This window comes from Bradyrhizobium sp. SZCCHNR1098, from assembly GCF_032489375.1.
Taxonomy (GTDB): Bacteria; Pseudomonadota; Alphaproteobacteria; order Rhizobiales; family Xanthobacteraceae; genus Bradyrhizobium.
Genome location: NZ_JAUEXY010000003.1, coordinates 285,916 through 342,698 on the forward strand (window position 1 = coordinate 285,916; position 56,783 = coordinate 342,698).

Annotated in this window: 51 protein-coding genes and 1 tRNA gene (1 of these 52 running past the window's edge); 32 read left to right on the forward strand and 20 right to left on the reverse strand. The window is 65.9% G+C overall.

What is annotated here, in order from left to right; all coding sequences use genetic code 11:
- Positions 1-119 precede the first annotated feature (119 nt).
- The 10 genes from QX135_RS09430 to QX135_RS09475 all read left to right on the forward strand — a co-directional run bounded on the left by QX135_RS09430 (position 120) and on the right by QX135_RS09475 (position 10,394).
- The gene (locus QX135_RS09430; protein WP_315737425.1) at positions 120-524 is read left to right on the forward strand and encodes a DUF4189 domain-containing protein; all 405 of its coding nucleotides are present in this window, start codon (positions 120-122) and stop codon (positions 522-524) included.
- A 125-nt stretch (positions 525-649) separates the two neighbouring features.
- Positions 650-1,063: a DUF2000 family protein gene (locus QX135_RS09435; protein WP_315737426.1), complete on the forward strand. Its 414-nt coding sequence runs from the start codon at positions 650-652 to the stop codon at positions 1,061-1,063.
- 122 nt (positions 1,064-1,185) lie between these two features.
- Positions 1,186-2,211, forward strand: coding sequence for an alcohol dehydrogenase AdhP (gene adhP, locus QX135_RS09440; RefSeq protein ID WP_315776742.1), 1,026 nt, complete (start codon positions 1,186-1,188; stop codon positions 2,209-2,211).
- 97 nt (positions 2,212-2,308) lie between these two features.
- Positions 2,309-3,589: an alpha-glucosidase/alpha-galactosidase gene (locus tag QX135_RS09445; protein WP_316176570.1), complete on the forward strand. Its 1,281-nt coding sequence runs from the start codon at positions 2,309-2,311 to the stop codon at positions 3,587-3,589.
- Positions 3,590-3,710: 121 nt separating this feature from the next.
- The gene (locus tag QX135_RS09450; protein WP_315737429.1) at positions 3,711-4,385 is read left to right on the forward strand and encodes a TetR/AcrR family transcriptional regulator; all 675 of its coding nucleotides are present in this window, start codon (positions 3,711-3,713) and stop codon (positions 4,383-4,385) included.
- A complete protein-coding gene (locus tag QX135_RS09455) occupies positions 4,382-5,173 on the forward strand; it encodes an efflux RND transporter periplasmic adaptor subunit (RefSeq protein ID WP_316176569.1) in 792 nt (263 codons plus the stop codon). The genes QX135_RS09450 and QX135_RS09455 overlap by 4 nt, the downstream gene beginning before the upstream one ends.
- Positions 5,170-6,108: an ABC transporter ATP-binding protein gene (locus QX135_RS09460; RefSeq protein WP_315779827.1), complete on the forward strand. Its 939-nt coding sequence runs from the start codon at positions 5,170-5,172 to the stop codon at positions 6,106-6,108. The genes QX135_RS09455 and QX135_RS09460 overlap by 4 nt, the downstream gene beginning before the upstream one ends.
- The gene (locus QX135_RS09465) at positions 6,105-7,262 is read left to right on the forward strand and encodes an ABC transporter permease (protein WP_316176568.1); all 1,158 of its coding nucleotides are present in this window, start codon (positions 6,105-6,107) and stop codon (positions 7,260-7,262) included. Before QX135_RS09460 ends, QX135_RS09465 begins: the two co-directional genes overlap by 4 nt.
- Positions 7,263-7,301: 39 nt before the next feature.
- Positions 7,302-8,615, forward strand: coding sequence for an adenylate/guanylate cyclase domain-containing protein (locus tag QX135_RS09470; RefSeq protein ID WP_316176567.1), 1,314 nt, complete (start codon positions 7,302-7,304; stop codon positions 8,613-8,615).
- A gap of 93 nt (positions 8,616-8,708) precedes the next feature.
- The gene (locus QX135_RS09475; RefSeq protein WP_316176566.1) at positions 8,709-10,394 is read left to right on the forward strand and encodes a tannase/feruloyl esterase family alpha/beta hydrolase; all 1,686 of its coding nucleotides are present in this window, start codon (positions 8,709-8,711) and stop codon (positions 10,392-10,394) included.
- A 4-nt stretch (positions 10,395-10,398) separates the two neighbouring features.
- On the opposite strand, the gene QX135_RS09480 is transcribed toward QX135_RS09475, so the two are convergent.
- The gene (locus QX135_RS09480) at positions 10,399-10,860 is read right to left on the reverse strand and encodes a DUF488 domain-containing protein (RefSeq protein ID WP_316176565.1); all 462 of its coding nucleotides are present in this window, start codon (positions 10,858-10,860) and stop codon (positions 10,399-10,401) included.
- Positions 10,861-10,875: 15 nt separating this feature from the next.
- Positions 10,876-11,700 carry a DUF72 domain-containing protein gene (locus QX135_RS09485; protein ID WP_316176564.1) on the reverse strand — a complete coding sequence of 275 codons (825 nt, stop codon included), beginning with the start codon at positions 11,698-11,700 and terminating at the stop codon, positions 10,876-10,878.
- 157 nt (positions 11,701-11,857) lie between these two features.
- Here QX135_RS09485 and QX135_RS09490 point away from each other — a divergent pair, with 157 nt between their 5' ends.
- The 3 genes from QX135_RS09490 (at position 11,858) to QX135_RS09500 (ending at position 14,970) form a co-directional block, all read left to right on the forward strand.
- Positions 11,858-12,058, forward strand: a complete 201-nt coding sequence (locus QX135_RS09490) for a hypothetical protein (RefSeq protein ID WP_315737437.1) — start codon at positions 11,858-11,860, stop codon at positions 12,056-12,058.
- Between the two features lie 264 nt (positions 12,059-12,322).
- Entirely contained in the window at positions 12,323-13,456 is a 1,134-nt protein-coding gene (locus QX135_RS09495; protein ID WP_316176563.1) for a glycosyltransferase family 2 protein, read from the forward strand.
- Complete coding sequence (locus tag QX135_RS09500; RefSeq protein WP_316176562.1) at positions 13,453-14,970, forward strand: glycosyltransferase family 39 protein; 1,518 nt, start codon at positions 13,453-13,455, stop codon at positions 14,968-14,970. The genes QX135_RS09495 and QX135_RS09500 overlap by 4 nt, the downstream gene beginning before the upstream one ends.
- 8 nt (positions 14,971-14,978) lie before the next feature.
- Here the strand turns inward: QX135_RS09500 and QX135_RS09505 are convergent, their stop codons facing one another.
- On the reverse strand, positions 14,979-15,779 hold the full coding sequence (locus QX135_RS09505) for an FkbM family methyltransferase (RefSeq protein WP_315759258.1): 801 nt from the start codon (positions 15,777-15,779) through the stop codon (positions 14,979-14,981).
- 654 nt (positions 15,780-16,433) lie between these two features.
- On the opposite strand from QX135_RS09505, the gene QX135_RS09510 reads away from it, so the two are divergent.
- From QX135_RS09510 to QX135_RS09540, 7 genes are all read left to right on the forward strand, one after another.
- Positions 16,434-17,609, forward strand: coding sequence for a DUF2778 domain-containing protein (locus QX135_RS09510; protein ID WP_316176561.1), 1,176 nt, complete (start codon positions 16,434-16,436; stop codon positions 17,607-17,609).
- A gap of 345 nt (positions 17,610-17,954) precedes the next feature.
- On the forward strand, positions 17,955-18,260 hold the full coding sequence (locus tag QX135_RS09515) for a hypothetical protein (RefSeq protein WP_316176560.1): 306 nt from the start codon (positions 17,955-17,957) through the stop codon (positions 18,258-18,260).
- A gap of 547 nt (positions 18,261-18,807) precedes the next feature.
- Positions 18,808-18,996: a hypothetical protein gene (locus QX135_RS09520; protein WP_316176559.1), complete on the forward strand. Its 189-nt coding sequence runs from the start codon at positions 18,808-18,810 to the stop codon at positions 18,994-18,996.
- 43 nt (positions 18,997-19,039) lie between these two features.
- Positions 19,040-19,114: transfer RNA gene (locus QX135_RS09525), tRNA-Asp, on the forward strand.
- Positions 19,115-19,153: 39 nt separating this feature from the next.
- The gene (locus QX135_RS09530; RefSeq protein WP_315759261.1) at positions 19,154-19,690 is read left to right on the forward strand and encodes an HNH endonuclease; all 537 of its coding nucleotides are present in this window, start codon (positions 19,154-19,156) and stop codon (positions 19,688-19,690) included.
- A gap of 667 nt (positions 19,691-20,357) precedes the next feature.
- Entirely contained in the window at positions 20,358-21,698 is a 1,341-nt protein-coding gene (locus QX135_RS09535) for an RtcB family protein (protein WP_316162984.1), read from the forward strand.
- A gap of 153 nt (positions 21,699-21,851) precedes the next feature.
- Positions 21,852-22,424 (forward strand): 2OG-Fe(II) oxygenase, encoded by a 573-nt coding sequence (locus QX135_RS09540; protein ID WP_316162983.1) that lies wholly within the window; start codon positions 21,852-21,854, stop codon positions 22,422-22,424.
- A gap of 329 nt (positions 22,425-22,753) precedes the next feature.
- Here QX135_RS09540 and groL read toward each other — a convergent pair whose 3' ends face one another.
- Together groL and groES are read right to left on the reverse strand one after the other, a co-directional pair.
- Complete coding sequence (groL, locus tag QX135_RS09545; protein WP_316162982.1) at positions 22,754-24,394, reverse strand: chaperonin GroEL; 1,641 nt, start codon at positions 24,392-24,394, stop codon at positions 22,754-22,756.
- An 88-nt stretch (positions 24,395-24,482) separates the two neighbouring features.
- Positions 24,483-24,797: a co-chaperone GroES gene (gene groES, locus QX135_RS09550; protein ID WP_008966485.1), complete on the reverse strand. Its 315-nt coding sequence runs from the start codon at positions 24,795-24,797 to the stop codon at positions 24,483-24,485.
- Positions 24,798-25,176: 379 nt separating this feature from the next.
- On the opposite strand from groES, the gene QX135_RS09555 reads away from it, so the two are divergent.
- The 3 genes from QX135_RS09555 (at position 25,177) to QX135_RS09565 (ending at position 28,470) form a co-directional block, all read left to right on the forward strand.
- Positions 25,177-25,461: an usg protein gene (locus QX135_RS09555; protein WP_315776727.1), complete on the forward strand. Its 285-nt coding sequence runs from the start codon at positions 25,177-25,179 to the stop codon at positions 25,459-25,461.
- Between the two features lie 187 nt (positions 25,462-25,648).
- Positions 25,649-26,227, forward strand: a complete 579-nt coding sequence (locus QX135_RS09560; protein WP_316176558.1) for a cupin domain-containing protein — start codon at positions 25,649-25,651, stop codon at positions 26,225-26,227.
- A gap of 221 nt (positions 26,228-26,448) precedes the next feature.
- On the forward strand, positions 26,449-28,470 hold the full coding sequence (locus tag QX135_RS09565) for an acyltransferase family protein (RefSeq protein ID WP_316176557.1): 2,022 nt from the start codon (positions 26,449-26,451) through the stop codon (positions 28,468-28,470).
- Here QX135_RS09565 and QX135_RS09570 read toward each other — a convergent pair.
- Positions 28,408-29,655 carry a NupC/NupG family nucleoside CNT transporter gene (locus tag QX135_RS09570; protein WP_315737449.1) on the reverse strand — a complete coding sequence of 416 codons (1,248 nt, stop codon included), beginning with the start codon at positions 29,653-29,655 and terminating at the stop codon, positions 28,408-28,410. The two genes, QX135_RS09565 and QX135_RS09570, sit on opposite strands and share 63 nt — an antisense overlap.
- A 117-nt stretch (positions 29,656-29,772) precedes the next feature.
- Between QX135_RS09570 and QX135_RS09575 the strand changes: the two genes are divergently transcribed.
- Positions 29,773-30,999, forward strand: coding sequence for an MFS transporter (locus QX135_RS09575; protein WP_316176556.1), 1,227 nt, complete (start codon positions 29,773-29,775; stop codon positions 30,997-30,999).
- Positions 31,000-31,177: 178 nt separating this feature from the next.
- On the opposite strand, the gene QX135_RS09580 is transcribed toward QX135_RS09575, so the two are convergent.
- From QX135_RS09580 to QX135_RS09600, 5 genes are all read right to left on the reverse strand, one after another.
- On the reverse strand, positions 31,178-31,933 hold the full coding sequence (locus tag QX135_RS09580; protein ID WP_315737451.1) for an SDR family oxidoreductase: 756 nt from the start codon (positions 31,931-31,933) through the stop codon (positions 31,178-31,180).
- A gap of 44 nt (positions 31,934-31,977) precedes the next feature.
- On the reverse strand, positions 31,978-32,736 hold the full coding sequence (locus QX135_RS09585) for a peptidase (RefSeq protein ID WP_284419127.1): 759 nt from the start codon (positions 32,734-32,736) through the stop codon (positions 31,978-31,980).
- Positions 32,737-32,944: 208 nt separating this feature from the next.
- Positions 32,945-33,793, reverse strand: a complete 849-nt coding sequence (locus QX135_RS09590; protein ID WP_316176555.1) for a transglutaminase family protein — start codon at positions 33,791-33,793, stop codon at positions 32,945-32,947.
- 172 nt (positions 33,794-33,965) lie between these two features.
- On the reverse strand, positions 33,966-34,910 hold the full coding sequence (locus QX135_RS09595; RefSeq protein WP_315737453.1) for an alpha-E domain-containing protein: 945 nt from the start codon (positions 34,908-34,910) through the stop codon (positions 33,966-33,968).
- Positions 34,911-34,990: 80 nt separating this feature from the next.
- Entirely contained in the window at positions 34,991-36,409 is a 1,419-nt protein-coding gene (locus QX135_RS09600) for a circularly permuted type 2 ATP-grasp protein (RefSeq protein ID WP_315737454.1), read from the reverse strand.
- 228 nt (positions 36,410-36,637) lie between these two features.
- Here QX135_RS09600 and QX135_RS09605 point away from each other — a divergent pair, with 228 nt between their 5' ends.
- The 3 genes from QX135_RS09605 (at position 36,638) to QX135_RS09615 (ending at position 38,687) form a co-directional block, all read left to right on the forward strand.
- The gene (locus QX135_RS09605) at positions 36,638-37,375 is read left to right on the forward strand and encodes a competence/damage-inducible protein A (RefSeq protein ID WP_315759531.1); all 738 of its coding nucleotides are present in this window, start codon (positions 36,638-36,640) and stop codon (positions 37,373-37,375) included.
- Between the two features lie 38 nt (positions 37,376-37,413).
- Positions 37,414-37,935: a xanthine phosphoribosyltransferase gene (gene gpt / locus QX135_RS09610; protein ID WP_315771080.1), complete on the forward strand. Its 522-nt coding sequence runs from the start codon at positions 37,414-37,416 to the stop codon at positions 37,933-37,935.
- A 131-nt stretch (positions 37,936-38,066) separates the two neighbouring features.
- A complete protein-coding gene (locus QX135_RS09615; RefSeq protein ID WP_315811557.1) occupies positions 38,067-38,687 on the forward strand; it encodes a hypothetical protein in 621 nt (206 codons plus the stop codon).
- A gap of 82 nt (positions 38,688-38,769) precedes the next feature.
- Here the strand turns inward: QX135_RS09615 and QX135_RS09620 are convergent, their stop codons facing one another.
- Positions 38,770-39,792: a methionine synthase gene (locus QX135_RS09620; RefSeq protein ID WP_316176554.1), complete on the reverse strand. Its 1,023-nt coding sequence runs from the start codon at positions 39,790-39,792 to the stop codon at positions 38,770-38,772.
- A gap of 138 nt (positions 39,793-39,930) precedes the next feature.
- Here QX135_RS09620 and QX135_RS09625 point away from each other — a divergent pair, with 138 nt between their 5' ends.
- From QX135_RS09625 to QX135_RS09640, 4 genes are all read left to right on the forward strand, one after another.
- Positions 39,931-40,635, forward strand: coding sequence for a glutathione binding-like protein (locus QX135_RS09625; protein WP_316176553.1), 705 nt, complete (start codon positions 39,931-39,933; stop codon positions 40,633-40,635).
- Between the two features lie 242 nt (positions 40,636-40,877).
- The gene (locus QX135_RS09630) at positions 40,878-41,486 is read left to right on the forward strand and encodes a 2-hydroxychromene-2-carboxylate isomerase (RefSeq protein ID WP_316176552.1); all 609 of its coding nucleotides are present in this window, start codon (positions 40,878-40,880) and stop codon (positions 41,484-41,486) included.
- Positions 41,486-42,463 carry an NADPH:quinone oxidoreductase family protein gene (locus tag QX135_RS09635; protein WP_316176551.1) on the forward strand — a complete coding sequence of 326 codons (978 nt, stop codon included), beginning with the start codon at positions 41,486-41,488 and terminating at the stop codon, positions 42,461-42,463. The genes QX135_RS09630 and QX135_RS09635 overlap by 1 nt, the downstream gene beginning before the upstream one ends.
- Before the next feature lie 90 nt (positions 42,464-42,553).
- The gene (locus tag QX135_RS09640) at positions 42,554-44,593 is read left to right on the forward strand and encodes a methyl-accepting chemotaxis protein (protein ID WP_316176550.1); all 2,040 of its coding nucleotides are present in this window, start codon (positions 42,554-42,556) and stop codon (positions 44,591-44,593) included.
- 250 nt (positions 44,594-44,843) lie between these two features.
- Here QX135_RS09640 and QX135_RS09645 read toward each other — a convergent pair whose 3' ends face one another.
- The 8 genes from QX135_RS09645 to QX135_RS09680 all read right to left on the reverse strand — a co-directional run bounded on the left by QX135_RS09645 (position 44,844) and on the right by QX135_RS09680 (position 55,533).
- Positions 44,844-45,734: a crotonase/enoyl-CoA hydratase family protein gene (locus QX135_RS09645; protein ID WP_315737464.1), complete on the reverse strand. Its 891-nt coding sequence runs from the start codon at positions 45,732-45,734 to the stop codon at positions 44,844-44,846.
- A 244-nt stretch (positions 45,735-45,978) separates the two neighbouring features.
- A complete protein-coding gene (locus QX135_RS09650) occupies positions 45,979-47,394 on the reverse strand; it encodes an amidase (RefSeq protein WP_316176549.1) in 1,416 nt (471 codons plus the stop codon).
- A gap of 61 nt (positions 47,395-47,455) precedes the next feature.
- On the reverse strand, positions 47,456-48,619 hold the full coding sequence (locus QX135_RS09655; RefSeq protein ID WP_316176548.1) for a M20 aminoacylase family protein: 1,164 nt from the start codon (positions 48,617-48,619) through the stop codon (positions 47,456-47,458).
- A gap of 22 nt (positions 48,620-48,641) precedes the next feature.
- Positions 48,642-50,141, reverse strand: a complete 1,500-nt coding sequence (locus QX135_RS09660) for a M81 family metallopeptidase (protein ID WP_315798311.1) — start codon at positions 50,139-50,141, stop codon at positions 48,642-48,644.
- A 267-nt stretch (positions 50,142-50,408) separates the two neighbouring features.
- Entirely contained in the window at positions 50,409-52,055 is a 1,647-nt protein-coding gene (locus QX135_RS09665; RefSeq protein WP_315737468.1) for an ABC transporter ATP-binding protein, read from the reverse strand.
- 111 nt (positions 52,056-52,166) lie between these two features.
- On the reverse strand, positions 52,167-53,057 hold the full coding sequence (locus QX135_RS09670; protein WP_315714711.1) for an ABC transporter permease: 891 nt from the start codon (positions 53,055-53,057) through the stop codon (positions 52,167-52,169).
- 12 nt (positions 53,058-53,069) lie between these two features.
- The gene (locus tag QX135_RS09675) at positions 53,070-54,011 is read right to left on the reverse strand and encodes an ABC transporter permease (RefSeq protein ID WP_315737469.1); all 942 of its coding nucleotides are present in this window, start codon (positions 54,009-54,011) and stop codon (positions 53,070-53,072) included.
- A gap of 391 nt (positions 54,012-54,402) precedes the next feature.
- Positions 54,403-55,533 carry a M20/M25/M40 family metallo-hydrolase gene (locus QX135_RS09680; protein WP_316176547.1) on the reverse strand — a complete coding sequence of 377 codons (1,131 nt, stop codon included), beginning with the start codon at positions 55,531-55,533 and terminating at the stop codon, positions 54,403-54,405.
- Between the two features lie 269 nt (positions 55,534-55,802).
- On the opposite strand from QX135_RS09680, the gene QX135_RS09685 reads away from it, so the two are divergent.
- A protein-coding gene (locus QX135_RS09685; protein ID WP_316176546.1) for an ABC transporter substrate-binding protein crosses the window boundary here: on the forward strand, positions 55,803-56,783 show its 5' portion. It continues 633 nt past the right edge of the window; the window shows 981 of its 1,614 coding nt (coding positions 1-981); it begins with the start codon at positions 55,803-55,805; its stop codon lies off the right edge, out of view.

Sequence of the window (56,783 nt, forward strand, 5' to 3'; positions counted from 1 at the left end):
CCCCGCATATCGCTGCGCTCATGCGGGCTACGGACCTCGCCCGCCCTCAACCTCCCATTCACCAAGTTTCAACGACCCCCGGCTAGATTTGCCGGCATTGGGCCTCGGGGGAGGAAAAAGTGATCGCTTCGACTGCTGCGCGCCGTGTCGCGCTGTTTGCATTTGGATTGACCGTTCTCGTCGGCGTTGCGCGCATCGCGAGCTACGGCGCCATCAGCCCGGCGCATGCAGCCGGCGCGTTCGCCATTGGCCGGTGCGCCGCCTATGGCCAGGCGTTCGACTATCCGGCGGAGCATCTCGCCAAGGCTGCGGCGCTCAAGCAGTGCAAGGGCGACTGCACCGCGGTGACGATGAAGAAGGCCTGCGCCGCGTTCGCGGTCGATCTCACCAATCCCTGCGGCGCCCACGGCTATGCTGTTCGGCCGACGATCTCGACCACGCTCAACGAGGCGACCCGGGAATGCTACAAATATGGCGGCAAGGAATGTGTCATCCGCGCCTGGGTGTGCGACGCCAAGGGCTGATCTGAGCCTGATGTCTCAGAGGATGGGCTGCCGGGGTTGCTCGTCCGCGCTTTCAATTCGATGCTTCACCTCGAGAGCGGCTCGGCTATTCTGAGCGTTCGATGACATCGAACTCTGGAAGTGACATGCAATTCGACACCAAGATCGCGCTGATCATTCGCAACGATCTCGAAGCCTGGCAGAAGCTGAACGTCGCGGCGTTTCTTTCCAGCGGCATCGCCGCGGCATTTCCCGAATGCATCGGCGCGCCTTATGAGGACGGCTCGGCAACCCTGTATCACGCGTTGATCGGGCAGCCGATCCTGATCTACGGCGCGCCGGATCGTGCAGCGTTGGCGCGTGCTCTGGATCGCGCGCTGTCGCGCAGCGTGAAGCCGGCGCTCTACACCGAGGACATGTTCAAGACCACGCATGACGAGGCCAACCGTGATGCCGTGAAGGCGGTGGCGCGCGCCGATCTCAATCTGGTGGGATTGGCGTTTCGCGCGGAGCGCAAGCTGGTCGACAAGGTCGTCGACGGACTCAAATTTCACGCCTGACAGCCACGGGCACATTGCGCTGTCATCAAACTGTTACTTCATGCAGCGGCGCGGCTTGATGCCGATCAAGACCGGAATACGCCGACGTCGTTAGTTTGCGCCGCGACATGAGGAGCAGACAGATGCAGACCATGAAAGCCGCCGTCGTCAAAGCCTTTGGCAAGCCGCTGGTCATCGAGGACGTTCCGATTCCTGCGCCGGGGCCGGGCGAGCTTCTGGTCAGGGTGAAGGCGTGCGGCGTCTGCCACACCGACCTTCATGCCGCCTCCGGCGATTGGCCGGTGAAGCCGGTGCCGCCGTTCATCCCCGGTCACGAGGCGGCCGGGATCGTCGCGGCGCTCGGGCCCGGCGTCACCGACTTCAAGGTCGGCGATGCCGTCGGCGTGGCGTGGCTGCACGATGCCTGCCTGCGCTGCGAATATTGCGAGACCGGGTGGGAGACCTTGTGCGAGCACCAGCACAACACCGGCTACAGCGTGAACGGCGGCTTCGCGGAATACGTGATCGCATCCGCGGCGTTCGCCGCGCGCCTGCCGGCCAATGTGGACTTCGCCAAGATCGCCCCGATCCTCTGCGCCGGCGTCACGACCTACAAGGGGTTGAAGGAGACCGACACGCGGCCGGGCGAGTGGGTGGTGGTCTCCGGCGTCGGCGGCCTCGGTCATGTCGCAATCCAGTATGCGAAGGCGATGGGGCTGAAGGCGATCGGTCTCGACATCGCCGAGGACAAGCTGAAACTCGCGCTGGAGGCCGGCGCCGAGCACGCCGTCAACGCGCTTGACAAGGATGCCGTGGAGCGGGTGATCGCAATCACCGGCGGCGGCGCGCATGGCGTGCTGGTCACCGCGGTGTCGACGTCGGCATTCGCCCAAGCGCTGCACATGGTCCGCCGCAAAGGGACGGTCAGCCTGGTCGGCTTGCCGCCGGGCGAATTCCCGACGCCGATCTTCGATGTCGTGCTGAAGCGCATCACCGTGCGCGGCTCGATCGTCGGCACCCGGCGTGATCTCGACGAAGCCATCGCGTTCGCCGCGGACGGCAAGGTGACGGCCGAGGTGACCACGGCGCCATTGTCGGAGATCAACACCGTCTTCGACCGCATGAAGGCCGGCAAGATCGACGGTCGCGTGGTGCTCGACTTCGGCTGATCAGCAAGACCGATTGACGCGCCGCCGTGCCCAACATTGGGGCGGCGGTTTGATCTGGATCAGGCATGGGGACGCGCGGTGCTGGCACAAATTGCTCATGGCAGCCGTCACCAAGATCGTCTTCCTCGGCGCGAGCAGCGCGTCCTTTGGACTCAGCGTGTTCCGGGACCTGTTCTCGACGCATGATCTCGCGGGTTCTACGCTCGTGCTGGTCGGCCGCGACCCGACCCGGCTGGCCCGGTCGGAAGCACTGGCCCGGCTGCTCAACGACCTCTCCGGCGCCGGCCTTAAGATCGAGGCGACCACGGATTGGCGCGCGGCGCTCGACGGCGCCGGCTTTGTGATCCATGCTACCGCGATCGACCGCAACCGCCTGTGGAAGCTCGATTTCGAGGTGCCGCGCAAATACGGCATCCGTCACGCGCTGGGCGAGAATGGCGGGCCGGGCGCATTGTTCTTCACGCTGCGCACCTTGCCGGTCGTATTCGACTTCGTGCGCGAGATGGAGCGGCGCTGTCCGGACGCGCTGCTCATCAACTTCTCCAATCCCGAGAGCCGCATCATCCTCGCGCTGGGGCTTCACAGCCGCCTCGCGCATATCGGCCTGTGCCACGGCATCTTCATCGCGCGCAGCCAGGTGGCTTCCATTCTGGGACTGGCCGAGGAGCGCGTGGACGTGTGGGGTGCCGGGCTCAACCATTTCCAATGTCTCATGCAGATCCGGGATCGCGACACCGGGGCCGATCTCTATCCACTGCTCCGCGAAAAGGCTGGGAGCCACGATCCTAAGGTCGCGCCGCTGACGCGGGCGCTGTTGCGCGACTTCGGCTTCTGGCTGGGCTGCGGCGACAGCCATGTCGGCGAGTATCTCGCCTATGGCTGGGAAGCGGGCGAGAGCGGGTACGACTTCGCGTGGGACGAGGCGGAGCGGGCCAAGCTGATCCGGCAGATCGACGAGGTCCTGGCGGGCAGGGCCGGCATGCCGGACTGGTGGCGAATGCCGTCCGGAGAGCGCGCGGTCACCGTGATCGGCTCGGTGCTGCACGATCGGAAGCAGGTCATCGAATCCGGCGTCGTTCTGAACCGTCACGTCATTCCCAACCTGGCTGCCGAGGCCGCCGTCGAAGTGCCCGTTGTCGCGGATCGCGTCGGTATCCATCCGGTGTCGCTGGGCCCGCTTCCAGATGCCGTCGCCAAGCTGATGTCGGTCCAGGTTCAGGTCCAGCAACTGGCGGTGCAGGCGGCCATGACTGCCTCCAAGGATCTCGCGCTGCAGGCGCTGCTCATCGATCCCGTGGTCAACTCGGCCGCCGCTGCGCGCCAGATCGTGGACGAGCTCTGGGAGATCAATCGGCCTTACATCAGATCCTGCGCGTGATCGCGGCCGGCGTCGTCTGACGGGGAGCCGCGCGCTGTCGGGTACGGCCTCCTGACGCGTGCCGAGACCGGCCTCCGCGAGGCCTCTTTACATTGACTGACCAGTCAGTCATAATTGTTCGATGTCGAAACCTTCGAAATTGTCCGAGCGCAGAGTTCAGGCCGTCAAGACAGCGGACGCGGGAGCTGCCACGTCGCGCCGGGCGGATCGCTCCGCCGAGCGCCGCGCGGCGATCGTGCAAGCGGCGATGGACGAGTTCATTGCCCGCGGTTTCGCGGCGACCCGGCTGGACGACATCGCCAAGCGGGCTGGCGTGGCCAAGGGCACGATCTATCTGCATTTCAAGGACAAGGAATCGATGTTCGAGGAATTGATCCGGACCGCGATCGTGCCCTTCGTCGGCCGTCTTGCCGCGCCGCCGCCGGCCGGCGGCTCGGTGCGCGATATGGTCGAGGCGTTGGCGCGCATGTTCCTGCAGGAGGTCGCCGGCACGCGGCGCGGTGATCTCGTGCGGCTCATCATTTCAGAGGGGCCCCGTTTTCCCGCGATTGCCGACTTCTACTACCGCGAGGTCGTTTCCCGTGGTCTCGCGGCCATGCGCGCCCTGATCCAGATCGGGATCGTCAGCGGTGAGATCCGCGAGCCCAAGCTGGTGCAACATCCGCAACTGATGATCGCGCCGATGATGGTTGCGGTGCTCTGGAAGAGCCTGTTCGAACGACATGCGCCGCTCGACGCCGAAGCGATGCTGCAGACCCATCTCGATCTGATCTTTGGCGCGAGGAGGCCGACATGAGCCTGCTGCACTGCCTTGCCGTGCTGGTCACGGCCTTCACGTTCAACGCCTGCAAGGAGGCGCGCGATCCCGGCTATCAAGGCTGGGTCGAGGCCGACATGATCTTCGTCAGTCCGGACGAAGCGGGCCGGATCACGAAGCTGAACGTGCATGAGGGTGACGTGGTCAAGGTCGGCGATCCGCTCTATTCGGTCGACGACGATCTGCAGCAGGCCGATCTCAACCAGACCAAGGCGACGCTGGCCAATGCGCAGCAGACCTATGACCGCGCCGCGGCCCTGAGCAAGACGGGCGCGGGGACGCAGGCGACGCTCGACTCCGCCGTTTCGGCGCTGCGCGTCGCCGAGGCCCATCTCGTGACCTCGCAGACGCGGCTGGCAAGGCGCAAGGGCGTGGCGCCGGTCGCGGGCACCATCCAGCAGATCTACTTCCGCGAGGGCGAGATGGTCGCGGCGCAACGGCCGGTGCTGTCGATCATGCCGCCGGGCAACATGAAGCTGCGCTTCTACGTGCCCGAGCCTGATCTGCCGAAGCTCGCGATCGGCGACGAGGTCCGTGTCACCTGCGACAATTGCGCTGATGATCTGGCGGCCAGAATCTATTTCCTCGCGACCTCGGCGGAATACACGCCGCCCGTGATCTACAGCCTCGATGAGCGCAACAAGCTCGTCTATTTGATCCAGGCGCGGCCGTCGCGGCCGGATGCACTGCGCGTCGGCCAACCCGTCAGCATCTATCCGCGTTCCAAGACGCCTGATCCGAAGACCCCGGTGGCGGACAAGCAATGAACGGAACGGGTCCCGCCGAGATCGCGATCGACGTCCAGGGATTGACCAAGTCCTTCGACGGCCGCGAGGTCGTGCATGATCTGTCGATGCAAGTGAAGCGCGGCTCGATCTACGGCTTTCTCGGCCCGAACGGCTCGGGCAAGACCACGACCATCCGGATGCTGTGCGGCCTGCTGACACCCGACGGAGGCGAGGGCACCTGCCTCGGCTTCGACATCCGCCGCGATGCCGACAAGATCAAGCGCCTGGTCGGCTACATGACGCAGCGCTTCAGCCTCTATCAGGACCTGTCGGTGCGGGAGAACCTCGAATTCGTCGCGCGCCTCTACGGCATGCCCGATCCGCGCCAGGCCGCGCGCGACATGGTGCAGCGGCTCGGGCTTGCCGGCCGCGAGCGGCAGCTCGCCGGCGAGTTGTCGGGCGGCTGGAAGCAGCGGCTGGCGCTCGGGGCCTGCACCCTGCCGAACCCGCAATTGCTGCTGCTCGACGAGCCTACAGCCGGCGTCGATCCCAAGGCGCGGCGCGATTTCTGGAACGAGATCCACGCGCTCGCCGGCGAAGGGCTGACCGTGCTCGTCTCGACCCACTACATGGACGAGGCCGAGCGCTGCCACGAGATCGCCTACATCGCCTATGGTCATCTGCTGGCGCACGGCACGGTCTCCGAGGTGATCGCGCAATCGGCGCTTACCACATACACGGTGAGCGGCGATGATCTGCGCGAACTCGCGGCTGATCTCACCGGCAAGCCGGGTGTCGACATGGTGGCGCCGTTCGGCACCAGCCTGCACGTGTCCGGCCGCGACCGCAACGCGCTGGACGCCGCGATCGCGTCCTGGCGCAACAAGGCTGATCTGCATTGGCAGCCCGCCGAGCCCTCGCTCGAGGACGTCTTCATCGACCTGATGAACCGCTCACGGGACAACTTCCAATGAGCGACGCGGCCGTCCACCAGGCATCTCCCGAGTCCCGCTTCGGCTTCTGGCGGCGCACCTACGCGATGCTGGTCAAGGAGTTCATCCAGCTCAAGCGCGACCGGGTCTCGTTCGCGATGATCGTGATGATCCCGGTGATGCAGCTGATGCTGTTCGGCTACGCCATCAACACCACGCCGCATCATCTGCCGGCGGCGGTGCTGCTGCAGGAGGACAGCGATCTCGGACGCTCGATCCTGAAGGCGATGGAGAACACCGCCTATTTCCGCTTCACCCGGGAGGTCAGCAGCGTCGCCGAGTTCGACGATCTCCTGCTGTCCGGCAAGGTCCTGTTCGGCGTTGAGATCCCGCGCGGCTTCGAGCGCGCGGTCCGCCGCGGCGACCGGCCGGCCTTGCTCGTTGCGGCCGACGCGACCGATCCGGTCGCGGCGTCATCGGCGCTGTCCTCGCTCGGCATGATCGTGCAGACCGCGCTCGCGCACGATCTCTACGCCGGCAATCCCGTCACGACCCCGTTCGAGATCAGGGCCCACGCGCGCTACAACCCGGCGGCCTCGTCGCGGCTCAACATCGTGCCGGGCCTGGTCGGCACCATCCTGACCATGACCATGTTGATCTTCACCGCGCTCTCGGTGACGCGCGAGATCGAGCGCGGCACGATGGAGAGCCTGCTGTCGATGCCGATCAAGCCGGTCGAGGTCATGCTCGGCAAGATCATCCCCTATGTCATGGTCGGCTTCCTGCAGGCGACGATCATCATCGGCATCGGCGTCCTGCTGTTCGGGGTTCCGATCATGGGCAACCTGCTGCTGCTGGCGCTGCTCTCGACTCTGTTCATCGCCACCAACCTGTCGATCGGCTACACCTTCTCGACGCTGGCGCAGAACCAGCTGCAGGCGATGCAGCTGTCGATGATGTTCTTCCTGCCGAGCATCCTGTTGTCCGGATTCATGTTTCCCTTCCTCGGCATGCCGCAATGGGCGCAAGTGCTCGGTGAATGCCTGCCGCTGACGCACTATCTGCGCATCGTCCGCGCCATCATGCTGAAGGGCTCGACGCTCCAGAACCTGCAGCATGATACGATCGCCCTGTTCGGCCTCATGCTGTTCGCGATGACGGTCGCCGTCCTGCGCTTCCGCCGGACCCTCGATTGAGGCACAATGGCGGCCGGGAGCAAGAACGGCTGAGGCAAGATGCAGATCGTGGGAGGAGGACAGGCGAACGAAGCGCCGGCGGGAGCGCCGGCCGAGTTCGACCAGGCGCTGATGCGTCAGACGTTGAACACCGAGCTGCTGCGCGTGAGGGCGCTGATCGCCACTGCGGCGCTGTTTCTCGTGATATCGGTGCTGGTCGAAATCTTCGAGCCCAGGATCTCGGAGTGGATCTGGCCGAGCCGGATCGGGGTCCTCTACGTCTACGCGATCATCGTCGCATTCATCAGCTTCGAGACTCTCATCCTGTTCAGGATCAAGGCGGACATCCGCCACGGCCGGGACGTGCCGGTGATCTGGCGCTATGTCAGCGCCCTGGTCGAGACCTCGCTGCCAACGTTCGTCCTTATCCTGCAGATCGAGGGCATCGGCCACGACAAGGCGCTGGGCTTCGGCGTGCCGCTGGTCTATTTCATCTTCATCGTTCTCTCGACGCTTCGTCTCGATTTCTGGCTGTCGAGCTTCACCGGCCTCGTCGCCGCGGTGGAGTTGTTGGCGGTGGCACTGATCGATCGGCCTTCGATGGATGCGAGCCAGAATCCGGAGATCTACTATCACGGTGAGCGCAGCTTCATCATCCTGTTGTGCGGGATGCTCGCCGGTGCCGTCAGCGTGCAGCTGCGACGCCAGTTCGCGGCGAGCATCGAGGCCGCGTCGGCGCGCGACCGGGTCACCGATCTGTTCGGCCAGCACGTCTCGCCCCAGGTCGTCGAGCGCCTGATGAAGGAGGGGACGGCGGAGGCGCGCGACATCCGTGAGGTCGCGGTGATGTTTGTCGATTTCCGCGGCTTCACCGCGGCGGCGCGGTCGAAGACGCCGCAGCAGGTTGTCGATCGCCTCGATGGCGCGTTCGCGGTGCTGGTCGAGATACTCGAGCGCCATGGCGGCATCGTGAACAAGTTCCTCGGCGATGGCTTCCTGGCGCTGTTCGGCGCGCCGTTCGAGTCGCGCGATGCCGCCGTGCAGGCGGTCGTGGCTGCGCGCGAGATGGTGGCCGCGATGGAGCGCGTCAACGCGATGTCGTCTTGGCCGCTGCGGATTGGGATCGGTCTTCATCTCGGCGAGGTGGTCGCCGGCAGCATCGGCTCGCCGCGGCGCAAAGAGTACACCGTCATCGGTGACACCGTGAACTTCGCCTCGCGGCTCGAGGCGCTGAACAAGGAGTTCGATTCGCAGCTCTTGATCTCGAGCGAGGTGCGGCAGGCGGCCGGCGACGGGGCGCGCGACGCCGTCTTCCACGGCGCGGTGTCGGTGCGCGGCTACGACCGGCCGTTCGAGATCTGGCAATTGCACTGACGCAGGCGACCCGTCGGCCGACGTCTGAGATTTACATTGGATGGCCTCCGCGTTTAACTGCCCCCAACGAAAAGCATCATCAGGGGGGAACGCATGATCCGAACCGGGGCGTCGTTTTTGGCCGCAGCAGGCATCGTGTGCGCAGCCGGCCTGGAGGCGGTGCGGGCTGAGGATGTTGCCTGCAGCAAGGTGACGGCCGAGGTGCTGAAGGTCCCCGGGCTGACCTTGACGGGATCGAAGCTGCAAGAGGCCGCCGACGGGCTGCCGCGGCATTGCATTCTCTCCGGCAAGGTCAATGAGCGCACCGGCGTCGACGGCCATGCCTATGCGATCCAGTTCGAGATGCGGCTGCCGGAGACGTGGAACGGCCGCTTCCTGCACCAGGTCAATGGCGGCAATGATGGCGTCGTGGTGCCGGCGCTCGGCGACAAGGCCGACGGTCTCGTAAGTGGCGGTGTGACGCCGCTCGCCCGCGGCTTTGCCGTGCTGTCGTCGGACAGCGGCCACTCCGGTAACGATCCCGCCAACAAGCCGCGCGGGCTTGCGTCCGGCTCAGCTTTCGGGCTCGATCCGCAGGCGCGCCGCGACTACGGCTATTCGGCCGACATCACGCTAGCGCCGATCGCGAAGGCGATCATCTCGGCGCATTACGGCAGGAAGCCGGACTATTCCTACATCGCCGGCTGTTCTAATGGCGGCCGCCACACCATGGTGGCCGCCGAGCGCATGCCCGAGCAGTATGACGGCTTCCTGGTCGGCAATCCCGGCTTCAACCTGCCGCGCGCTGCCGTGCAGCACGCCTGGGACGTGCAGGCGCTGACCAAGGCCGATGTCGACATCCGCAAGTCGATCACGCGGGAGGATGCCAAGCTGATCGCTTCCAAGATCACGGAGGTCTGCGACGGGCTCGACGGCGCCAAGGACGGCCTCACGGCCAACCTGAAAGCCTGCCAGAAGGCGTTCAATTTCGACAGCCTCCGCTGCGCCGCTGGTGCGACCGAGGCCTGCGTGCCGGCCGCCAAGGTCGATGCTTTGAAGAAAGTCTTCGCGGGCCCGCACAATTCGAAGGGCGAGCCTCTGTATTCCGACTGGCCGGTGGATGGTGGCGTCGGCACCGGCAACTGGCGCGCCTGGAAGGTCGAGAGCCCGGTGGCGCCGTGGAACAACCTTCCGATCATTGCCACCATGGGCGGCGCCTCGCTCAACTACATCTTCTCGACGCCGCCGGTCGAGATCGAAGGCTCGCCCGATAAGCTGGTCGAGAAGCTGCAGACTTATGATTTCGACAAGGACGCACCGAAGATCTACGCCAAGGAAGGTCCATTTGCCGAGTCTGCGATGGACTTCATGGCCCCGCCCGCGGTCGACAATCCGACCCTGCCGGCGTTCCAGGGCGGCGCCCGCAAGATGCTGATCTATCACGGCCAGGCCGATCCGGTGTTCTCGATCAACGACACCGTCCGCTGGTACGAGAAGCTCAATGCCAATGTGCAGGGCAAGGCCGATACGTTCGCGCGGCTGTTTGCGCTGCCCGGCGAGACCCATTGCGGCGGCGGCGTCACCTTGGAGAAGTTCGATGCGCTGGGCGCGCTGATGGACTGGGTCGAAAAGGGCAAGACGCCGGAGGCGATCACGGCCTCGGTCAATGCGGCCAACAAGGAGCTCCCATCGACATGGAGCCCGCAGCGAACGCGGCCGCTGTGCCCGTGGCCGAAATTCGCCAAATACGTCGGCGGGGACATTGAACAGGCGTCGTCGTTCACCTGCGCCGCGGAGTAGCGGCTCACACCTGCGGCGCGACCAGATTCTTCACCTTGACCTGATCGCGCTCCTCGATGATCTCGGCGATCCATTGCCGGTGGCAATGGGCGTGGTCGCGCTCGTAGCAGAGCAGGCAGACGGGACCGGCGCTCTTCACGAGCGAGGCCAGCTCGTCCATCTGCTCCTTCGCCTGCGGCGTCTTCAGATGCGCGCTGTAGATCTTGTGCAGCGTGTCGTAATGGCCGCTGCGGGCGGCCTCGCGGCCCTCCTTCGGCGTGCCGAGCCCGCGCAGATGCACATAGCCGATGCCGCGCTCGTCGAGCCCGGCAGCGAGCTGGCTCTTGGAGAAGCCCGGCCGGCGCGAGGCCGCCACCGCGCGCACATCGACCAGCAGCTTGACACCGGCGGCCTGCAACTCATCGAGCACGGCCTTGGCCGGCGTGTGCTCATAGCCGATGGTGAACAGGGTCTTGCTCGTGGCCATCATGCGCCTCCTGCCTCAGCTCACGCGCTCGATGAGCTCCATCGCGCCAGCCGGCGCGCGCACCTTGCCCTCGTGGATGACATAGGCGAACACGTCGCGCGGCATCTTTTTCGTCGGCTTGTCGTCAACCCGTGGCAGGTCGTCCGGTTCGCCGCCGCCGGCCCACAGTTGCAATCGCTTCGCCCAGGCGTCGAGCTGCTTCGGCGGATAGCAGGTCGCAAGCTCGTCATTGCCCTTCTGCAGTCGGGCGTAGACGAAGTCACCCACGACATCGGCGATCGCCGGATATTTGCCGTGCTCGGCGAACACGACCGGCGTTGCAAACTCGCGCAGCAGTGCGACGAAGCCGGGTACGCAGAAACTATCATGGCGGACCTCGACGACGTGGCGCAGCTTGCGGCCGTCGAGCTCGCGCGGCAACAGCTCGAGGAACTTGCCGAAATCGGCCTTGTCGAACTTTTTGGTCGGCGCGAACTGCCACAGCACCGGGCCGAGCCGGTCGCCGAGCTCGAGCACGCCGGTGTCGTAGAAGCGCTTCACGGAATCGCCGGCCTCGGCGAGCACGCGGCGATTGGTGGCGAAGCGCGGCCCCTTCAGCGAGAAGATGAAGCCGTCCGGCACCTCGCGCGCCCATTTGCGGAAGCTCTCCGGCTTCTGCGAGCCATAGTAGGTGCCGTTGATCTCGATCGAGGTCAGCTTCGAGGCGGCGTATTCGAGCTCCTTCGATTGCGGCAGCTTGTCCGGATAGAACACACCGCGCCACGGCGCGAAGGTCCAGCCGCCGATGCCGATGTAGATGTGGCTCTTGGATTGCGAGGCGCGTGCAGGGGCTTTGCTCACGGATCGATTCCGATGCTGATTGCCGAGGGTGTTGCGGTAGGGAGACGATAGTCAACCGGGCCCGTTCTGACCAGTTCGGCGCTGTTGCGCCGTCGCTCTTCCCGTGCTCCGGAGCCTCGTGTATCCAGGGCACGGGCCGGGAAGGGGAGATATGGCAATGAGAGCGGAATCGGTCGGCGGCCTGCTGGGGGCGATCGTCGCCGCTGCCGTGCTTGCGGCAGCCTTCTACTATGTTCCCGTGGGGCCGATGGCCCGTCAGATGCAGCCGGCCAAGGTCGAGGTGCCGCCAACCCCGGTGCAGACGGTTCCGGTGGCTCCGGCCGTGCGCGGACCCGTGGTCCGTGAGGTTCCGAACTAGGCCGGCCAGGGCCCCTTGCAATCCAGCCGAGGCGCCCCATCTTGGTCGGGACGGTGACGTCGAGCTGTAACGGCTCCGGCACCGAGACGACCACGGCAGAGCGGTTGCGCCGGATGTACGCGCACCCTTTGTTTGTGGTCGTTGGCATTTTGGGCCCCTCGCTTGGGAGCGATGCAAGCCGGCACCACAGTCCGGCCTTTTTGGGCCCTCCTTCAGCCGTTGCGCTTGGCAGTGTGGAACGCGGCAGATATACGCATCCGCACCATGAACGATGTCCTCCGACCGGCCATGCCCGCGCCGCCGCAAACCGCTGATATTCCGATCGTTTCGGTGGTCGTCCCGACCTTCAACGAGCGCGACAATGTCACCACGCTGTACCGGCGGCTGGAGGCGGCGTTCAAGGACGTGCCGTGGGAGGTCGTGTTCGTCGACGACAACTCCCCGGACGGCACCTGGCAGGTGGTGCGCGAATTGTCGCGCGGCGACAAACGCGTCCGCTGCATCCGCCGCATCGGCCGCCGCGGCCTGTCCGGTGCCTGCATCGAGGGCATCCTGGCCGCCAGTGCGCCCTATGCCGCCGTGATCGATGCCGATCTGCAGCACGACGAGACCCAGCTGCCGAAGATGCTGGCGCTGCTGCAGAGCGGCGCCGCCGAGCTCGTCGTCGGCAGCCGCTACATCGCGGGCGGCAGCGCCGCGAGCTTCGACAGCAAGCGGGCCGGGGCCAGCGCCTTCGCCACCGAGATCGCGCGCCGCGCGCTCAAGGTCGAGGTCAATGACCCCATGAGCGGCTTCTTCATGATCCGCCGCGACCGCTTCGAACAGATCGCGCCGAAGCTGTCGACGCAGGGCTTCAAGATCCTGCTCGACATCATTGCGAGCGCCGAAGGCGGCCTGCGCACCGTCGAGGTGCCCTATACGTTCGGCTCGCGCCTGCATGGCGAGAGCAAGCTCGACTCGATGGTCGCCCTCGACTTCCTCGGCCTCGTGCTGGCCAAGATGACAAACGACGTGGTGTCGTTGCGCTTCCTGCTGTTCGCCATGGTCGGCGGCACCGGTCTCGTCGTGCATCTGGCAACGCTCTTTCTCGGTCTCAACCTGTTCGACATGCCGTTCGCGGAGGCGCAGGCGCTCGGTGCCCTCATCGCGATGACCTCGAACTTCATCCTCAACAACTTCCTCACCTATCGCGACCAGCGGCTGAAGGGCTTTGCCATTCTGCGCGGCTTGCTCGCGTTCTATCTGGTCTGCTCGGTCGGCCTGCTCGCCAATGTCGGCGTCGCCTTCTCGGTCTATGACCAGGAGCCGATCTGGTGGCTGGCGGGCGCGGCCGGCGCGCTGATGGGCGTGGTCTGGAATTACGCGATCTCCGGATTGTTCGTCTGGCGCAAGCGATGACCTCTGCGGCAGGCGCCGACGACGCCCGGCTGGTCCGCAATGTCTGGCTGACCATCACAGGCCTCGTCGTGCTCCGGCTGATCGCCGCTGCGGTCACGCCGATCACCTTCGACGAAGCCTATTACTGGATGTGGTCGAATCATCTCGCCGGTGGCTACTACGACCACCCGCCGATGGTCGCGGTCGTGATCCGGCTGGGCACGCTGATCGCCGGAGACAGCGTGCTCGGCGTGCGCCTGGTCTCGATCCTGCTCGGCCTGCCCATGAGCTATGCGGTCTATCGCACCGCCGAGATCCTGTTCGGCAGCGTGCGCGTGGCGGCGACCGCGGCACTGCTGCTCAACGTCACCCTGATGGCGGCGGTCGGCACGCTGATCGTGACCCCCGACGCGCCGCTGCTGGTGGCCTCGAGCTTCGTGCTGTTCTTCTGTGCCAAGCTGCTGGAGACGGGCAGGGGCATGTGGTGGCTCGCGGTCGGCGCGGCCGTCGGCGCGGCGCTGCTGTCGAAATACACCGCGATGTTCTTCGGCGCGGCGATCCTGATCTGGCTCGTCGCCGTGCCGAAGCTGCGCCATTGGCTGGCCTCGCCCTGGCCCTATCTCGGCGGCGTCCTGGCGTTCGCGATCTTCTCGCCGGTAATCCTGTGGAATGCCGATCACCAATGGGTGTCGTTCATCAAGCAGCTCGGCCGCGCCAGGGTCGAGGAGGTTCGTCCGGTCTACATCGCCGAGATCATCCCGACGCAGTTCGCCTTCGCCACGCCGCTGGTCTTCATCCTCGGCGTGATGGGCCTCTATGGGTTGGCCCGGCGCAGGGCAGGGGACGCGGCGGCCCGCGTCCTGATCGAGGCGATGGTCTGGGTCATCGTCGCCTATTTCGCGTGGCATTCGCTGCATGCCCGCGTCGAAGCCAACTGGTTCGCGCCGATCTATCCGGCCTTCGTGGTGGCTGCCGCTGCGGCGGCCTGTCTTGTCGCCTGGTCCCCGCGCGAGCAGCGCACGGCGGACTTTTGCCTGCGCTGGGCCGGGCCCGCCGGCGTCGTGATGTTCGTCGCGCTGATCGTGCAGGCCAACACGGGCCTGCTGTCCGGTTATCGGCGCGATGCCACCGTCCGCAGCGTCGGCGTCGGCTGGCGCCCCCTGGCTGCCGAGATCGAGGCGGCGCGCGTGCGCGCCGGCGCCTCCTGCGTGCTGGCGATGGATTATGGCACCACCGCCTGGCTGTCGTTCTATCTTCCGTCCGGGACCTGCGTGCTGCAGCCGATCCAGCGCATCCGCTGGGTCAATTTTCCGGAGCCGGATCCGGCGCAGTTGGCGGGCACGCAGCTGCTCGTGGACGAGGTCCAGATCGCATCGCGGTTCTACGTCAGCAATACATTCGGCCGCGTCGAGAAGATCGGCGAGGCCGAACGCAGGCGTGGACCTTTGACCATCGAGACCTATGCCTTCTATGCGCTGAGCGAGCCCAAGCGGGAGGTGCTCGACCGCACCCCTCCGCCGGAGCTGCAGCGCTGACGCCCGCTTCAGGGCTGCTGCGGGATGATGTCCGCCAGCGCCTTGTCCCGCGCATGAATTGCGACCATGTTGATGCCGGCATCGATGGTCTTGTAGCCGCGGCAATCCAGCCATTGCCGCAGCTGCTCCGCATCGGTCTTGATCTTCTCGATCAGCATGATCGGCGTGCAGCGTTCGATCGTCGCCGCCGCGCCTTCGAGCGCCTCGATCTCCATGCCCTCGACGTCGAGCTTGATCAGGTCGCAGCGCGGTAGATTGAAATCGTCCAGCGGGAGCTTGCGCACCTCGACGGTGTTGTCCGCATAGTCGATGGCCTGGCCGATGAACTCGGTGTTGGGACGCTGGCGCAGCTCGAGGCTGCCGAAGCTCGATGGGGTCAGGTAGTTCGGGCTTGGGATGTTGAGCACGCCGCGCTCCGACGAGACTGCGGCATGGATGGCGATCGCATTGAAGCAGTTGTTGATCGCGATGTTGCCGGCGAGCGCGTAGTAGATCCGTTCTTGCGCCTCGATCGAGAGCACGGATCCCCAGCCGGTCATCGCCTTCGCCCATTCGATGGTGTGGACGCCGATATTGGCACCGCAGTCGATCGCGACGGCGCCATCGCCATGGTGCCGGCGGCGCAAACCGAGCAGGCGGACGGCGAGCTGCACCTCGCCCGGATCGAAAGCCCCCGTGTCGAGGATCTGATAGCCGACGCCGTAGCCCCGGTTGGCGTCGACCATGCGATAGTCGAGCCGGTTGACGATCATCGTCCCGTGATTGCTCGCGGCCAAGACGAAGGCCAGCTTCCGGTCGGGGATCTGCATGGAGTCCTCTCGTGTCGTGTTCGGCAGGGAGCGGACGCGGTACGATTCGCCGGCGGAGTGTTGCCGAGAATCGTTCCCTACCATACCGCCGCCGGTGTCCACAGCGCGGAAAATCCCGGTCTGCTACGGATGCGGTCCACCTGCGGCTGCCGTCGCCATTGCGCCTTGGACCACGACCGTCCTGATCCGATTGCCGCGGAGACCGGGCGACATGCGATTGTACGTGACCAATGCTTTCAGCCGCGTCGAGAAGATCGGCAAGACCATGTCCGAGCAGGGGCCTTGAACAAGTGAAAACTACGCCCTTTCCCTCGTCAGCACGCCTAAACGTGAGGTCATCGATAGCGCCCCTCTGGCAGAGCTCAATCGTTAACGCGGCCTGCGATGGTTTACGGATTCCGGCGGCCGTCGAATGCTGCTCCTCAGGAACGGCCTGGGGCGGCAATATTGCTTTTGGCTGGAATTTCGCCCTGTTTTTGCCCTGTTTGCCGGCAAAACAGACGTCCATGGTTAACCCGCCCTTAATCTGCCAAAACTTAATCAGCATTTAACTAAAAGTCGCCCTAATGAAGCTCTGTGCTTCTGCGAGATGCAAAGCGGTTGTCCGTGGCGCATCGAGCGAGAGTTATCGAGTATTCGTTCGGGCGTGAGTGAATGAGTAACAGTCGAGCTGCGTTGGCCGCACGAAATCGCAGGAAGTCTTCCCTGATCGCGTTCTCTCACAAATTGATCGGTGGCGCGGCAATCGCATGCCTGATCGGGGGCTGCGCCGTGACGGTCTATACCAAGATCATCGCGGCGGATGCCTATCCGACCCTGGGCATCATCGAGCAGGATGAGCCCGTCGTGCGCCCGGCGCCGCGGCTTGCGACGCGCAGCGCCGCCGATGCGGTGGGTGAGGCCTTCTCGGCATTCCCGGAATCTCCGCCCGTCACCACGGTCGCCGCCATCACGCCGCAGATGTTCAACGACCGCTTCGGCGCGGCCGTGCCGCAGGGCGTCGCCTCCAACGCCGCGAACGGCGCGCCGCCGCTGCCCAGGCTCGCCGAAGCTGCGCCCAAGCAGATCGAGGCCAAGCAGATCGAGGCCAAGTCGGTCGAAGCCAAGCCGGCCGAGACTGCGAAGGTCGCCGAGGCGTCGAAGAAGGATGCCCGGCCGCCGATGCAGTTGGCGCTCGCCAATGCCAAGCCGGCCGCGCAGCCCGCGACGCCGGCGCAGGCCGCCGAGGCCAATCCGCCGAAGAGCAGTGGCTTCTCGCTGCGCGCGATGACCGAGCGCGCCAAGGCGGCGGTGCTGTCGATCGCCGGCGACCGGCATTCGATCCAGGAAAAGCTCTGGGGCAAGCCGGAGAACCAGGATGGCGGCCTCCTGGCCTATGCCTCGGCTGATTCCAACATCACCGCCAGCATCGCCAAGGATCCGACCCGCGGCGGCCGGCCGCCGTATGATTTGAGCACCGCAGTCTACGACATCTCGGCCAAGGCGGTGTATCTGCCCGACGGCACCAAGCTCGAGGCACATTCCGGCCTCGGCGACAACCTCGACAAGCCGAGCTCGGAGAAGATCAAGATGCGCGGCGTGACGCCGCCGCACATCTACGAGCTGAAGCCGCGCGAGGCGCTGTTCCACGGCGTGCCGGCGCTGCGGCTCAATCCGATCGGCGGCGAGGACGCCATCCACGGTCGTAACGGCCTCCTGGCCCACACCTTCATGCTTGGGCCGAACGGCGACTCCAATGGCTGCGTCTCGTTCCGCGACTACTACGCGTTCCTCGATGCCTACAAGAACAAGGGCATCCGCAAGCTCGCCGTGCTCTCGCGCATCGACTGAGGCGCAGCCGTTACGGAGTAGGGTGGGCAAAGGCGCTCACTCCGCGCGTGCCACACGAATATTTGTAGTTGGCGCCGTGCCCACCGTTTTGCCGAGGAGAGGGCTGATTGACGGTGGGCACGCTGCCGCCTTCGTCGGCCACTTTGCCCACCCCACAGGTCCTGCATCGACAAACAACGCCGTCGCCTGGCGTTGAGCCGGGGCCGGAATGAGATCCGTTTCACGATTCAAAAAGCACGGCCATGACTGCGCATTCTCGCGGCGCCTGGCGCCCGAGTGCTGCTCGTAAACTGGCCCTCCGAAATCGGAAGAGGGCGCGGGGAATGCCGGGTGAGGGCCTCACCCATGGCCCGCCTGCAGAAGAAAAAGCAGGCGGCAGTCACCACAGGTTCAGCCGCATCATCCGGCATTCCCCGCGCGATGGCCTTACGGCTTATACGTGGTCTCCCTGGTGCGCCGGGCTTTCTGGCCACCATCGGTCGGAGCATTCGTCTCTCCGACCTTGACACCAGCATCGGGGTGCCGGGACATCACGACTTCGCCGTGCGCACCGGATCGTTCGTCCGCGTGATCAGATCACGCTGCAACCCGACGCGCCCACCGCATCCCGCCCTCCACGTTCATGACGATCGCGAAGCGCCCCTCTCATGAGGACGGGACCGGCATAGAATGCACGGTTTCTGATTTTTGGAAACAGGAAAATGTTCGGGGTTGGCGGTGAGCGGGGCGATCCCATTGACCCGGCTCGACAAACGAATTTTCGCGCGCACGCGTTTTCGACCTCTCGCAGGGCCGATTGCGGCCTTGGAGCTCGCGATAATGCGCAACTGATTTGCCCGACGACCAATCTGGTCGTTGCAAATCTGTCGCGTCGCCGGAGGCGCGCCGTCATCGCTTCCCCCTCCGGCCTTGACGGCTTCGGAAAATTCTGCGCATAGCTCTGCCCCATCGAAATTGACGCGCCGTTCGCCGGCGCGCTCTTGAGGACCACGACCGTGTTGAGCCTACGCTCACATCTCGCGAATGCCCCCGCCAACGAACGACCGCTTAACTGGTCGCGCGATGGGTCCGGCATGGGCGTCGCCTGTCAGGGTCCGAATGATCTCGTGCTGTCCCTGACGACATCGGGACGCGAAATTCCAGCAAGAGCATAACCGGCGGCGGGATCTCACCCTCCGCAGACATAGCGGAGGGTCTGATGACCCGCATGATGAGCCCAGATTCCGAGACAGTCGACCACGCCCGAGCACTGTGCTCGCCGGTGGCGGTTGCATTCGTGCGCATCGTTATGACGTGCCGCGGCGTCAGCGAGGCACGGGCTCGCCAGATCTATCTCGACTACATCAACGGCGTTCAGCCGGAGCACGCTCCGGCCGCGTTCGACTGATTGACGATGACCATGCCCGGTGCAGTCCGGGCGCGATGACATGGCCTATGTTCCCGTCTGGTGAAGGGACCGGATTGTCGATCCGGAAAGGCGGGTTCGGTTCCCGTCATGGGCGCCAACACGACCGGGCAGATGAAGCGAAGAGAGGAGGTCGACGATGTCAGCAACAAACCCGGCGCTGGTTCTCAATGCCGACTTCCAGCCGCTGAGCTATTTTCCGCTGTCGGTGGTCTGCTGGGAGGACGCGATCAGGGCCGTTGTCGGCGAGTCGCACGTCGTGGTCGCAGAGTACGACCGCGTCGTGCGCAGCCCGAGCGTCACCATGCGGCTGCCGTCGGTGATCGCGTTGCGCGATTACGTCAGGCCGGCGACGCGCGTCCCGTTCACGCGCTTCAACGTGTTCCTGCGCGATCGCTTCGAATGTCAGTACTGCGGTGGCCGCTATCTCCACGGCGAGCTGACCTTCGATCACGTCGTGCCGCGCGTCGACGGCGGCGAGACGTCGTGGACCAACATCGTCGCCGCCTGCAGTCCCTGCAACGCGCGCAAGGACCGGCGCCACCTCAAGCCGCGGCGGCCGCCGTTCGAGCCGGCACGGCACGAGCTGATGGCCGCGCAGCGCCTGTTTCCGCCGAGATTCCTGCACGTGACCTGGCAGGATTATTTGTACTGGGATGTGGAGCTCGAGCGGTGAGCGGCGCATAGCACGGATGAGCGGACGCCGAAGCCCAACGGGCTTCGGCGGAGGCGACATCCGGGGTCTCGCGTGCCACTCGTATGAAACCGCATGTCGCTGCGCTCATGCGGGCTACGACTACTCATCATGCTGAGCTGCAACGATCTTGCCGTCATTCCGGGGCGCGCGCAGTGCGAGCCAGAAGCCATAACCATGACAATTCATGACGTGCGTCGGCGGTGCTAAAACGCCACGAAGTTATCTCAGCTACGTACGGCTCACTTTACAAACGTGCAAAATCCTGTAAGAGCACGCGCCAACTTATCCGGCGGACATCCGCCAGCGAGAGAGCCATGCCGATTTCGACCCCGCGTCAGATAGAGGACAGCGCGCTGCCGCAACTGCGGCGCCGTGATTGCGTCCTGTGCGTGCCGGCAGTCTCCGCGGGGAGCGCGCTGTCCCGTCACAATCAACTAGCAGCGTAGCGAGGCAGCGGGATCGTCCCTCTGTCTTGAACGCCAGAGAGACGATCCGCCAGGCTGATGTCCCATCCGGGACACTCCGATCAGATCCGTCTCTCTGTTTGCACCACCGGACTTGCGCGGCGTCACGCCGTGCAAGTCCCGACCATTGCAGCGCCACGCCGGCGCGGCAGGGTCATGCATGAACGAGTGAGGAGGATCACATGCGAGCCGATCCCTATCAGGAGCGCGCGAGACAATTGGCGATCGAGGCCGGGCTTGATCCGGATGCACGGGTCGAGCGGCCCGGGCAGCGGTCGATGCCGCTGTGGTGCACGTTCCGCGACGCCGCGCGCCAGGAGCAGCTGGCGCGCGAGGCCACGGCGCTGGGCGACACGGTCGCGAGCCGGCCACAGGCCGCGCAGTATCAGAACAGCCCGCTGAAGGTGTTTGGCCGTCACGAGGATGCGACCATCGCGCAGATGAGGAGCTGCATGGCGGTCGGCAATGCAGTGGCCGGGGTGATCTGCGCCGACGGTCATCTCGGCTATGCCCAGCCGGTCGGCGGCGTGATCGCCTATGAGAAGCAGATCAGCATCTCCGGGGTCGGCTTCGACATCGGTTGCGGCAACATGGCGGTCCGGCTCGACACGCAGTTCAGCGCGATCGAGGACAAGGTCGGCACCATCACAAAGGATGTCGCCAGGGTGATCTCGTTCGGCGTCGGCCGCAAGAACGCCGAGCGGGTCGAGCATGAGCTGTTCGACGACGCCGATGCGTGGCGCTGCTCCGACATGGACGCGTACCGGCAGAAGGCGGTCGGGCAGCTCGGCACGGTCGGGTCGGGCAACCACTATGTCGACCTGATGCGCGACGAGGCCGGCTTTGTCTGGATCGGCGTGCATTTCGGCAGCCGTGGGCTCGGCCACACCTCGGCGACGCGCTACCTCAAGGCGGCCGGCGGCAAGGACGGCATGAACGTGCCGCCCGCCGTGGTCGACGAGGACTCGGAGGTTGGGCAGCGCTACATCGCCGCGATGCAGCTCGCCGGGCGCTACGCCTATGCGGGACGCGAGTGGGTGACCGAGCGCGTGCGCCGGATCATCGGCGGTGCGGTCACCGACAGCGTGCACAACCACCACAACTATGCCTGGCGTGAGACCCATGACGGGCGTGACCTGTGGGTGGTGCGCAAGGGCGCGACGCCGGCCTTTCCGGGTCAGCGCGGCTTTGTCGGCGGCTCGATGGGCGACGACGCGGTCATCATCGAGGGTGTGGAGTCGGAGGAGGCCAAGGCCTCGCTGTACTCCACGGTGCACGGCGCCGGGCGGCTGTTCGGGCGCAGGGAGGCCAAGCGGCGCTTCACGCGCGACGAGATGGACGCCTGGCTGCAGGGCCGCGGCGTCACCCTGATCGGCGCCGATCTCGACGAGAGCCCGATGGCTTATCGTCGTTTGCCCGAGGTGCTGGCCGAGCACGCCGGCTCGGTGAGGGTGGTGCATACGCTGCGGCCGTTCGCCGTGGTGATGGCGGGCGAGGGCGAGTTCGATCCGTTCAAGGATTGAGCGCGCCCTCGTAGCTCGCATGAGCGCAAGCGACATGCGAGTCCGCACGTGCAGTTCGTGAGACCCCGGATGTCGCTCCGGCCTGCGCCCGCAAGGCGCCGGCCTTTGCTCATCCGGGCTACGCGATTGCGCAACGATGACGGAGACACGATCATGACCGAGATGACCTGGCACGCCGACAATATCGAGACGATTGCGAACTTCTTCTCCACTGCCGAGTGCGAGGACTACATCCGCTTGGGCGAGCAGATGGGCTTCGAGGAGGCGACGTTGTTCGCGCCGCGCAGCGTCAAGGACTATCGCAACAACGATCGCGTCATCGTCGACGATACCGAGCGCGCGCAAGGGCTCTATCAGCGGCTCGCCGGCCATCTCGCACCGTCGTTCCAGCATCGCTGGCAGCCGGTCGGGCTGAACGAGCGGCTGCGGCTGTATCGCTATGATGTCGGACAGAAGTTCGAATGGCATCGCGACGGCCATTTCGAGCGTGACGATGGCGAGCGCAGCCAGTTCACCTTCATGATCTATCTGAACGATGATTTCGAAGGTGGCACGACGTCGTTCTGCGACGACACCGGCCTGATGCCGGATGGTCCGTTCCGGATCATTCCGAAGAAAGGCATGGCGCTGCTGTTCCATCACCCGATCATGCATCGCGGCGATCCCGTGACGAAGGGGCGCAAATACGTGCTGCGGACGGACGTGATGTATCGGCGGAGCAGGTGAGGGGGCGCGTCGCACAAGGCGCGCGCTCTCCGTTCGTCACTCCGGGGCGCGCGTAGCGCGAGCCCGGAATCCATAGCCACAGGCCGTCGCGTGGTGCGAGGTGCTTGTGGCGTCTGTCTTCGACCAATCACCGCTCGGGCTATGGATTCCGGGCTCATTCGCGCTGCTCCAAAATGGCTTCGCCATCTAGCGCTTGAACGCCCCGGAATGACGGCAGACAGGAGTTTAGCGACGAAGCCCGCATGAGCCCCGGCGACATTCGGGCCCCGGCGAAACAAAAAGGGCGCGGCTTTCGCCGCGCCCTTCGTATCTCTTGAGGAGGCTGGACCTTAGAAGTCCATGCCGCCCATGCCGCCGCCCGGAGGCATTGCGGGGCCGCCGGCGTTCTTCTTCGGCAGCTCGGCGACCATGGCTTCGGTCGTGATCAGCAGCGCAGCCACGGAGGCGGCGTTCTGGATCGCGGCGCGAACCACCTTGGTCGGGTCGATGATGCCCTTGGAGACCAGGTTGCCGTACTCGCCGGTCTGGCTGTCGAAGCCGTAGGCGTACTGGTCCTTCTCCAAGATCTTGCCGACGATCACCGAGCCGTCCTCGCCCGCGTTGATCGCGATCTGGCGGGCCGGGGCGGAGAGCGCCTTGCGGACGATCTCGATGCCGGTCTTCTGGTCGTCGTTCTTGGTGCGCAGGCCCTTGAGCTGCTCGGAAGCCCGGAGCAGGGCGACGCCGCCGCCCGGCAGGATGCCTTCCTCGACAGCCGCGCGGGTCGCATGCATCGCGTCATCCACGCGATCCTTGCGCTCCTTGACCTCGATCTCGGTCGCGCCGCCGACGCGGATCACCGCGACGCCGCCGGCGAGCTTGGCCAGACGCTCCTGCAGCTTCTCACGGTCGTAGTCCGAGGTGGTCTCCTCGATCTGCGCCTTGATCTGCTGAACGCGCGCCTCGATGTCGGCCTTCTTGCCGGCGCCGTTGACGATCGTGGTGTTCTCCTTGTCGATCATCACCTTCTTGGCGCGACCGAGCATGGCGAGCGTGACGTTCTCGAGCTTGATGCCGAGATCTTCCGAGATCGCCTGGCCACCGGTCAGGATCGCGATGTCCTGCAGCATGGCCTTGCGGCGATCGCCGAAGCCCGGAGCCTTGACGGCCGCGACCTTCAGGCCGCCACGCAGGCGGTTGACGACCAGGGTGGCCAGCGCCTCGCCCTCGACGTCCTCGGCGACGATGACCAGCGGCTTGCCGGTCTGCACCACGGCCTCGAGCAGCGGCAGCAGCTCGTTCAGCGAGGAGAGCTTCTTCTCGTTGATCAGGATGTAGGCGTCATCCATCTCGACGCGCATCTTGTCGGCGTTGGTGACGAAGTAGGGCGAGATGTAGCCGCGGTCGAACTGCATGCCCTCGACGACGTCGAGCTCGGTCTCTAGCGACTTGGCTTCCTCGACGGTGATGACACCCTCGTTGCCGACCTTCTTCATGGCGTCGGCGAGGAACTTGCCGATCTCGGCGTCGCCGTTGGCGGAGATGGTGCCGACCTGGGCGATCTCGTCGTTCGACGTGACCTTCTTGGAGTTCTTGACGAGATCGGCGACGACCGCTTCGACCGCGAGGTCGATGCCGCGCTTCAGATCCATCGGGTTCATGCCGGCGGCAACCGCCTTGGCGCCTTCGCGCACGATGGCCTGGGCCAGCACGGTCGCGGTGGTGGTGCCGTCGCCGGCCGCATCAGCGGACTTGGAGGCGACTTCGCGCACCATCTGCGCGCCCATGTTCTCGAACTTGTCGTCGAGCTCGATCTCCTTGGCGACGGTGACGCCGTCCTTGGTGATGCGGGGAGCGCCGAACGACTTGTCGAGGACGACGTTGCGGCCCTTCGGGCCGAGCGTGACCTTGACGGCATTGGCGAGGATGTCCACGCCGCGCAGCATGCGATCGCGGGCGTCGACGCCGAACTTAACGTCTTTTGCTGACATATTGGGTTTCCCTGAGTTGAATTGGTCGTCTCACCCTGGGCAGGGCGCCCGCAGGCGCTCCTCAGGGTGAGCGTTGAGCGGGTTGGGCTTAGGCGGCCTTCTTCTTCGACGCGGTGTCGGTGAGCACGCCCATGATGTCGCTTTCCTTCATGATCAGCAGCTCCTGGCCGTCGATCTTGACCTCGGTGCCCGACCACTTGCCGAACAACACGCGATCACCGACCTGGACGTCGAGCGGGACCAGCTTGCCGCTCTCGTCGCGGGCGCCCGGGCCCACCGCGATCACTTCACCCTGCGAGGGCTTCTCCTTGGCCGAGTCGGGGATGATGATGCCGCCAGCGGTCTTCTCTTCGGCGTCGATGCGCTTGACCACGACGCGGTCGTGAAGCGGACGGAAAGCCATACAGTCCTCCTAAGCTATTGAGGCGATTGTCAGTTTCTGGAATTTTGGCAGTCGGTGCCGGCGAGTGCCAGCACGTGGGCTGGATTTAGGGGAGAGCATTCAGCCGGACAAGGGCTTGTAGCAGAAAAATTAGCAGTCAACTGCGGGCTCTGCCAAAGCGTTCCGATAGCGTTAACGGGAGCGGAACGAACCATGAAACCCCGTATTAGCACCTGGGCTAAGTGGCTGCTAATGCAGCATTTTTCAACATGTCGTTAAACATTTAAGCTTGAGATGGGTTGAGGACATGCGTCACATTTCTTGGCAGTGAGCGCATCTTTGCCGGGTGGCTCGATCCCGGTTGGCCACACGGACATGCGCTCCAGAAACGGAGGTTGGCATGGTGTCGAAGGTTGAGGTTTCCGAGGACTTTCGGAAACAGGTGCTGGGTTACGGGCTGACGACGGCGCAGATCCTGTATCGGATGCCGGATCACCGCTCGCTGCTGCAGACCTATGTCTGGCAGAACTACGACCTGTTTCCGAAATTCCCCGCGCTGCAGGACTTCCTGGCGTTCTGGCAGGAGAAGATCGAGGGCCCCTTGTACTCGGTCACGGTGGCGCATTCCAAGCTGATCAAGCCGGCCGAGCTGCGCGCCGTCGACGGCATCTTCCGGCTGCATTGAGGCTGACGCGTAGCCCGGATGAGCGAAGCGATATCCGGGTTCAACGCGGACGCGCGTGAGTCCCCGGATGTCGTTTCGCTCATCCGGGTTAAGCGCTGCCTCGGCCCTGTTGAGGTCGTCGATCGGTCGAACCGCAAAGCGGCAGGTTGTGCTATCCTCGCGTGCGAGGACACGCAGGGAGAGCGCCATGGCCAAGAAGAGCCGCACCGCCAAATCAGCATCACGCGCCGCCGCGAAAGCCGCGCCGCGAAAAACCGCAAAAACAAAGCCGACGGCGAAGACCGCCTCCGCGGCGCCTGCCAAGCCGGGTAGGGCGGCTGCGCCCTCGGCGCGCAAGGCGCTCGCGAGCAAGGGGCGACCAGCGCCGGCGCCGCGCCGGCGCAAACAGAAGGTCGCCATCAGCCATCACCGCGAGGAGGACTTCAAGGCCGACGGCCTGCGCGCCTATGCTGTTTACCGCGACCTCGGCATCGCCGACGCGACGCACGGTTTGGCGCGCGCGCATGTCATCCGCATGCTGCCGCCGTGCAATCCGCAGGAAGTCTCCAAGCTGCACACCCATGCGGTCGACTTCCAGATGGTCTATGTGCTCAAGGGCTGGGTGAAGAGCTACCTCGAAGGCGTCGGCGAGACGCTGATGCAGGAGGGCAGTTGCTGGACCCAGCCGCCGAAGATCCGGCACATGATCCTCGACTATTCCGACGACGTCGAGCTGCTGGAAGTGATCCTGCCGGCCGACTTCAAAACCGTCGAACTGTCGACGTAAAGCCGACAGAAATGGATGGAAACATTTGCGTGCGATGGACAGCGGTCCCATCGCGCGTGTGTGTTGACATCCGGTCTCGCGTCACTGGGACGGATGGGCCGGCGACGAATCCGTAAGAGGTGTTCGCCGCGGGCTTGCGTAAAGGCGTACCCGTCCCGTTGCCGCGCTTCGTCGTCCAGTTCGCTCCCACGATCCCGCGCGCGCCTCGCACGCGCGCATCGGTGCAGCCTCGCATCGCCAACGCGGGCGCCGGTTCGGCTTCAGGTGCCGCCCATCGCGAGGACATCGACTGGCTGCGCGCCATCGCGGTGCTCTCCGTTGTCGCATTCCATTTCGAGGCGCCGGCGATCTTCGGCGGCTTCGTCGGCGTCGACATCTTCTTCGTCATCTCCGGCTACCTGATCACCGGCTTCATTGCCGCGGAGATGGCGGCGGGCCGCTTTTCGTTCGCGCAATTCTACGAGCGGCGGGTGCGGCGGCTGCTGCCGGCGCTCTACGCCATGGTGGCGTTCGCGGCGATCCCGGCGTCGCAGGACATGCTGGGCTCCGAGCGCGCCGAGTTCTTCCGTTCCGCGGCCGCCGTCGTCACCTTCACCTCGAACATCTTCTTCTGGCAGCAGTCCGGCTATTTCGACCACGCCGCGGTCGAGAAGCCGCTGCTGCACACTTGGTCGCTCGCCGTCGAGGAGCAGTTCTATCTGGTACTGCCCGTCGTGGTCTGGGCCGTGTTGCTGATAGCGCGCGGGCGACGGCTGGCGCTGCCGGTCACGCTGGCGCTGCTGGCTGTTGGTTCGTTCGCGCTCGGTCTGCTGCTGATGCGAGGCGGCGCGTCCGCGAGTGCGTTCTTCCTCAGCCCACCGCGCGCCTGGGAATTCCTGCTCGGCGGCCTGGTCGCGATTTCCGGACTTCCCGCACCGCGGCCGGGTCTCGCCCAGCGCGGCGCCCGCGCGCTGTCGCTGCTGCTGATGGCGGTGCCGATTCTGGCGTTGCGCCCCGGACCGGGCTTTCCCGGCGTCGACGCGCTCGCGCCATGCCTTGGCGCGGCGCTGTTCCTGTGGAGCGGCGTCGGCGTTGCCAATGTGCCGCGTAGCCCGTTGTCACCGCTCGGCGTAGCGGCGTTCGTCGGCCGCATCTCATATTCGCTGTATCTGTGGCACTGGCCGCTGTTCGCCTTCGCGCGCTTCGCCAAGCCCGGCCTGGCGCTCGACGGCTGGGAGCGGGTGGCGTTGTTTGCCCTCACGGTCGCGGTCGCCACGTTGTCCTGGCGCTTCATCGAGCAACCGTTCCGCAATCGCCAGCTCGCCGCGACCCCGCGCGCGACCTTCGGTCTTGCGGCGCTGGCGAGCCTGCTGCTGCTGGCCGGCAGCGGCGTCGGCCTGCTACGCGCTAGCGCCGTGTCGGACGCCGACCGCGCGGCGCAGCGGCTGGACGCCTACAACGCCTACGACATGAAGCCGGTCTATCGCTACGGCACCTGCTTCACGACGCCGGACGGGCGCGTGCCCGGGGATTGTCTCCGTCCGGTGAGCGGCAAGATCAATGTGCTGCTGTGGGGCGACAGCTTTGCGGCCCACTACTATCACGGCCTCGCCGCGAGCATCGATCCGCAGGCCGTCAACGTCATGCAGGCGAGCCAGCCGACCTGCATGCCGACCTTCAGCGCGGAGACGCAGGGGATCGCGGCCTGCCGCGCCCTGGCAAGCCAGATGCGCGACTATTTCGTGACGGCGCGGCCCGATCTCGTGGTGATGTCGGCGGACTGGCTCGAGAACGCCCGCCCGCCGCGCTTTGCCGGTATGGTGCGCGATCTCAGGCTGACGCTGGCGCGTCTCAGCGAGGCCGGCATTGCGGTGGTGCTGCTCGGTCCCTCCGTGCAATTCCGGGCGCGGCTGCCCTCGATGCTGGCGCGCGCCACCTTGCGCGGCATGTCGCCGGATCCCGTTGCGTTCGTCCGGTCCGATATCTTTGCGCTGGATCAGGCGATGCAGGCGGCGCTGTCGACGAGCGAAGGCCTGTCCTACATCTCGATCCTGTCGGCGGTCTGCGAGAACGGCCGCTGTCCGCTCACGGTCGGCGACGTCCCGCTGTCGTTCGATCATGCGCATCTCACGGCGGAGGGCTCCCAGCTCGTGATGGCGAGGATCGTGCCGCAACTGCTGCCGATGACGACCGAGCTCAGCTCACGTCAGCAGCCCGACGATCGCACCCATCAGGCAGGTGGTGAGGGTGCCGGAGACGATTGATTTGAGGCCGAGCGCGTTGATCTCGTCGCGCCGTGTCGGGGCCATCGTACCGAGTCCACCGATCATGATGCCGAGGCTGGCGAAGTTGGCGAAGCCGCACATCGCGTACAGCATGATCAGCCGCGCGCGCGGATCGAGCGCCGTCGCATCGAGCTTCGCCAGCTCGACATAGGCGATCAGCTCGTTGAGGACCGTCTTGGTGCCCATCAGGCTGCCGGCCGTGACGGCCTCTGACCACGGCAGGCCCATCAGCCAGCACACCGGCGCCATGACGAGGCCGAGCAGCCGCTGCAGCGAGATGTCGGCGCCGCCGATGGCGGGCAACAGCGACAGGATCGCGTTGGCGAGATGCACCAGCGCGACCAGCACCAGCAGCAGCGCGACGATGTTCATCAGCAGCTCGAGCCCGGCGCTGGTGCCCTTGACGATCGCGTCCATCGTCGAGGTGGCCTGGGTCTCCTCGCCGAGCGCGCCGCCGGTGAGCTGCTTCGACGTCTCCGGCACCATGATCAGGCTGATCAGGATCGACGCCGGCGCGCCGAGCACCGAGGCGATGACGAAATGCGCGGCGGCATCGGGGATCAGCGGCGCAAGCAGCGTGGCGTAGAGCACCAGCACGGTGCCGGCGATTCCGGCCATGCCGCCGGTCATGACGAGAAACAATTCGCTGCGTGTCATCTGCGCCAGATACGGCCGGATGAACAGCGGCGCTTCCACCATGCCGAGGAACACGTTGGCGGCGGTCGACAGGCCGACGGCGCCGCCGACGCCGAGCGTGCGCTCCAAGAGCCAGGCCATGCCGCGCACCAAGGGCGGCAGCACCCGCCAGTAGAACAGCAGCGTGGTCAGCACGCTCATGACCAGCACGATCGGCAACGCCTGGAAGGCGAGCACGAAGTCGGCGCCGGGCGCCTTGAGGTCGAAGGGCAGGGCGCCGCCGCCGACATAGCCGAAGACGAAGGAGGTGCCGGCCCGCGAGGCCGACGAGATGGCGCCGACGACGTCGTTGATGGCGCCGAAGGCGCGGGCAACCGCGGGGACCTTGAGCAGGACGAGCGCGGTCAGGATCGTGACCACGAGGCCAAGCGCGGCCTGCTTCAGCGACACCGCGCGCCGGTTCTCGCCGAGCGCCCATGCGATCGCGAGCAGCGCGACGATCCCGAATCCCGATTGCAGCTGCAGCATCAGATCCCCCGAACCCCGTTTCATTATGAGCGCAGGGAACAGCCGCGCGCAATGCCGTGCGGCCATGCGGGGCTTGCGATTGACAAGCAGTTGGGCCTGCGTCACGCAGGCGCCACCATGTCGTCCACCGTCCCGATCGGCGCGCGCGATCTCTTGAAGCAAAGCGCGTTCCTGTTCTTCCTGTCGTCCCGCAGCCTGTCGCGCTTTGCGAGCCAGATCGCCGCAGTGGCGATCGGTTGGCAGATCTACGATCTCACCGGGCGTGCCTTCGATCTCGGCATGGTCGGGCTGATCCAGTTCCTGCCGACGGCGCTGCTGGTGTTCGTCGCCGGCAGCGCCGCCGACCGATTCCAGCGTAAGCGCGTCGTGCAGCTCTGTCAGCTCGTCGAGGCGCTGACGGCGCTCTATCTGTGCTGGGGCGCCACCACCGGTCAGCTCGGCGAATTCGAACTGTTTGCTGCGATCTTCGTGCTCGGCATTGCCGGGGCGTTCGAGAGCCCCGCGACCGCGGCGCTGCTGCCGCTGATCGCCCCGGCAGGCACGCTGCAGCGGGCGAGCGCGCTGTCGAGCGGGGCCGCGCAACTCGCGACCATCGCCGGTCCCGCCATCGGCGGCTTCGCCTATGCGGTCGCGCCGGGTCTACCCTATGGCATCATGATGCTGTTCTGGATTGCCGGCATGGGGCTGACCGGCCTGATGCAGGTACCGGAGGACGTTCCGGTCGAGCGGATCGACGGCAGCAAGGCCGACCTGTTCGCTGGCGTCCGCTTCATCCGCGCCCATCCTGCGATTCTCGGCACCATCTCGCTCGATCTGTTCGCGGTGCTGCTCGGCGGCGTCACGGCCTTGCTGCCGATCTATGCGCGCGACGTCCTTCAGGCCGGGCCGTTCGGGCTCGGCGTGCTGCGCGCCGCGCCCGCGGTCGGCGCGCTGGCGATGACGGCGGTGCTGGCGCGCTACACCATCCGGCGGCGCGTCGGCCTGCGCATGTTCCAGGCGGTGATCGTGTTCGGCGCGGCGACGGTCGTGTTCGCCGTCTCGCATGTGATGTGGATCTCGGTCGCTGCGCTCGCCATTCTCGGTGCCGCCGACACCATCAGCGTCGTGATCCGCTTCTCGTTGGTGCAGCTCGCGACGCCCAACGAGATGCGCGGCCGCGTCGGCGCGGTGAACTTCCTGTTCATCAACGCCTCCAACCAGCTCGGCCAGTTCGAGAGCGGCATCACCGCCGCGCTGCTCGGCGCCATGCCCGCCGCTATCCTCGGCGGCGTCGGCACCATCGCGGTCGCGCTTCTGTGGATGAAGCTGTTTCCCGAGCTGCGGAAGGTGGAGCGGTTGGAGTAGGAGTCGTGGAGGCACCCTGCCGTAGGGTGGGCAAAGCGGCCGCCCGAAGGGCGGCAGCGTGCCCACCCTTGAGCGGCATCATGAGCGGCCAGACGGTGGGCACGGCGCCAATTGCTATCTCGTTTGCCGAGACAGCGCGTCAGCGCCTTTGCCCACCCTACAAACTGAGGCTCCACAGCTAGCCCCGTCCCACGAACGGCATCTTGGTCGCCATCACGGTGATGAACAGGACGTTGGCGTCGAGCGGCAGCGAGGCCATGTAGGCGACGGCGTCGCCGACGGCCTTCACGTCCATGCGCGGCTCCGGCATCATGCGGCCGTCGGGCTGCAGTACGCCGCCGACCATGCGCTCAGTCATCGGCGTCTCGGCGTTGCCGATGTCGATCTGGCCGACCGCGATGTCATAGGCGCGGCCGTCGAGATTCGACGCTTTCGTCAGACCCGTGATCGCGTGCTTGGTCGAGGTGTAGGGCGAGGAAAACGGTCGCGGTGCATGCGCCGAGATCGAGCCGTTGTTGATGATGCGGCCGCCGCGCGGCGACTGATCCTTCATGATGCGGAAGGCGTGCTGCGTGCACAGGAACGGCGCGGTGAGGTTGGTCGCCACCACCGACTGCCACTGCTGCAAAGTGAGGTCCTCGAACGGCACCGGCGGCGCACCCATGCCGGCGTTGTTGAACAGCACGTCGAGTCGGCCGTAGGTCGACTTCACGGTGTCGAACAGTGCCGCGATCGAGGCGGGATCGGTCATGTCGGCGGGGACGGGCAGGCTCATGCCCGGCTCGCCGAGCTTCGCGGTCTCCTCCAGCATCTCCTTGCGGCGGCCGACCAGCACCACGGTGAAGCCGCCCTTCATCAGCGCCAGCGATGCGGCGCGGCCGACCCCCGTGCCTGCGCCCGTCACCAGGGCGATCTTCTTTGCCGCTTCAGCCATGTTTCCTCACCTTCAGTTCACGTGTCTTGCAGTGTTCTGCAGTTTCAGTGTTTCGACTCGCTCTGAGTCTTGTAGGGCGGCCTTGGAATGTTGTTGTGCGCCGCGCGCAGGGCCGCCGACCAGCGCGAGCGGAGATCGTGGAAATAGGGCTCGCCGGCCTCGATGCGGTGGTTGAGGTCGGCCTCGCAGGCCTCCGCGCGCACCACCAGCACGTCGATCGGAAGGCCGACGCCGAGATTGGAGCGCATCGTCGAGTCCATCGAGATCAGGCCCGTCTTCAGCGCCTCGTAGAGCTCGACGTCGTAATGCATGGCGCGGTCCAGCACCGGCTTGCCGTATTTGTGCTCGCCGATCTGCAGATAGGGCGTGTCGGTGGTGCATTCGATGAAGTTGCCGGCGGTGTAGACCATGAACAGCCGCATCCGCGAGCCCTTGATCTGGCCGCCGAACAGGAAGGAGACGTCGAACGAGATGTCTTCGGCCTTCAGCGCCGGGCCTTCGGTGGCGTGCACCATGCGGATCGCCTTGCCGATGCGCTGTGCGGCCTGAAACATCGTCGGCGCGTTCATCAGGGTCTCGACCTCGCCGGTCTCGGGGTCCTCCATCCCTTCGGTCAAGGTCGAGAGCACGGACTGGCTGACGGCGAGATTGCCGGCGCTGGCGACCGCCACGATGCGCTCGCCCGGATTGGAGAAGATGTGCAGCTTGCGGAAGGTCGAGACGTTGTCGAGACCGGCGTTGGTTCGGGTGTCCGCGATCATGACGAGGCCGTCACGCACCAGAATTCCGCAGCAATAGGTCATCTCAGTCCCCTCGAGCCATTGCGCGAATTACTAGCGAAAATCGCCCCTTCGTCCAACCCCGCACTTCCGTAGCCCGGATGAGCGGAGCGACATCCGGGATCTCACGCGCTGTCTCGGTGAACCCGCATGTCGCTTCCGCCTTCGCCCTTGCGGGCTTCGGCGGACAAGCCGCTCATGCGGGCCACGGGAAGACCGGCGGTTCCGGAATTCAGGACTGGCGCTGCGACTGCGATTGCGACGGACCGCCGCGGCCGACCTGCTCGACCTTCACCTTCACGGTGAGCGTCTCGGTCCCGCCGCCATAGCGGGTGCCGCGCACCGGGGCGGCGCCGAGATAATCGAGCCCGATGGCGACCCGGACATGGGCGTCGGTGGTGCAGATGCAGTTGGCGGCGTCGAAACCGACCCAGCCGAGATTCGGCACATAGGCTTCCGCCCAGGCATGGCCGGCTTCTTGGTGCACTGCACCATCAGAGCGCAGGAAGTGGCCGGACACGAAACGCGCGGGGATGCCGGCGGCGCGCGCGCAGGCGATGAAGATATGCGCATAGTCCTGGCAGACGCCGCGCTTCAGCACGAAGGCTTCCGCCGCCGAGGTGCCGCTGTGGGTCGGATCCTCGTCGAAGGTCATGTGCTCGTAGACCTGCACCATCAGGGTGTGCAGAAGACCGAGCACGTCGCTGTCCGATTCCGCGCGCAGATCGCGCACGACGGCGGTCATGGCGGCATTGGCAGCCGTGAGGGGTGTCTGCCGGAGGAAGAAGCTGGGCGGGAAGCGCTCGTCCGCTCCCTTCAACACGCCGCCGGTGTCGTGCGTCTCGACCAGGCCTTCGGCCGTGATCGTGAGGTCCTCGAGTGCGCCATGGGTGATCACATGGGTGACGTTGCCGAATGCGTCTTCATGCATGTCGAGGCGGGCATCGGTCGACACGTCGATCTGCCACTCCGCCACATATTGGCCGTCATTGCTGCCGGGCGTCATGCGGATGATCTGGATGGCGCCGGTCGCCGCTGGCTCGTAGCGGTAGGTGGTGGAATGGGAGATACGCAGGCGCATGGCGGTCGACCAGTCTTCGTCAGATGTGCTGTCCGCGGTAGCTCGTTTCACCTCTCCCTGAAAGGGGGAAGGAGGACCCCTCGGGCGAAGGGGAGGGCGCCCGGCGCCGGACGTGGTCTCGCAGACACAGTCCGACGGCCGCCCATCGCTGTTTCCGCTGCGCTCCGGGCGCTCAGATCAGATACTGCTTGGTGATGATCTCTCCAAGTCGCGAATTGTCGGCGATGAACTCCTGGATGAACTCGTGCACGCCGCGCTGGAAGATGTCGTCCATGTTGGAGTGGTCGAGCCGATTGCGGACGCCGCGGGCATGGCGCTGCGCCGCCCCCTGGCGGCCATAGGCGACGCCAATCTGGTCGAGATTGCGGACGAGGTTGCCGTAGCAGCTCGCCAGCGAGCGCGGCAGCGTGTCGTTGAGGATCAAGAGGTCCGCGATCAGCCAGGGCTTCAGCGTCTCGCGATAGACCCAGTGATAGGCCGTGAGCGCCGACACCGAACGCAGGATCGAGGTCCATTGATAATAGTCCAGCGGGCCGCCGACATGCTCGTCCTCGGGCAGCAGCACGTGATATTTGACGTCGAGAATACGCGCGGTGTTGTCGGCGCGCTCCAGATGCAGGCCGAGCCGCGAGAACCAGTAGGCGTCGTTGCGCAACATCGTCCGGTAGGCCGAGCCGTCGAAGCGCAGCGAGGTCTCCTGCACGAAGCGCAGGAAGCGCGCGAGATCCTCGCGCGTCTTGGTGCCCTTGCTCCACACCTCCTGCAGCTCGATCCAGGAACCGTTGAGCGTGTCCCACATCTCCGAGGTCAGCGCCGTGCGGACCGAGCGGGCATTGAGACGGGCGGCCTCGATGCAGTTCTTGATCGAGGACGGGTTCGACGGATTGAACGAGAGATATTCGACGACGTTCTGCTCGTTGGCCTCGGAGTAGTGCTCGTAGAAGCTGACATTGACGCCGGCGGTCATCAGCGCCGACTCCCACTCGTTGGTCTTGCCGATATAGGCCGCGGGAAGGGCGGTGACGCGCAAGGTGGCGTCGATGGTGCGGGCGAGATACTCGGCGCGCTCGACGTAGCGAGCCAGCCAGTACAGGTTTTCGGCGGTGCGCGACAGCATGGGCAATCTACAAGCTGCGGAGTGATCCCGCCTCGGTGGCGGGAAAGGCAAGTATGGATCGAAGGTTTGTGAGGCGAGGCTTACTCATCCAGCACCCATGTGTCCTTGGTGCCGCCGCCCTGGCTGGAATTGACCACCAGCGAGCCTTCCTTCAGTGCCACGCGGGTGAGGCCGCCCGGCACGATGGTGGTGTGGTCGCGTCCGGTGAGCACGAACGGGCGCAGGTCGACATGGCGCGGCGCCAGCCCTGACGTGACGCAGGTCGGGCAGGTCGACAGCGCCAAGGTCGGCTGGGCGATGAAGCCCTCCGGCTCACGCTTCAGCTTGTCGCGGAACGCCTCGATGGTCGCCTTGGTGGCGGCCGGGCCGATCAGCATGCCGTAGCCACCCGAGCCGTGCACCTCCTTGACCACGAGTTCGCCGAGATGGTCGAGCACGTAGGACAGATCCTGCGGCTCGCGGCAGCGCCAGGTCTGCACGTTCTTCAGGATCGGCTCCTCGCCGAGATAGAACTTCACGACGTCCGGCATGTAGGAGTAGATCGCCTTGTCGTCGGCGATGCCGGTGCCGACCGCGTTGGCGAGCGTGACGTTGCCGGCGACGTAGGCCGACATCAGGCCGGGCACGCCGAGCGCCGAGTCGGGGCGGAAGGTGAGGGGGTCGAGGAAGTCGTCGTCGACGCGGCGGTAGATCACGTCGACCCGCTTCAGCCCCTCGGTGGTGCGCATGAACACCTCATCGTTCTTGACGATGAGGTCGCGGCCCTCGACCAGCTCGATGCCGAGCTTGTCGGCGAGAAAGGAGTGCTCGTAATAAGCGGAGTTGTAGATGCCGGGCGTCATCAGCGCCACCGTCGGCTCGGCCGAGGCGCTGAGCGGCGCGACCGAGCGCAGCGCCGACAGCAACTCGTCCGGATAGCGCTCGACCGGCGCGACACGGTGGCGCGCGAACAGGTCCGGAAACAGCCGCATCATGATCTCGCGGTTTTCCAGCATGTAGGACACGCCGGACGGCGTGCGCGCGTTGTCCTCGAGCACGATGAAGTCGTTGGCGTCGACGCGGACGATGTCGATGCCGGCAATGTGGACGTAGACGTCGTGCGGCACGTCCTGCCCGTTCATCTCCGGGCGGAACACGGGATTCTGAAAGATCAGGTCATCCGGCACGACGTTGGCGCGCAGGATGTCGCGGCCGTGATAGATGTCGCGCAGGAACATGTTCAGCGCCTTGACGCGCTGCTTCAGCCCCTTTTCCAGCAGCGCCCATTCCTTGCCCGACAGGATGCGCGGAATGACGTCGAACGGGATCAGCCGCTCCTGCGCCTCCGCCTCGCCATAGACCGCGAAGGTGATGCCGATTCGCCGGAACAGCAGCTCCGCCTCGTGGCGGCGATACTCCAGCGCCTCCGGCGGCGTTTCCTTCAGCCACCGCGACAGCTCCTGATAAGCCTGACGGACCTCGCCGCCCGGCTCGTTCATTTCGTCGAACGCAACTGCCATAGATGCCCGTGTGTCCCAGCCTCGCCATACACTGCATGACTCTGCATGACGGTAGCAAGGGCCGGGCCAGCGCGATATGCATTCTCCTGCGGCATTTCGTGGGGGTTGCTGAAGCCATGCCCGAAAAACCGGCTGCGTCGTGCTCAAATCCGCGGCATAGACTGCGACGTTCCGGATGACATTGGCGCCGTGGCGGGCCAAAAGAGACGGCAGATGCGAGGAGAAACCATGAGCGAGATCGTCACCGCGGGGTTGCTGGTCATCGGCGACGAGATCCTGTCCGGCCGGACCAAGGACAAGAACATCGGCTTCATCGCCGAATACCTCACCAATCTCGGCATCGACCTCAAGGAAGTCCGGGTGGTCTCGGACGACGAGCCGGACATCATCGCGGCGCTCGACGCGCTGCGGCATCGCTACACCTATGTGTTCACCACCGGCGGCATCGGTCCGACCCATGACGATATCACCGCGGATGCGATCGCGAAGGCGTTCGGCGTCGGCATCGACCACCATCCCGAGGTGGTGGCGCGCTTCCGAGAGCGCTGGAGCGAGCAGGAGCTCAACGAAGCGCGGCTGCGCATGGCGCGCATCCCCGACGGCGCCGAGCTGATCCAGAGCGCGACCATCCTGGCGCCGGGCTTCAAGCTCGGCAACGTCATCGTCATGGCCGGCGTGCCCTCGATCATGCAGGCGATGATGGACATCGTGGCGCCGAAGCTGAAATCGGGCGTGCGGATGCTGTCCGAGACGGTGCGCGCCAATGCGCGCGAGGGCGACATCGGCGGTCCCTTGCGCGAGATCGCCAAGGCGCACCCGGACACCATCATCGGCAGCTATCCCTTCATCGACGAGGACCAGAAGCCGAATACGCATCTGGTGGTGCGCTCGCGCGACCAGGACAAGCTGTCGGCCGCGATGGCTGCGGTGAAGGAGATGCTCGCCGGGCTCAACGTGACGCGCTAAAGCAGGGGCAGCTTTCGAGAACTCACGGACGAGATGAGATGCCAGACAAGACTTTGAGTGCAGAGGAGCGCGCGGGCCGGGCCTTCCCGGTGTCCTGGGACCAGTTTCATCGCGATTGCCGGGCGCTGACCTGGCGGCTGAACGAGATCGGGCCGTTTCATGCCGTGGTGGCCATCACCCGCGGCGGACTGGTGCCGGCGGCGATCGTGGCGCGCGAGCTAGGCGTGCGGGTCATCGATACGATCTGCATCGCGAGCTATGACCACACCAAGCAGGGCGAGCTTCAGGTCCTCAAGGGGATTTCAAACGACACCGCGCAACTCGGTGGCGGCACCGGCAAAGGGCTCCTGATCGTCGATGACCTCGTCGACACCGGCAAGACCGGACGCATGGTCCGCGAGATTCTCCCCGACGCGCATTTCGCCACCGTCTACGCCAAGCCGAAGGGCCGGCCGCTGGTCGACACCTTCATCACCGAGGTGTCGCAGGACACCTGGATATTCTTCCCCTGGGACACCGCGCTGTCCTTCGCGCCGCCGCTGCGCGACGGGGCGGCGTGAGGAGGGCGCGAATGGCGGATAGGGAGTAGCGAATAGGGAATAGGGGCTGGTGGTTGCCCTATTCGCTATTCGCCACTCGCTATTCGCCACTCGCTATTCGCCTGCTCCGGAGCCGAAGGCGGAGGAGACGGATGCCTCTGCAGAACCGCGTGACGCCTACAGGCGACATCGTCGCCACGCCGCATCGCGGCCTGTTCACCGGCAATCGCGGCATCATCCATGATCCCGCGACGAAGACGCTGCTGCGGAAGCGCTGGTCGAGCTCCGCCTGGCTGGTCTGCCTGTGCAACTTCCGCGGCCGCCGCCGGGAGGTGATGGCACGGCGCAGCTGGACCGAGCTGTTCTTCCTCGACGAGGCCACGGCCTTCGCCGCCGGCCATCGCCCCTGCTTCTACTGCCGTCGCGACGACGCCAACCGGTTTCGCGGCGCGTGGGAAGAGGGCAATGGCGTCAGCGGGGTTCGGGCTGCGGAGATCGACAAGGTCCTGCACCGCGAGCGGCTGGAGCGCGGCAGGAAGCGGTTGCACCCACTGCCGATGCCGTGGAGCGAGCTGCCCGACGGCGCGATGGTTCAGGTCGACGAAGAATGCTTCTTGGTCGTGCAGGGCAGGGCGCTGCCCTGGTGCTTTACCGGCTACGGTGCTGCGCGCGACGATCTCACGGCGCCGCGGCTGCTGACGCCGCCGTCCACATTGCGCACGTTGGAGGCCGGCTTTCGGCCCGTGCTGCATCCGAGCGCACAAGCCTCGTAGCCCGGATGAGCGAAGCGATATCCGAGGTCTCGTGCGGTGCTGCGTTGAACCCGCATGTCGCTGCGCTCAGGCGGGCTACGAACTACGCGAACCGCTGCCGTGCCAGCTTTGCGCCGGTGCCGAGCGCCATCAGCTTGGCCTCCGCGATCTCGCGCCGCATCGGCGCCATGCCGCAATTGGTCGTGGCGATGATGTTCTCCTTCGGCACCACCTTCATGACGTCCTCGATGGTCTTGCAGACGTCCTCGGCGGTCTCGATCGCGTCGCTGGCGACGTCGATGACGCCGGCCTGCACGATCTTGTTCTTGAGCAGGCCGAGCAGCTCGATCGGCACCTTCGAGTTGCGGCATTCGACCGCGACCTGCTGGATGGTGCTGGCGTCAATGACCGGGAACGTCTCCTCATACTGCCGCCACTCGCCGCCGAGCGTCTCCTTCCAGTCGGTGTTGGCCTTGATGCCGTAGCCGTAGCAGATGTGCACGGCCGTCGGGCAGGTCAGCCCCTCGGCGGCGCGCTCCAGCGCCTTGATGCCCCAATCGCGCACCTCGTCCATGTAGACGTTGAAGGCGGGCTCGTCGAACTGGATCATGTCGATGCCGTCGTCGTGCAGCGCCTTCGCTTCCTGGTTCAGCAACTCGGCAAAGGCGAACGCCATCTTGACGCGGTCGCCATAGTAGTCGTCGGCGATGGTGTCGATGATCGTCATCGGCCCCGGCAGGGTGAACTTCACGGCGCGCGTGGTGTGCGTGCGCGCGATCCGCGCCTCGTCACCATGGACGCGGCCCTTCAGCGACAACGGCGCCACGACCTGCGGCACCATCGCCTTGTAGCGGTCCTTGCGGATGCCCATCTCGACCTTGTGCGCGAAGTCGATGCCCTCGACCCGCTCGAGGAAGCCGTGCACGAAATGCTGGCGCGACTGCTCGCCCTCGGTGAGGATGTCGATGCCGGAATCCTCCTGCAGCTTCAGCGCGAGAATGGTCGCGTCGCGCTTGGCGCGCGCAAGCTCATCGCCCTTCGACTTCCACGGGGCCCACAGCACGTTCGGCTCGGCCAGCCATTCCGGCTTCGGCAGCGAGCCTGCGATGGTCGATGGAAACAGCATGGTCGAACTCTCCAGCATAGGGGCGGTCAGGCTTGAGCGCCTGTCTGCCATGGCTTACCCTTCAGGTACAGAAGAACGAAGCCGCCTCGCGTGTTCCGCGGCGCGGCATAATGGTCCGGGGAAGGAATCGGGGAAAGCATGATCGATCTCCATTACGCGCCGACGCCGAACGGCTGGAAGATCTCGATCATGCTCGAGGAACTCGGGCTGCCCTATAACGTCATTCCCGTCGACATCCGGGCCGGCGACCAGTTCAAGCCGGAGTTCCTGGCGATCAGCCCCAACAACCGGATTCCGGCGATCGTCGATCATGCGCCGGCCGATGGCGGCGCGCCGTTCCCGGTGTTCGAGACCGGCGCCATCCTGATCTATCTCGCCGACAAGACCGGCCGTTTCCTGCCGCAGGAGATGCGGGCGCGCTCGCGCGTGATCCAATGGGTGATGTGGCAGATGGCGGGGCTGGGGCCGATGATGGGCCAGCACGGCCATTTCGCGCTCTATGCGGCTGAGAAGATCCCTTATGCGATCCAGCGTTATCGTGATGAGGTCGCGCGGCTGTTCCACGTGCTCGACGTGCAGCTCGGCAAGACCGGCGCCTATGTCGCCGGCGACGACTATTCGATCGCCGACATCGCCTGCTTTCCCTGGATGATGACGCACAAGGCCCAGGGCTTCACGCTCGACGACTACCCCCACACCAAGCGCTGGTACGCGACGTTGCGCGCGCGGCCGCAGCTGCAGGCCGGGCTTGCGATCGGCAAGTTCGTCAAGGAGCCGTTCAACGAGCAGTCGCGTCATGTGATGTTCGGCGCGCGCGCGAAGGAGATGATGGGGAGATCGTGAGCGAGCTCCGCGGCATCGCGAGGAGCATGGGGATAAGCGGGGATAAGCCATCCAGACCGTATGTTGCAGCCCCTGGATTGCTTCGTCGCTACGCTTCTCGCAATGACGGAGAGAGTGATGTGCGCCAACTGCCTCCGCCGTCATTGCGAGCGCAGCGAAGCAATCCAGGGGCGACACTAATGGTCTCAATGACTCCGTGGCGCTCTCGATGACGAACGCATCAAGACCTTGAGGAAACACACATGATCGAATTCTTCTTCGACTGCTCCAGCCCCTGGACCTATCTGGCCTTCCACAACATCCAGCCGCTCGCACGCGAGTTCGGCGTCGACATCGTCTGGCGGCCCATTCTCGTCGGCGGCATCTTCAACACCGTCAATCCCAGCGTCTATGCGCAACGCGAGAAGCCGGTGCCGGCCAAAGCGGCCTACATGCTGAAGGACCTCGGCGACTGGGCGCGCTCGGCCGGGCTCAGGATCAAGATGCCGCCGACGGTGTTTCCGGTGAACAGCGTCAAGGCGATGCGCGGCTGCATCTGGCTGGGGCAGGACATGGTGCCGTTCGCGCGGACCGTGTTCGAGATCTACTGGGGGGAGGACCAGGACATCTCGCAGGATGCCGTGCTGACGGAGGTGTGCCGGCGTGTCGGCATCGACCCGAAGGATTTCTTCGCGGGCATCGCCCAGCAGGGCATCAAGGACCAGCTGCGCATCAACACCGAGGAGGTCGTCAAGCGCGGCGGCTTCGGCTCGCCGACCATCTTCGTCAATGTAACCGACATGTATTTCGGCAACGATCGGCTGCCGCTGATCCGCGAAGCGCTGGCAAGGGCGAAGGGGCGCGCCGGCTGATGGCGCGGGCGATCGTCTGCCGCGAGCTCGGCCCGCCGGAGAAGCTGAGGCTGGAAAGCCTGCCGTCTCGTGTGTTGGCTGACGGCGAGGTGCGGGTGAGGATCCGCGCGGCCGGCATCAATTTCCCGGACATTCTGATGGCGGCGGGTGAGTATCAGCTCAAGCCGGAGCTGCCGTTCACGCCCGGCGTGGAGGCGGCCGGCGATGTCATCGCGATCGGCGCCGCCGTGACCGGCCATGCCGTCGGCGACAAGGTCATCGTCCGCATGCGCTTCGGTGCTTACGCCGAGGAGGCGGTGGTGGCGGGGAGCCAGCTCACGCCGCTGCCGTCGACCTTCGACTACGCGGAAGGCGCGACCTATCTCGCCGGCCACGGCACCGCCCATCACGCGCTGGTCGATCGCGGCCAGCTCAAGCCCGGCGAGACTCTGCTGGTGCACGGCGCCGGTGGCGGCGTCGGCCTCGCCGCCGTCGAGATCGGCAAGCTCTTGGGCGCGACGGTCATTGCAGCAGCGTCCTCGGAGGAGAAACTCGCGGTGGCACGCGCGCGTGGCGCCGATCATCTCGTGCTGTATGCGCGCGAGCCGTTCCGCGACGCCGTCAAGCGCATCACGGATGGGCGGGGCGTCGACGTCGTGTTCGACCCGGTGGGCGGCGAGGTGTTCGAGCACAGCGTCCGCTGCATCGCCTGGGGCGCGCGGCTGCTCGTGATCGGCTTCACCGGCGGCATCGGGCTCGCACGCACCAATTTGATCCTGATGAAGGGCGCCAGCGTGCTCGGCGTGCGCGCCGGCGAGGCCGTGCGCAGGGACCCTGAACTCGGAGAGCGACGCATGGCGGCGCTGCTGGCCTTCGCCGAGCAGGGCAAGCTGCGGCCGAACGTGTCGCACCGTGTGCCGTTCGAGGATTACGCAGTGGCGATGCGGCTGTTGATCGAGCGCAAGGCGATCGGCCGCCTGGCGCTGGTGATGGACTAGTTTGCAGGCCTGCCCAAAAATGTGGCGGACGGGTCTATGTATTTTTTTACCACTGGATTCATAGAATGATCGGACAGGTTGAGGCCGATCATGTTGAAGACGTCGAAGATACTTCACCGCATTGCCCTGTCTGCATTGCTGCCCATCCTCACATTGGCTGCGTTGGCGGCCTACGAGATCTCCACGAAATGGGCGGTGCGCGTCGAGATGATGCACATGCAGCCGGTGGCGGAAGCCGTCGGCAAGCTCAGCCGTTTCGTTCATGAGCTGCAGCGTGAGCGCGGCATGTCGTCGGCGTTTCTCAGCAGCAAGGGCACGCAGATGCGCGCCGAGCTGGATCAGCAGCGCAGGCTGACCGACGGCGAGCGCGCGCATGCGGTCGCCGCGCTGGACGGGCTGCGCCGGAGCGGCGCGCTGGCCGAGGCGGCGCAGGCGAGCGAGCAGGCGTTGGCGCAGCTCGATCGCCATCGCGGCGACATCGACGCGCAAGCCATAACGCCGGCGGCGGCCGTCAGCGCTCTCACCGAGATTGTCGCCCGGCTGACCAGTCTGATCAGCAGCATGTCGACGCTGAGCGATGATGACGACATCTCCAAGGCGATCATCGCCTATGGCAACCTGACGGAAGGCAAGGAGCGCGCCGGCCTGGAGCGCGCCGTCGTGGCGGGAGGACTTGCCGCCGGTCGCTTCGAGCAGGCCGCCTATGCGCGTGCCATAGGGCTGGCTGCAGCACAGGACAGTTATTTCGCGGCATTTCGCGCCGCCGTCTCGGCGAGAGGGCGCGCGGCGTTCGATGCGGCGATGACCGGACCGGCGATCGACGGCGTCGTTGCCATGCGCAAGGTGGTGGAGCAGGGCGGCGTCAGCGGCGATTTCAAAGGGCTTGCGAGCAAAGCCTGGTTCGATGCGGCCACGCTGCGGATCGATCTCCTGAAGCAGGTCGAAGACGCTCTGGCCGCCGAGCTGTCGGAGCTGATGGCCGGCAAGCAGGCCGCGGCCACGGCCAGCCTCGCCGCCGTCGGCGTGCTGCTGCTGCTCGCCTTGGCGCTGAGCCTCGCGATCGTCGTCGCGCTGGCGCGCAGCATCACCGGGCCGATCAACGCGCTGGCCGATACGATGACGCGGCTGGCGAAGGGCGATGTGAGCACCGCGATCGACGCGGTCGATCGGCGGGACGAAGTCGGCCTGATGGCGAGAGCCGTGCAGGTCTTCAAGGAGAACATGATCCATGGCGCCGAGCTCGCCGCCAGGGATGCGGAAGCGATGAGCCAGCGCGCCGAAAAAGCCAAGCGCGTCGGCGAGCTGACCGACCGTTTCAGCGGCGATATCGCGGCCGTGATCGATAGCGTGATCTCAGCCTCGGCACAGCTCGAATCGACGGCTGCCGTGATGAACCGGACGGCGAGCCGGACCTGCAGTGAAGCGAGCAGCGTCGCGCAGGCGACCGAGGCCGCATCGAGCAACATGCAGACGATGGCCGCGGCGACGGACCAACTGTCGAGCTCAGTCGCGGGCATCGGCGGTCAGGTGACGCAGTCGGCCGACATGGCGCAGAAGGCGGCCGCGGAAGGGCAGCGGACCAACGAGACCGTGCAGGGCCTTTCCAGCATGGCCGAACGGATCGGCGACATCGTGCGGTTGATCAGCGACATTGCCGGCCAGACCAACCTTCTCGCGCTCAATGCGACCATCGAGGCCGCGCGGGCGGGCGAAGCCGGCCGCGGCTTTGCCGTCGTCGCCGGCGAGGTGAAGCTGCTCGCGGAGCAGACCGCCAAGGCGACGGGCGAGATCCGCGCGCAGATCTCCGGAATGCAGGAGGTGTCGAGCGAGGCCGTGCGGGCCATCCGCGGCATCACCACGACCATCGGCGAGCTGAACGAGATCGCGTCGTCGATCGCGAATGCCGTCGAGGAGCAGGGCGCGGCCACGCGCGAGATGGCGCGCAACGTCCAGCACGCGGCCAAGGGGACCGACGAGATTTCGCAGAACATCCAGCAGGTCACGGCCGCCGCAAACGAGTCCGGCGTCACCGCCAGCCAGGTGCTCGGGGCGTCGGCGGAGCTGCTGCGCCAGTCCGAGAGCATGCGCCGCCATGTCGATGCCTTCATTCGCGGCATCAACGCGGCGTGAGCGATCGCACGCGATGGGATTGGCTGCTCATCGAGCGAAAGCGGCCGAGCGCGTGGCGCCGATGATCGTGGCGCTGATGAAGGAGTGACGCGGGCGCCACTCGCTGTCGTCCCGGCCTCAGCGCCGGGACCCATACCGCGTGATCCATCGTGCGGCACCCTGGACGTCGTTCCTCGCCAAACGGCATCCGGTGGCTGTTGATCCCGGATCGGCGCGCGCGTGCCGCGCGCTTGTCCGGGATGACAGCGTTCTATTTATACTCCCGCTCGTCCCACCACGGGAAATAGTCCGGCATGTCGGCGGTGACGGTGTTCTTGAACTGCGCCGGGCGCTTCTCCAGGAACGACACCACGCCTTCCTTGACGTCGTCGGAGCGGCCGCGCGCGTAGATGCCGCGGCTGTCGACCTTGTGCGCCTCCATCGGATCGTCGGCGCCCATCATGCGCCACATCATCTGACGGATCAGCGCGATCGACACCGGCGCGGTCTTGTCTGCGATCTCGCGCGCCAGGGCGCGCGCGGTGGGCAATAGTTCCTCCGGCGGCACCACCTTGCTGACGAGACGGCCGGCGAGCGCTTCCTGCGCCGGAAACACGCGGCCGGTGTAGCACCATTCCAGCGCCTGCGAGATGCCGACGATGCGCGGCAGGAACCAGCTCGACGCCGCCTCCGGCACGATGCCGCGCTGGGAGAACACGAAGCCGAACCGCGCGCCCTCCGAGGCGATGCGGATGTCCATCGCGAGCTGCATGGTGACACCGATGCCGACGGCCGGGCCGTTCACCGCGGCGATGACCGGCTTCAGCGACTTGAAGATGCGCAACGTCACCTGGCCGCCGCCGTCGCGCACCTGCGGATCAGAATAGTCGACGCGGCCATCGGCGTGGCGCTTCACCGGCCCGCGCTTGGCATCGCGATCGAACGTGTCGGCGCCGGAGGAGAGGTCGGCTCCGGCGCAGAAGGCGCGGCCCGCTCCGGTGACGATGATCGCCCTGACGCCGTCATCCTTGTCGGCGCGGTCGAAGGCGTCGATCAGCTCTTCCATCATGGTGCCGGTGAAGGCGTTGAGCTTCTCCGGCCGGTTCAGCGTGATGGTGAGGATCTTGTCGGCGACGTCGTAGAGAATGGTCTGATACGCCATGGGTGTTTCCTGATGTGTTATTGTTCTCGTTGTTAGAAACGTCATTCCGGACCGATGCGCAAGCATCAGGCCATGCGGCAAGTGCGTATGGTATTCCGTAGGGTGGGCAAAGGCGCGGCGCGCATCGCGCGCGGCGACGTGCCCACCATTTTCACCGATGGTCCGGCGGTGGGCACGGCGCCCGTCAGCAGCGGTGAGCGTGGATAGCGCCGTGTACGCGCCTTTGCCCCACCCTACGAATCCGTCAGGGCGCCACCGGCCATGGCCGCTGCTCGCTGCGCAATCCTTCGAACGTCTTCGCCATCCCGAGCACGCCGACATCGTCGAAGCGGCGGCCGATGATCTGCAGGCCGATCGGGAAGCCGTCGGCGTCATAGCCGGCATTGACTGAGATCGCCGGGTTCTCCGACATGTTCCACGGCACGGTGTAGGTGATGTGCTCGAACGGCCTCTCGGGGTCGTTGAGCGGCGAGGCGAACTCGGCGGGGAATTTCACGCCGGGCGAGGTCGGAGAGATGATGTAGTCATAGTCGCAGAACAGTCTTGCTGCGGCGGCGCGCAGGGTCATTGTGACGTTGAAGCCCCTGATGACCTCGACGCCCGACAGCGCGGCGCCGCGCTCGGCCCATTGCAGGATGTAGGGCAGGGTCTTGGCACGAACGTCGGGCGCGAGCCGCGCCAGATCGTCCCACAGCCGCGCACGCCAGAAATTGTCGAGACCGTCGAGCATCTCGCGGGTCAGGAAGCCCTTCACCTCGCTGATGACGGCACCTGCGGATTCGAAGGCTTTTGCGGCCGCCAGCGTCGTCGCACGCACCGGCTCCTCGAGCGCCTGGCCGACGCCGCCGAGGTCGAGCATCACGCCGATGCGCAGCTTGCGCACCGGCTTCTCCGCGACCTTCCAGTGCAGGTCCGAGGGCGGCAGGCTGGTGCCGTCGCGCCTGTCCGGCTTCGACAGCACGCTCATCATCAGCGCAGCGTCGTCGACGATGCGCGTCATCGGCCCGGCGACGCGGCCGACATAGGGCGGATCGATCGGCACGCGGCCGAAGCTCGGCTTGAGGCCGACGAGACCGCACCACGACGCCGGCAGCCGGATCGAGCCGCCGATGTCGGTGCCGACATGCAGCGGGCCATAGCCGGCTGCGGCCGCGGCACCCGCGCCGGCGCTGGAGCCGCCGGGGTTCATCCGCAGGTCCCACGGATTGCGCGTCTGCGGATGGAAGCTCGACAGGCCCGACGACAGCATGCCGTAGTCGGGCATCGTGGTCTTGGCGAAGATGATCGCGCCGGCCTCGCGCAGCCGCGCCACCGGCGGCGCGTCGGCCGCCAGCGGCGCGCGCGTGACGCTGGCTGCGCCGAGCGGCATCGGCTGGCCCTTGGTGGCGATGTTGTCCTTCACCGTCGCCGGTACGCCGTCGAGGACGCCTGCCGGCTCGTCCTTGGCCCAGCGCTCGGTCGAGGCCTTCGCTTCCGCCCGCGCCCCGTCGACATCGAGCAGATACAGCGCCTTGATGTGCGGCTCCCACACTGCGACATGCGCCAGCACGTCGTCCATCACCTCGGACGGCGAGAACTGGCGCGCGCGATAGCCGGCGATCAGGTCGACCGCGGAGAGATCGTGCAGCGAGGTGATGTCGTCAGAGGCGGGCTTGTGCATGCTGGTGCTCCGTTGCCGAAGTTCATCTCAATTCGCGCCCGCTCATTGACGTAGATCAGCGCTAAGCTGCCGGCAGACGAGTCTCGATGATGCGGGCGAACATGCTGGCGCCGATCGGCAGGATCTTGTCGTCGAGCACATAGCCGGGATTGTGCACCGGCACCGAGCCCTCATGGCCGACCCAGAAATAGGCGCCCGGAATCGTCTGCAGCATGTCGGCGAAATCCTCGCTGCCCATCTTCGGCGTCGAGCGGGTCAGCACCTTGGACGGCTCGACCACGGTGCGCGCGACCTGCTCGACGACCTTGGACTGCTCCTCCTGGTTCACCAGCACGCTGAACGTGTCGCGGATGTCGACATCGATCTCGCAATTGAACGCCGCCGCCATGCCGGCGCAGATCGCGCGCATGCGCTCGCGCACCAGCGCGCGCACGGGGTCCGAGAACGCGCGCACGGTGCCGCACAGCCAGGCATCGCCGGGAATGACGTTGTAGGCCGAGCCGGCATGGATCTGCGTGATCGAGACAACGGCCGCCTGCAGCGGTTCGACATTGCGGCTGACGATGGTCTGGATCGCCTGCGCCACGCTGGTCGCGATCACCACCGCGTCCTTGGAGCGCTCGGGCATCGCGCCATGGGCGCCGTAACCGGAGATGCGGATGTCGAAGAAATCGGCGCCGGCCATGGCCGGACCGGGCAGGATCGCGATCTCGCCATGCTCCAGGTCGGGCGCGTTGTGCAGGCCGTAGAGCTCGTCGCAGGGAAACTTCTGGAACAGGCCGTCCTTGATCATCGCGCGTGCGCCGCCGAGGCCTTCCTCCGCCGGCTGGAAGATGAAGTGCACGGTGCCGTCGAAGTTGCGGGTCTCGGCGAGATAGCGCGCGGTGCCGAGCAGCATCGTGGTGTGGCCGTCATGGCCGCAGCCGTGGAAACGGCCGGGGATGGTCGAGCGCCAGGGCAGGTTCGTATTCTCCTCCATCGGCAGCGCATCCATGTCGGCGCGCAGGCCGATCTTCCTGCCGCTGTCGTTCTTGCCCTTGAGCACGCCGATCACCCCGGTGCCGCCGAGGCCGCGATGCACCTCGATGCCCCATTGCGCAAGCTTCTCGGCGACGATGCCGGAGGTGCGCGTCTCCTCGAAGCCGATCTCCGGATGCGCGTGCAGGTCGCGGCGGATGGCGGTGAGCTCGTCGGCGTAACCTTGGATGCGATCGATGGTGGGCATGGGTGCGTTTCCCTGGAGAGGTTTAAGCTTTGAACGCCGGACCGTTCGGCTTGAGGCGGACGCCCGGACGCAGGCTGGTCCAGGGCAAAGTGGAGGGATCGGCGGGCATCGCGCCGGGCGCGGCGCAGATCAGGAGATGTTCCGCGATCGGTTCGAAATCGGCGCGGAAATGCACTGAGCTCTTGTTGACGAGAATCGCCTGCGCGGTCGGCTCGATGCCGACGAAGCGGTACATTTCCTGGTCGGCGAGCTGGGACTTGTGCGAGGCCACGACGACGCGGACATCGCCAATGCGCAAGCACGCTGACGGTCCCATTTCCATCTTGCGGCCGCCGTAGAACGGGCCGGGTGCGACGAAGCGGCCGTCGGAGATTTTCTCGACGATGAAGCTCTCCTCGAACGGCGCATCGCCGGGAATGCCGCTCTTGCCGCCGAGCGACAGCGTCACGGTGGCCCCTTCGCCGGCCGTATGCGCGGCGATCGCCGCTTGCGGATCGTAGATCATGCCGATCGCGGCGCGGCTGGCGCGATTGCGCACCAGCGCGCGCAGCATGCCGGTCGTATCGGAATCGCCGCCCGCGCCGGGATTGTCCTGGGTGTCGGCGATCACGATCGGACGCGTCGCCGTCTGCGCCAGCGTCATGGCATGACGCACGCCGTCATCGGGCGTGTAGATGCGGCCGTCGAAATCATCCTCGTGGCCCGCGACGATCGCCGCGATCGCATCCGCCGCGGCGTCCGCGTCGGCCTGCGTCCGGCCATAGGCGAACACGCTCGGGCCGCAATGCGCGAAATCGGCGGCGGGAAAGCCGGGCGCGAACGACAGCGTCGGCACGGCCTCGCTCTGCAGCGCCGCAAGCTTCTCGTAGATGCCTTTGGTGGGCTGGTCGTTGGTGCATTGCCAGCTGATCGGGATCAGGAACGGCAATTGCCGGAAGGCCTTCGCCAGCGGCTCCTTCGCGCGCAGCAGCAGCGCGAGGTGCTCCGCGCTGGCGCGGCCGGTGTCGGCCATGTCGGTGTGCGGATATTTCCGGTAGGCGATCAGCGCATCGGCATGTGCCATCATCTCGGGCGTGACGTTGGCATGCAGATCGAGGCTCGCGACCAGCGGCACGTTCGGGCCGATGACCTTGCGCACGCGCGCCAGGATCTCGCCTTCGCCGTCGTCAAGATGCTCGGCCACCATCGCGCCGTGCAGATCGAGATAGACGCCGTCGAGCGGGCCGGCGGCCTTGATGCGCTCGACCATCACGGTCGTGATGCGCTCGAACGCGTCCCTGGTGACATGCGCCGAGGGACTCGCCGCGCAGGCGATGGTGGGCACGACGTCCCAGCCGTAGGATTCCGCGACTGCCATGAAGCCGGCCTGGCCGGCATTGATGCCGCGCATCGTCGTGAGCACGGAGGCCGCATCGGCGATCGAGGCGCGGCCGCCGCCATGCATGAACGCGTCGTAGTCCGCTTTCGTCGGTGCGAATGTATTGGTCTCGTGCAGAAAGCCGCCGATCGCGACGCGCGTCATCACTCCGCCTCAGGCTGTTGGTGGTGCGATGACGTTAGACCGCGTATCGCGGCCCACGCAAGCGATCGAGCGATGCCGTTTTGCATGCGGGCCACGATGACGGCGCGTTGGCGCGGTGGCGTCTCGTCGTGGGTCCTTGCCGGCTCAGCGACGCAGTTCAGAGTCCCCGGGCCGCCTGGATTGCTTCGCTGCGAAGCAATCCAGGATCCGTCTAGATATCCAGTCTGGATTGCTTCACCGCTTGCCGCGACGGCGGTGGTGGCGTTGCTACGCCACTGCTTCCGACACCGGCCGGAAGTTGGCGAAGTCCCAGTTCCGTCCCGGCGCCGCTTCGAGCAGCGCGCGCGTGTAGGCTTCCTTCGGATGCGTCAGGATCTCGCCGGCCGGACCCTGTTCGACGATGCGCCCCTTCTGCATCACGACGACGTCGTCGCAGATCTGCGCTGCAACGCGCAGGTCATGCGTGATGAACAGGATGGCGATGCCGAGCCGGCGCTGGATCTCGTCGAGCAGCTCCAGCACCTGCGCCTGTACCGAGACGTCGAGCGCAGACACCGCTTCATCCGCGACCAGCACGTCGGGATCGAGCGCGAGCGCGCGGGCGATGGCGATGCGCTGGCGCTGGCCGCCGGAGAACTGGTGCGGGTAGCGTGAGATCGCGTCCGCAGGCAGGCCGACCAGCTCGAGCAGCTCGCGCGCCCGCGCCATCGCTTTGTCATGCGAGGTGCCGTAGTTGACCGGTCCCTCGGCGATGCTTTCACCGACGGTCAGCCGCGGGTTGAGCGAGCGGTAGGGATCCTGGAACACGATCTGGATCCGCTTGCGATGCGGCTGCAGCAGCCGCCGGGTCAGGATCGAGATCTCATGGCCGGCCAGACGGACGCCGCCGGAGGTCGGATCGATCAGCCGGACGATGCAGCGGGCCACCGTCGACTTGCCGGAGCCGCTTTCGCCGACGATGCCGAGCGTGCGGCCCTTGCGCAGGGTGAGCGTGACGTTCTGCGCGGCGACGACTTCGCGCGCTTTGCCGAGGAACGAACGCTCGCGATAGACCTTGCCGAGCTCGTTGGTCTCCAGCACCACCGGCTCGGTGCTGTCCGGCCGCGGCGGACGCGGGATCAGGCTGGGCACGGAAGCGAGCAGGTTGCGCGTGTAGTCCATCTCGGGCGCCCGCAGGATCTTGTCGAGCGCGCCGGTCTCGACCAGGCGGCCCTGGCGCATCACCGAGACGCGGTCGGCGATCTCGGCGACGACGCCCATGTCGTGGGTGATGAACAGCACGGCGGTGCCGTGATCGCGCTGCAACTCGCGGATCAGCGAGAGGATCTGCTTCTGCGTGGTGACGTCGAGTGCGGTGGTCGGCTCGTCGGCGATCAGGAGTTTCGGCTCGAGCACCAGCGCCATCGCGATCATGATGCGCTGGCGCTGGCCACCCGACAGGCGGTGCGGGTAGGAGCCGAAAATGCGCTCGACGTCGGGCAGGTGGACCTGCTCCATCATGTCGAGGATGCGCTTGCGCCGCGTGCGCGCATCGAGGGACGTATGCGCGCGCAGGACCTCGTCGATCTGGCGGCCCACCGGCACGACTGGATTGAGCGCGGTCATCGGCTCCTGGAAGATCATCGCCATCCGGGTGGCGCGCAGCTCGCGCAGCCGGCGATCGCTCGCCGTGAGCAACTCTTCGCCGACCAGCTTGACGCTGCCGCCGACGGCATGCAGCGCGTTCTTCGGCAGCAGGCCCATCGTGGTCAGCGACGTCACCGATTTGCCGGAGCCGCTTTCGCCGACGACGCAGAGCGTCTCGCCCTTTTCGACCTTGATCGAGACGCCGTCGATGATGCGCGGGCCGTTCGGGTTCTTCGTCTTGCCGACGGTGACGACGAGATTGTCGATGTCGAGGATGGTGTCGGTCATGTGTTCATTTCTCCACCGTCATTGCGAGGAGCGATAGCGACGAAGCAATCCAGAGCTCCGGGTGCGGCCCCTGGATCGCGTCGCTTCGCTCGCGATGACGAAAAACCATTGTCACTTGCCGGCCTCGCGCTGCTTCATGCGCGGGTCGAGCGCGTCGCGCGCGGCGTCGCCGATCAGGTTGATCGAGAGGATGGCGATCGACAGCAACAGGCCGGGCCAGAAGATCAGCGATGGCTTGATCTGGAAGTAGGAGCGGCCCTCGGCCATGATGTTGCCCCAGGTCGGCGTCTCCGGGCTGATGCCGGCGCCGAGGAACGACAGGATCGCCTCGGTGAGAATCGCGGCGGCGCAGATGTAGGTGCCCTGGACGATCAGCGGCGCGATCGTGTTCGGCATCAGATGCCGCCACATGATCTTGGGCATCGACGTGCCCAATGAAATCGCAGCTTCGACATAGGGCTCCTCGCGTGCCGTCAGCACGACCGAGCGAACCAGGCGCGCGACGCGCGGGATCTCGACGATGGTGATCGCGATCATCACGGTGCCGACGCTGGCGCCCGACAGCGAGACGACGGCGATGGCGAGCAGGATGCTCGGGATCGCCATCAGGCCGTCCATCACGCGCATCAGGATGGCGTCCACCCAGCGGAAGAAGCCGGAGACGAGGCCGATCACGAGTCCGATCGCGATCGAGATGATCGCGGCGCCGACGCCGACCAGAAGCGAGATGCGACCGCCATAGATCGTGCGCGACAACAGGTCGCGGCCATAGGCGTCGGTGCCGAGGAGGTGTTGCGCGCTCGACGGCTTGAGCCGCTGCGCCGGAGCGAGCAGCACGGGATCGTGCGGCGCCAGCAGCGGTGCCAGGATCGAGATCAGCACGATGAGCGACAGGCAGACGGTCGCCACGGCGATGATCGGGGTCGAGGTGAGAAAGCCGAACCGGGGACCCAGTCGCGTGGTGACCGGGATCGACGGCTCAGGGGTGGTAACGATCGCCATCGGATGAGGGCCTCAGTAGCGGATGCGTGGATCGAGCAGGGTGTAGGCGAGGTCGATCAGGAGATTGACCGCGAGATAGATGAACGAGGTGAGAAGGATCATGCCCTGGATGACCGGATAGTCGCGCGCCAGCACGGCGTCGACGGTGAGGCGGCCGATGCCGGGCAGGTTGAACACGCTCTCGGTGACCACGACGCCGGAGATCAACAGCGCGAAGCCGGAGCCGATCACGGTGATGACGGGCACGGCCGCATTTCGCAACGCGTGGCGCAACAGCACCGCGATCTCGCTGACGCCCTTGGCGCGCGCGGTGCGCACGAAGTCCTCGCCGAGCACGTCGAGCATCGCGGCGCGCGTCATGCGCGCGATCAGCGCGACGTAGATGAAGGACAATGCGCAGGTCGGCAGGATGATGCGCTCGAAGAACGGGCCGAAGCCGGCGCTGAGACTCTTGAAGCCCTGGACAGGGACCCAGCGCAGGTTGATCGCGAACAACTGGATCAGGATGTAGCCGATGACGAATACCGGCACCGAGAAGCCGATCACCGAAAGCGCCATCACGAAACGGTCGATCCAGGTGCCGTGCTTCCAGGCCGCGATGACGCCGAGCGGGACGGCGACGAGGATCGACAGGATGATGGTCGAGATCGCGACCGAGATCGACGGCTCGATGCGCTGGCCGATCATCTGCAGCACCGGCACCTTCGAGATCAGCGATACGCCGAGATCGCCATGCAGCAGCTGATTGATCCAGGTGAAGAACTGGATGTAGAGCGGCTCGTTCAGTCCGAGCGTGGTGCGGATGCGCTCGAGCTGCTCAGGGGTCGCGTTGTCGCCGGCGAGAATCGCGGCGGGATCGCCCGGCGTCAGCCGCAGCAGGAGAAAGACGAACAGCGCCACCACGCCCATCACGGGGATGGATGCGAGGATGCGGCGAAGCAGATAACCGATCATCTCGAGAGAACCGCCTTCATGGTGCTGGGGCGACGCGCGCAACGTCGTGAGAGAGTGTGCATGTCACCGATATCCATCGCTTTCAAGGTCTCCGGTGTTCGCTGGTCTGCTCGTTCACACGGGACGACACGGTGTTCGTGATCCGCGCGAACCATCGCATATGCGAACAATGTCGCAGCACTTTTGCGGCGAACCTTGCGCGAAACTTTGCAAGCCGCATGCCATCATGCGCGCGCTGCGGAGTGATTGTCCACTCGCCCCGCGCAGGTCCCGGAAAATGAAACCGTGCTGCTGCGCAGCGTAGCCCGGGCGAGCGGAGCGACCGCGCGGACGAGCGGGACCCGCATCTCGCTTGCGCTCATGCGGGCGACGCGCCGTCGTGTGTCGCGATCTAGTCGAGCGTCGCGAGCAGCCCCGCCATCAGGCGGCCACGCTCGGCAAGGCTGTCGATCTCGATGTGCTCGTTCAGGGTGTGCATGTCGGTGCCGCGCACCCCGAGGCCATCGAGGGTCGGAATGCCGAGCGCGCCGGTGAAGTTGCCGTCCGAGCCGCCGCCTGCCGAGCCGTGCGGCAACGCCATGCCGAGCTGCTCGGCGATGCCGCGCGCCTTCTCGTACAGCGCCATGGTTCCGGAATCCGGCTCCCACACCGGCCGCGTCACGCCGCGCGTCACCTTGAAGGTCACGTCGTCGGTGGTGCCGGACAGGGACAGCATGCGCTCCACGCCGCGATCGAGGTCGGCCTGCCGTTTCGCCATGCTGAGCGCTTCGCCGGTGGCGGTGGTGGCGACGCAGTTGACCCACTGGCCGCCATGAACGATGCCGACGGAGAAGGTGCAGTCCTCCGTTGTCATGCCGTCGATGGCGAGGATCTGTCGCGCCATTTCCCGGATGGCGGAACGACCCGCGCCGAGCCGCGCGCCGGCATGGCTCGGGCGCCCGATCGCCTCGAGATTGAAGCGGGCGATGGCGTAGCGGCCGGTCACCACGCCGTTGTCCTGACGGCCCGGCTCGGGCACCAGCACGTATTTGTTGCGCTGCGCCTCGGCTTCGATGATGTCGCGGGTCGAAGGCGTGCCGACCTCCTCGTCCGGCGTGAACAGGATGGTGATCGGCAGCGGCGTCGCAATGAAGGCCTTGATCAGCTGGCGGATCGCTTCCAGCGTGAGATAGTTGCCGCCCTTCATGTCGCAGATGCCGGGCCCATAGCATTTGTTGCCCTCGCGGCGCCAAGGCAGCTTGGCCAGCGTGCCGACGGGGTGAACGGTATCCATGTGGCCGGCGATCAGGATGCCCGGCTCACCCTGCCGCGGGTGCGGGAATCGGGCGCGCACGCAGCCGGCGAAGCCCTGGCGCCCGGCGATGCGCTCGATCGTCGCACCCAGGATCGCCATGTCGCGCGCGGCAAGATCCAGCATGCGCTCCACCGCGGCGGCGTCCCAGGTCGGACTTTCGCACTCGACCCAGCCGCGCAAGCCCTGCAGCATGATTTCGGTATCAAAGGGAAGATGGGCTGGATTCATTGGTGCTCTCTCAAGGCATTGTCGCGATCTCATGACACGAGACGCAGGCGGGTGCGCTTTGTAAAGCGAAAGCTATGCAGACGTTAACGGCATTGTCAGCCACGGGTCGCATGCGCTGAATGCGGATTGACGCGAAAGGCGACCTCTGCAACTGTCGAAAGCTTGCGACTTACAGCATGTTAGTTCGCACAAGGATTGATCTGCACGCCCAACGAATGATCTGGATCTGATCAGTTTCAGGTCAAACCATCCACTCAGGAGACCTCGTAATGTTCCACAGCCCGCGCTGGAAACGTCTGACGCTCGCGACGAGCCTCGCCGTTTCCATGCTTTCGCTCTCGACGGCGCTGAGCACCCAGGCCATCGCAGCCGGCAAGAAGACGATCACGGCGGTGATGCATTCGGATCTGCGCGTCATCGATCCCGGATTCACGACGGCCTACATCACCCGTGACCATGGCTACATGGTTTACGACACGCTGCTGGCGACCGATTCGAATTTCAAGGTCCAGCCGCAGATGGCGGACTGGAAGGTCTCCGACGACAAGCTGACCTACACCTTCACCCTGCGCGACGGCCTGAAATGGCATGACGGCACGCCGGTGACCGCCGAGGACTGCGTCGCTTCGCTGAAGCGCTGGGGCCGCAACGACGGCATGGGCCAGAAGCTGATGGACTTCACGGCGAGCCTGGAGGCGCCCGATGCCAAGACCATCGTGCTCAAGTTGAAGGAGCCCTATGGACTCGTCCTGGAGTCGATCGCCAAGCCGTCCTCGCTGGTGCCGTTCATGATGCCGAAGCGTCTCGCCGAGACGCCGCAGGGCCAGCAGATTTCCGAGCAGATCGGCTCGGGCCCGTTCAAATTCGTCAAGGCGGAATTCCAGCCGGGCGTGAAGGCGGTGTACGAGAAGAACACCGACTACGTGCCGCGCAAGGAGCCGGCGAGCTGGACGTCCGGCGGCAAGGTGGTGAAGGTCGACCGCGTCGAGTGGGTCACGATGCCGGACGCGCAGACCGCGGTGAACGCGCTGCAATCGGGCGACATCGACTTCATGGAGAACCTTCCCTACGACATGCTGCCGGTGCTGGAGTCGAACTCCGAGCTCAAGATCGACGTGCTGAACAAGTTCGGCTACCAGACGCTCGGCCGCATGAACTTCCTCAACCCGCCGTTCGACAACGTGAAGGTGCGCCGCGCGGCCTTCCTCGCGCTGAACCAGAAGGACGTGCTCGACGCGCTCGTCGGCAAC

Bases quoted from the DNA above. Each gene is read 5' to 3' on its own strand.
- QX135_RS09620 (WP_316176554.1), bottom strand. From the start codon at position 39,792: ATGCTGTTTCCATCGACCATCGCAGGCTCGCTGCCGAAGCCGGAATGG.
- QX135_RS09670 (WP_315714711.1), bottom strand. From the start codon at position 53,057: ATGGCGATCGTTACCACCCCTGAGCCGTCGATCCCGGTCACCACGCGA.
- QX135_RS09460 (WP_315779827.1), top strand. From the start codon at position 5,170: ATGAACGGAACGGGTCCCGCCGAGATCGCGATCGACGTCCAGGGATTG.
- QX135_RS09470 (WP_316176567.1), top strand. From the start codon at position 7,302: ATGCAGATCGTGGGAGGAGGACAGGCGAACGAAGCGCCGGCGGGAGCG.
- QX135_RS09605 (WP_315759531.1), top strand. From the start codon at position 36,638: ATGAGCGAGATCGTCACCGCGGGGTTGCTGGTCATCGGCGACGAGATC.
- adhP (WP_315776742.1), top strand. From the start codon at position 1,186: ATGCAGACCATGAAAGCCGCCGTCGTCAAAGCCTTTGGCAAGCCGCTG.
- QX135_RS09480 (WP_316176565.1), bottom strand. From the start codon at position 10,860: ATGGCCACGAGCAAGACCCTGTTCACCATCGGCTATGAGCACACGCCG.
- QX135_RS09570 (WP_315737449.1), bottom strand. From the start codon at position 29,655: ATGCTGCAGCTGCAATCGGGATTCGGGATCGTCGCGCTGCTCGCGATC.
- QX135_RS09630 (WP_316176552.1), top strand. From the start codon at position 40,878: ATGATCGAATTCTTCTTCGACTGCTCCAGCCCCTGGACCTATCTGGCC.
- QX135_RS09590 (WP_316176555.1), bottom strand. From the start codon at position 33,793: ATGCGCCTGCGTATCTCCCATTCCACCACCTACCGCTACGAGCCAGCG.
- QX135_RS09510 (WP_316176561.1), top strand. From the start codon at position 16,434: ATGAGTAACAGTCGAGCTGCGTTGGCCGCACGAAATCGCAGGAAGTCT.
- QX135_RS09665 (WP_315737468.1), bottom strand. From the start codon at position 52,055: ATGACCGACACCATCCTCGACATCGACAATCTCGTCGTCACCGTCGGC.
- QX135_RS09660 (WP_315798311.1), bottom strand. From the start codon at position 50,141: ATGACGCGCGTCGCGATCGGCGGCTTTCTGCACGAGACCAATACATTC.
- QX135_RS09500 (WP_316176562.1), top strand. From the start codon at position 13,453: ATGACCTCTGCGGCAGGCGCCGACGACGCCCGGCTGGTCCGCAATGTC.
- QX135_RS09655 (WP_316176548.1), bottom strand. From the start codon at position 48,619: ATGCCCACCATCGATCGCATCCAAGGTTACGCCGACGAGCTCACCGCC.
- QX135_RS09505 (WP_315759258.1), bottom strand. From the start codon at position 15,779: ATGCAGATCCCCGACCGGAAGCTGGCCTTCGTCTTGGCCGCGAGCAAT.
- QX135_RS09640 (WP_316176550.1), top strand. From the start codon at position 42,554: ATGTTGAAGACGTCGAAGATACTTCACCGCATTGCCCTGTCTGCATTG.
- QX135_RS09595 (WP_315737453.1), bottom strand. From the start codon at position 34,910: ATGCTGTCGCGCACCGCCGAAAACCTGTACTGGCTGGCTCGCTACGTC.
- QX135_RS09645 (WP_315737464.1), bottom strand. From the start codon at position 45,734: ATGGCGTATCAGACCATTCTCTACGACGTCGCCGACAAGATCCTCACC.
- QX135_RS09465 (WP_316176568.1), top strand. From the start codon at position 6,105: ATGAGCGACGCGGCCGTCCACCAGGCATCTCCCGAGTCCCGCTTCGGC.
- QX135_RS09615 (WP_315811557.1), top strand. From the start codon at position 38,067: ATGCCTCTGCAGAACCGCGTGACGCCTACAGGCGACATCGTCGCCACG.
- QX135_RS09490 (WP_315737437.1), top strand. From the start codon at position 11,858: ATGAGAGCGGAATCGGTCGGCGGCCTGCTGGGGGCGATCGTCGCCGCT.
- QX135_RS09450 (WP_315737429.1), top strand. From the start codon at position 3,711: ATGTCGAAACCTTCGAAATTGTCCGAGCGCAGAGTTCAGGCCGTCAAG.
- QX135_RS09540 (WP_316162983.1), top strand. From the start codon at position 21,852: ATGACCGAGATGACCTGGCACGCCGACAATATCGAGACGATTGCGAAC.
- QX135_RS09680 (WP_316176547.1), bottom strand. From the start codon at position 55,533: ATGAATCCAGCCCATCTTCCCTTTGATACCGAAATCATGCTGCAGGGC.
- QX135_RS09530 (WP_315759261.1), top strand. From the start codon at position 19,154: ATGTCAGCAACAAACCCGGCGCTGGTTCTCAATGCCGACTTCCAGCCG.
- QX135_RS09580 (WP_315737451.1), bottom strand. From the start codon at position 31,933: ATGGCTGAAGCGGCAAAGAAGATCGCCCTGGTGACGGGCGCAGGCACG.
- QX135_RS09535 (WP_316162984.1), top strand. From the start codon at position 20,358: ATGCGAGCCGATCCCTATCAGGAGCGCGCGAGACAATTGGCGATCGAG.
- gpt (WP_315771080.1), top strand. From the start codon at position 37,414: ATGCCAGACAAGACTTTGAGTGCAGAGGAGCGCGCGGGCCGGGCCTTC.
- groES (WP_008966485.1), bottom strand. From the start codon at position 24,797: ATGGCTTTCCGTCCGCTTCACGACCGCGTCGTGGTCAAGCGCATCGAC.
- QX135_RS09495 (WP_316176563.1), top strand. From the start codon at position 12,323: ATGAACGATGTCCTCCGACCGGCCATGCCCGCGCCGCCGCAAACCGCT.
- QX135_RS09455 (WP_316176569.1), top strand. From the start codon at position 4,382: ATGAGCCTGCTGCACTGCCTTGCCGTGCTGGTCACGGCCTTCACGTTC.
- QX135_RS09650 (WP_316176549.1), bottom strand. From the start codon at position 47,394: ATGCACAAGCCCGCCTCTGACGACATCACCTCGCTGCACGATCTCTCC.
- QX135_RS09515 (WP_316176560.1), top strand. From the start codon at position 17,955: ATGGCCCGCCTGCAGAAGAAAAAGCAGGCGGCAGTCACCACAGGTTCA.
- QX135_RS09575 (WP_316176556.1), top strand. From the start codon at position 29,773: ATGTCGTCCACCGTCCCGATCGGCGCGCGCGATCTCTTGAAGCAAAGC.
- QX135_RS09675 (WP_315737469.1), bottom strand. From the start codon at position 54,011: ATGATCGGTTATCTGCTTCGCCGCATCCTCGCATCCATCCCCGTGATG.
- QX135_RS09555 (WP_315776727.1), top strand. From the start codon at position 25,177: ATGGTGTCGAAGGTTGAGGTTTCCGAGGACTTTCGGAAACAGGTGCTG.
- QX135_RS09625 (WP_316176553.1), top strand. From the start codon at position 39,931: ATGATCGATCTCCATTACGCGCCGACGCCGAACGGCTGGAAGATCTCG.
- QX135_RS09520 (WP_316176559.1), top strand. From the start codon at position 18,808: ATGACCCGCATGATGAGCCCAGATTCCGAGACAGTCGACCACGCCCGA.
- QX135_RS09475 (WP_316176566.1), top strand. From the start codon at position 8,709: ATGATCCGAACCGGGGCGTCGTTTTTGGCCGCAGCAGGCATCGTGTGC.
- QX135_RS09435 (WP_315737426.1), top strand. From the start codon at position 650: ATGCAATTCGACACCAAGATCGCGCTGATCATTCGCAACGATCTCGAA.
- groL (WP_316162982.1), bottom strand. From the start codon at position 24,394: ATGTCAGCAAAAGACGTTAAGTTCGGCGTCGACGCCCGCGATCGCATG.
- QX135_RS09585 (WP_284419127.1), bottom strand. From the start codon at position 32,736: ATGACCTATTGCTGCGGAATTCTGGTGCGTGACGGCCTCGTCATGATC.
- QX135_RS09445 (WP_316176570.1), top strand. From the start codon at position 2,309: ATGGCAGCCGTCACCAAGATCGTCTTCCTCGGCGCGAGCAGCGCGTCC.
- QX135_RS09600 (WP_315737454.1), bottom strand. From the start codon at position 36,409: ATGGCAGTTGCGTTCGACGAAATGAACGAGCCGGGCGGCGAGGTCCGT.
- QX135_RS09635 (WP_316176551.1), top strand. From the start codon at position 41,486: ATGGCGCGGGCGATCGTCTGCCGCGAGCTCGGCCCGCCGGAGAAGCTG.
- QX135_RS09560 (WP_316176558.1), top strand. From the start codon at position 25,649: ATGGCCAAGAAGAGCCGCACCGCCAAATCAGCATCACGCGCCGCCGCG.